This window comes from Arthrobacter humicola (assembly GCF_022803015.1).
GTDB classification, from domain to species: Bacteria; Actinomycetota; Actinomycetes; order Actinomycetales; family Micrococcaceae; genus Arthrobacter; species Arthrobacter humicola_A.
Map to the genome: position 1 here is coordinate 112,557 of NZ_JAFKON010000004.1, position 57,671 is coordinate 170,227.

At 68.3% G+C, this 57,671-nt stretch carries 48 protein-coding genes and 1 pseudogene; 30 read left to right on the forward strand and 19 right to left on the reverse strand.

The window, feature by feature from the left end:
- Positions 1-80: 80 nt before the first annotated feature.
- From ARTB_RS10270 to ARTB_RS10285, 4 genes are all read right to left on the reverse strand, one after another.
- Complete coding sequence (locus tag ARTB_RS10270) at positions 81-1,361, reverse strand: adenylate/guanylate cyclase domain-containing protein (RefSeq protein ID WP_243179662.1); 1,281 nt, start codon at positions 1,359-1,361, stop codon at positions 81-83.
- Positions 1,351-1,971 carry a PH domain-containing protein gene (locus ARTB_RS10275; RefSeq protein ID WP_243179663.1) on the reverse strand — a complete coding sequence of 207 codons (621 nt, stop codon included), beginning with the start codon at positions 1,969-1,971 and terminating at the stop codon, positions 1,351-1,353. Before ARTB_RS10275 ends, ARTB_RS10270 begins: the two co-directional genes overlap by 11 nt.
- Positions 1,964-2,902, reverse strand: coding sequence for a biotin--[acetyl-CoA-carboxylase] ligase (locus tag ARTB_RS10280; protein ID WP_243179664.1), 939 nt, complete (start codon positions 2,900-2,902; stop codon positions 1,964-1,966). The genes ARTB_RS10275 and ARTB_RS10280 overlap by 8 nt, the downstream gene beginning before the upstream one ends.
- A gap of 185 nt (positions 2,903-3,087) precedes the next feature.
- Positions 3,088-3,978, reverse strand: a complete 891-nt coding sequence (locus tag ARTB_RS10285) for an SDR family oxidoreductase (RefSeq protein ID WP_243179665.1) — start codon at positions 3,976-3,978, stop codon at positions 3,088-3,090.
- A gap of 204 nt (positions 3,979-4,182) precedes the next feature.
- Between ARTB_RS10285 and ARTB_RS10290 the strand changes: the two genes are divergently transcribed.
- From ARTB_RS10290 to ARTB_RS10305, 4 genes are all read left to right on the forward strand, one after another.
- Entirely contained in the window at positions 4,183-5,766 is a 1,584-nt protein-coding gene (locus ARTB_RS10290; protein ID WP_079551557.1) for an acyl-CoA carboxylase subunit beta, read from the forward strand.
- Between the two features lie 5 nt (positions 5,767-5,771).
- The gene (locus ARTB_RS10295) at positions 5,772-6,017 is read left to right on the forward strand and encodes an acyl-CoA carboxylase subunit epsilon (RefSeq protein ID WP_243180368.1); all 246 of its coding nucleotides are present in this window, start codon (positions 5,772-5,774) and stop codon (positions 6,015-6,017) included.
- Positions 6,018-6,137: 120 nt separating this feature from the next.
- Complete coding sequence (locus ARTB_RS10300) at positions 6,138-7,838, forward strand: DUF885 domain-containing protein (RefSeq protein ID WP_439954112.1); 1,701 nt, start codon at positions 6,138-6,140, stop codon at positions 7,836-7,838.
- A gap of 260 nt (positions 7,839-8,098) precedes the next feature.
- The gene (locus tag ARTB_RS10305; RefSeq protein ID WP_243179666.1) at positions 8,099-9,544 is read left to right on the forward strand and encodes a dicarboxylate/amino acid:cation symporter; all 1,446 of its coding nucleotides are present in this window, start codon (positions 8,099-8,101) and stop codon (positions 9,542-9,544) included.
- Between the two features lie 103 nt (positions 9,545-9,647).
- On the opposite strand, the gene ARTB_RS10310 is transcribed toward ARTB_RS10305, so the two are convergent.
- A complete protein-coding gene (locus tag ARTB_RS10310) occupies positions 9,648-10,202 on the reverse strand; it encodes a hypothetical protein (RefSeq protein ID WP_243179667.1) in 555 nt (184 codons plus the stop codon).
- A 205-nt stretch (positions 10,203-10,407) separates the two neighbouring features.
- On the opposite strand from ARTB_RS10310, the gene ARTB_RS10315 reads away from it, so the two are divergent.
- The 3 genes from ARTB_RS10315 (at position 10,408) to ARTB_RS10325 (ending at position 13,841) form a co-directional block, all read left to right on the forward strand.
- The gene (locus ARTB_RS10315; protein ID WP_243179668.1) at positions 10,408-10,533 is read left to right on the forward strand and encodes a heavy metal-binding domain-containing protein; all 126 of its coding nucleotides are present in this window, start codon (positions 10,408-10,410) and stop codon (positions 10,531-10,533) included.
- Positions 10,534-10,603: 70 nt separating this feature from the next.
- Positions 10,604-11,293 (forward strand): TetR/AcrR family transcriptional regulator, encoded by a 690-nt coding sequence (locus ARTB_RS10320; protein WP_243179669.1) that lies wholly within the window; start codon positions 10,604-10,606, stop codon positions 11,291-11,293.
- Position 11,294: 1 nt separating this feature from the next.
- On the forward strand, positions 11,295-13,841 hold the full coding sequence (locus tag ARTB_RS10325; RefSeq protein ID WP_243179670.1) for an MMPL family transporter: 2,547 nt from the start codon (positions 11,295-11,297) through the stop codon (positions 13,839-13,841).
- 209 nt (positions 13,842-14,050) lie between these two features.
- On the opposite strand, the pseudogene ARTB_RS10330 reads toward ARTB_RS10325, so the two are convergent.
- The 4 genes and pseudogenes from ARTB_RS10330 to ARTB_RS10345 form a co-directional block, all read right to left on the reverse strand.
- Positions 14,051-15,285, reverse strand: a pseudogene (locus tag ARTB_RS10330) (DUF222 domain-containing protein); the annotation flags it as partial.
- A 217-nt stretch (positions 15,286-15,502) separates the two neighbouring features.
- Positions 15,503-16,456 carry a hypothetical protein gene (locus tag ARTB_RS10335; protein ID WP_243179671.1) on the reverse strand — a complete coding sequence of 318 codons (954 nt, stop codon included), beginning with the start codon at positions 16,454-16,456 and terminating at the stop codon, positions 15,503-15,505.
- The gene (locus ARTB_RS10340) at positions 16,453-17,208 is read right to left on the reverse strand and encodes a cytochrome b N-terminal domain-containing protein (protein ID WP_243179672.1); all 756 of its coding nucleotides are present in this window, start codon (positions 17,206-17,208) and stop codon (positions 16,453-16,455) included. The genes ARTB_RS10335 and ARTB_RS10340 overlap by 4 nt, the downstream gene beginning before the upstream one ends.
- Positions 17,205-17,372, reverse strand: a complete 168-nt coding sequence (locus tag ARTB_RS10345) for a hypothetical protein (protein ID WP_243179673.1) — start codon at positions 17,370-17,372, stop codon at positions 17,205-17,207. Before ARTB_RS10345 ends, ARTB_RS10340 begins: the two co-directional genes overlap by 4 nt.
- Positions 17,373-17,506: 134 nt before the next feature.
- Between ARTB_RS10345 and ARTB_RS10350 the strand changes: the two genes are divergently transcribed.
- From ARTB_RS10350 to ARTB_RS10360, 3 genes are all read left to right on the forward strand, one after another.
- Positions 17,507-18,199 (forward strand): Maf family protein, encoded by a 693-nt coding sequence (locus ARTB_RS10350; protein WP_243179679.1) that lies wholly within the window; start codon positions 17,507-17,509, stop codon positions 18,197-18,199.
- Positions 18,200-18,346: 147 nt separating this feature from the next.
- Positions 18,347-20,200 (forward strand): acetyl/propionyl/methylcrotonyl-CoA carboxylase subunit alpha, encoded by a 1,854-nt coding sequence (locus ARTB_RS10355; RefSeq protein WP_439954113.1) that lies wholly within the window; start codon positions 18,347-18,349, stop codon positions 20,198-20,200.
- 96 nt (positions 20,201-20,296) lie between these two features.
- On the forward strand, positions 20,297-21,028 hold the full coding sequence (locus tag ARTB_RS10360; protein ID WP_243179681.1) for a glutamine amidotransferase: 732 nt from the start codon (positions 20,297-20,299) through the stop codon (positions 21,026-21,028).
- Between the two features lie 73 nt (positions 21,029-21,101).
- On the opposite strand, the gene ARTB_RS10365 is transcribed toward ARTB_RS10360, so the two are convergent.
- Positions 21,102-22,514 (reverse strand): MFS transporter, encoded by a 1,413-nt coding sequence (locus tag ARTB_RS10365; protein WP_028278342.1) that lies wholly within the window; start codon positions 22,512-22,514, stop codon positions 21,102-21,104.
- A 319-nt stretch (positions 22,515-22,833) separates the two neighbouring features.
- On the opposite strand from ARTB_RS10365, the gene ARTB_RS10370 reads away from it, so the two are divergent.
- The 6 genes from ARTB_RS10370 to ARTB_RS10395 all read left to right on the forward strand — a co-directional run bounded on the left by ARTB_RS10370 (position 22,834) and on the right by ARTB_RS10395 (position 31,038).
- Positions 22,834-24,225 (forward strand): MFS transporter, encoded by a 1,392-nt coding sequence (locus ARTB_RS10370; protein WP_439954118.1) that lies wholly within the window; start codon positions 22,834-22,836, stop codon positions 24,223-24,225.
- A gap of 1 nt (position 24,226) precedes the next feature.
- Positions 24,227-26,518, forward strand: a complete 2,292-nt coding sequence (locus ARTB_RS10375) for a molybdopterin oxidoreductase family protein (RefSeq protein ID WP_243179684.1) — start codon at positions 24,227-24,229, stop codon at positions 26,516-26,518.
- Positions 26,515-28,074, forward strand: a complete 1,560-nt coding sequence (locus ARTB_RS10380) for an FAD-dependent oxidoreductase (protein WP_243179685.1) — start codon at positions 26,515-26,517, stop codon at positions 28,072-28,074. Before ARTB_RS10375 ends, ARTB_RS10380 begins: the two co-directional genes overlap by 4 nt.
- A gap of 887 nt (positions 28,075-28,961) precedes the next feature.
- Entirely contained in the window at positions 28,962-29,447 is a 486-nt protein-coding gene (locus tag ARTB_RS10385; RefSeq protein ID WP_243179694.1) for a hypothetical protein, read from the forward strand.
- Positions 29,448-29,630: 183 nt separating this feature from the next.
- Positions 29,631-30,269, forward strand: coding sequence for a hypothetical protein (locus tag ARTB_RS10390; protein WP_243179697.1), 639 nt, complete (start codon positions 29,631-29,633; stop codon positions 30,267-30,269).
- A gap of 76 nt (positions 30,270-30,345) precedes the next feature.
- Entirely contained in the window at positions 30,346-31,038 is a 693-nt protein-coding gene (locus ARTB_RS10395) for a hypothetical protein (protein WP_243179699.1), read from the forward strand.
- 16 nt (positions 31,039-31,054) lie between these two features.
- Here ARTB_RS10395 and ARTB_RS10400 read toward each other — a convergent pair whose 3' ends face one another.
- The gene (locus tag ARTB_RS10400; RefSeq protein ID WP_243179708.1) at positions 31,055-31,600 is read right to left on the reverse strand and encodes a flavodoxin domain-containing protein; all 546 of its coding nucleotides are present in this window, start codon (positions 31,598-31,600) and stop codon (positions 31,055-31,057) included.
- 188 nt (positions 31,601-31,788) lie between these two features.
- On the opposite strand from ARTB_RS10400, the gene ARTB_RS10405 reads away from it, so the two are divergent.
- Complete coding sequence (locus ARTB_RS10405; protein WP_243179709.1) at positions 31,789-33,246, forward strand: benzaldehyde dehydrogenase; 1,458 nt, start codon at positions 31,789-31,791, stop codon at positions 33,244-33,246.
- 28 nt (positions 33,247-33,274) lie between these two features.
- On the opposite strand, the gene ARTB_RS10410 is transcribed toward ARTB_RS10405, so the two are convergent.
- Together ARTB_RS10410 and ARTB_RS10415 are read right to left on the reverse strand one after the other, a co-directional pair.
- Positions 33,275-33,967 (reverse strand): hypothetical protein, encoded by a 693-nt coding sequence (locus ARTB_RS10410; RefSeq protein WP_243179712.1) that lies wholly within the window; start codon positions 33,965-33,967, stop codon positions 33,275-33,277.
- 34 nt (positions 33,968-34,001) lie between these two features.
- Positions 34,002-35,417 carry an NAD(P)H-quinone dehydrogenase gene (locus ARTB_RS10415; RefSeq protein WP_243179722.1) on the reverse strand — a complete coding sequence of 472 codons (1,416 nt, stop codon included), beginning with the start codon at positions 35,415-35,417 and terminating at the stop codon, positions 34,002-34,004.
- A gap of 108 nt (positions 35,418-35,525) precedes the next feature.
- Here ARTB_RS10415 and ARTB_RS10420 point away from each other — a divergent pair, with 108 nt between their 5' ends.
- Complete coding sequence (locus tag ARTB_RS10420) at positions 35,526-36,344, forward strand: purine-nucleoside phosphorylase (RefSeq protein ID WP_028278355.1); 819 nt, start codon at positions 35,526-35,528, stop codon at positions 36,342-36,344.
- 51 nt (positions 36,345-36,395) lie between these two features.
- Here ARTB_RS10420 and ARTB_RS10425 read toward each other — a convergent pair whose 3' ends face one another.
- Positions 36,396-36,875 carry an RrF2 family transcriptional regulator gene (locus ARTB_RS10425; RefSeq protein ID WP_028278356.1) on the reverse strand — a complete coding sequence of 160 codons (480 nt, stop codon included), beginning with the start codon at positions 36,873-36,875 and terminating at the stop codon, positions 36,396-36,398.
- 127 nt (positions 36,876-37,002) lie between these two features.
- On the opposite strand from ARTB_RS10425, the gene ARTB_RS10430 reads away from it, so the two are divergent.
- Positions 37,003-38,742 (forward strand): phospho-sugar mutase, encoded by a 1,740-nt coding sequence (locus ARTB_RS10430; protein WP_243179723.1) that lies wholly within the window; start codon positions 37,003-37,005, stop codon positions 38,740-38,742.
- Here the strand turns inward: ARTB_RS10430 and nirD are convergent.
- On the reverse strand, positions 38,739-39,119 hold the full coding sequence (gene nirD, locus ARTB_RS10435; RefSeq protein WP_243179725.1) for a nitrite reductase small subunit NirD: 381 nt from the start codon (positions 39,117-39,119) through the stop codon (positions 38,739-38,741). The two genes, ARTB_RS10430 and nirD, sit on opposite strands and share 4 nt — an antisense overlap.
- A 256-nt stretch (positions 39,120-39,375) precedes the next feature.
- Between nirD and nirB the strand changes: the two genes are divergently transcribed.
- The 6 genes from nirB to ARTB_RS10465 all read left to right on the forward strand — a co-directional run bounded on the left by nirB (position 39,376) and on the right by ARTB_RS10465 (position 46,564).
- Positions 39,376-42,069: a nitrite reductase large subunit NirB gene (gene nirB, locus ARTB_RS10440; protein ID WP_308197237.1), complete on the forward strand. Its 2,694-nt coding sequence runs from the start codon at positions 39,376-39,378 to the stop codon at positions 42,067-42,069.
- A gap of 2 nt (positions 42,070-42,071) precedes the next feature.
- Complete coding sequence (gene cobA / locus ARTB_RS10445) at positions 42,072-43,106, forward strand: uroporphyrinogen-III C-methyltransferase (protein WP_243179733.1); 1,035 nt, start codon at positions 42,072-42,074, stop codon at positions 43,104-43,106.
- A 92-nt stretch (positions 43,107-43,198) separates the two neighbouring features.
- A complete protein-coding gene (locus ARTB_RS10450) occupies positions 43,199-44,353 on the forward strand; it encodes a uroporphyrinogen-III synthase (protein WP_439954119.1) in 1,155 nt (384 codons plus the stop codon).
- A 184-nt stretch (positions 44,354-44,537) separates the two neighbouring features.
- Positions 44,538-45,434, forward strand: a complete 897-nt coding sequence (locus ARTB_RS10455; RefSeq protein WP_243179736.1) for an FAD-dependent oxidoreductase — start codon at positions 44,538-44,540, stop codon at positions 45,432-45,434.
- 160 nt (positions 45,435-45,594) lie between these two features.
- Positions 45,595-46,293 carry a deoxyribose-phosphate aldolase gene (gene deoC / locus ARTB_RS10460; protein ID WP_243179738.1) on the forward strand — a complete coding sequence of 233 codons (699 nt, stop codon included), beginning with the start codon at positions 45,595-45,597 and terminating at the stop codon, positions 46,291-46,293.
- A gap of 52 nt (positions 46,294-46,345) precedes the next feature.
- Positions 46,346-46,564: a hypothetical protein gene (locus ARTB_RS10465; protein ID WP_028278362.1), complete on the forward strand. Its 219-nt coding sequence runs from the start codon at positions 46,346-46,348 to the stop codon at positions 46,562-46,564.
- Positions 46,565-46,635: 71 nt separating this feature from the next.
- Here ARTB_RS10465 and ARTB_RS10470 read toward each other — a convergent pair whose 3' ends face one another.
- A complete protein-coding gene (locus ARTB_RS10470; protein WP_018774647.1) occupies positions 46,636-47,466 on the reverse strand; it encodes a metal-dependent hydrolase in 831 nt (276 codons plus the stop codon).
- Positions 47,467-47,470: 4 nt separating this feature from the next.
- The gene (mfd, locus tag ARTB_RS10475; protein ID WP_243179750.1) at positions 47,471-51,142 is read right to left on the reverse strand and encodes a transcription-repair coupling factor; all 3,672 of its coding nucleotides are present in this window, start codon (positions 51,140-51,142) and stop codon (positions 47,471-47,473) included.
- A 247-nt stretch (positions 51,143-51,389) separates the two neighbouring features.
- Here mfd and ARTB_RS10480 point away from each other — a divergent pair, with 247 nt between their 5' ends.
- The 5 genes from ARTB_RS10480 (at position 51,390) to ARTB_RS10500 (ending at position 55,623) form a co-directional block, all read left to right on the forward strand.
- A complete protein-coding gene (locus ARTB_RS10480) occupies positions 51,390-52,955 on the forward strand; it encodes an SDR family oxidoreductase (protein WP_243179752.1) in 1,566 nt (521 codons plus the stop codon).
- Between the two features lie 47 nt (positions 52,956-53,002).
- Positions 53,003-53,500: a DUF2505 domain-containing protein gene (locus ARTB_RS10485; RefSeq protein WP_243179753.1), complete on the forward strand. Its 498-nt coding sequence runs from the start codon at positions 53,003-53,005 to the stop codon at positions 53,498-53,500.
- Positions 53,501-53,504: 4 nt separating this feature from the next.
- Entirely contained in the window at positions 53,505-53,726 is a 222-nt protein-coding gene (locus ARTB_RS10490; RefSeq protein ID WP_018774651.1) for an SCO4848 family membrane protein, read from the forward strand.
- A 153-nt stretch (positions 53,727-53,879) separates the two neighbouring features.
- Positions 53,880-54,281, forward strand: a complete 402-nt coding sequence (locus tag ARTB_RS10495) for a VanZ family protein (protein WP_243179754.1) — start codon at positions 53,880-53,882, stop codon at positions 54,279-54,281.
- A 28-nt stretch (positions 54,282-54,309) separates the two neighbouring features.
- Positions 54,310-55,623 (forward strand): UDP-glucose dehydrogenase family protein, encoded by a 1,314-nt coding sequence (locus tag ARTB_RS10500; protein WP_243179757.1) that lies wholly within the window; start codon positions 54,310-54,312, stop codon positions 55,621-55,623.
- Here the strand turns inward: ARTB_RS10500 and sufU are convergent.
- Both sufU and ARTB_RS10510 read right to left on the reverse strand, forming a co-directional pair.
- Entirely contained in the window at positions 55,620-56,090 is a 471-nt protein-coding gene (sufU, locus tag ARTB_RS10505) for a Fe-S cluster assembly sulfur transfer protein SufU (protein WP_079551640.1), read from the reverse strand. The genes ARTB_RS10500 and sufU overlap by 4 nt on opposite strands.
- An 11-nt stretch (positions 56,091-56,101) precedes the next feature.
- Positions 56,102-57,409, reverse strand: a complete 1,308-nt coding sequence (locus tag ARTB_RS10510) for a SufS family cysteine desulfurase (RefSeq protein WP_243179769.1) — start codon at positions 57,407-57,409, stop codon at positions 56,102-56,104.
- Positions 57,410-57,671 lie beyond the last annotated feature (262 nt).

Consider the following 57,671-nt stretch of genomic DNA (forward strand, 5'->3'; position numbering starts at 1 on the left):
GCAACTGCCGGTCCGACTATCGCATATGCGCCGCTCAGCTGAGAAGCCCGCCACGGCCTACCGCCGGGCTGATCCGGCGTTCAGTCCAGGATCAGGCCCCGGCCGCTGCCGGGCTGCAGCTGCACCGGGTGGATTTCACCGAACCCTCGGACGTCCTCGGCCGGCCGGGGCACCAGGACGAAGCGTTCGTCCTGCTCCAGCGCGGCCGCGGTCATCGAATCCACCAGCACTGTTCCAGGGTCCGCGAGAGCCGTCAGTCGGGCGGCGAGGTTGACGGTGGGTCCGTAGATGTCGCCGAGGCGGGAGAGGATGCGGCCCCACACCATGGCCACGCGGGCCTGGGGCAGGATCTCGTCGTCGGTGAAGGCGCGGGACAGGGCCAGGGAAATCTCGGCGCCGGCCGCCGGAGTCTCGGCAATGTACAGGACTTCGTCGCCGACGGTCTTGACCAGCCGGCCGCCGCCGACCGAGATGATTTCGGCGCACTTGTTCTCGAAGCGCTGCACCAGCTGGGCCAGTGTCTTCTCGTTCATCCGGCGGGACAGGCTGGTGTAGGAGACAAGGTCAGCGAAGCCAACCGCCCGGGCCAACGGCAGGGGCGCATCGTCCTCGTCGCCTTCGCGGCCCTCTTCGCTGGACTGCAGCCCGGCTTCGGCCCGGACGGCCAGGCGCTGCACACCGGCGTTGAGCTGGCGGCGCCAGGAGTAGGCGAGCATCTCCTCGAGGGGGTCGATCAGGTTCGGCAACTCGCTGACGAGCCGCTTGCGGGCGACGGCGTCGGTCACGCCATGTTCCTGGACCATGTCCTCCACGAGGGCCTCGATCTGCCACACCACCATCCGGTCGGTCATCTGGCCGATGGCCCGGGTGATGGAGATTGCGGCTTCCTCGGTGAGCTTGCCGTCGCGCACCAGGTCCACGATGGTGGACAGGGCGGCCTGGTCACGCTCGGTGAAGGCGACATCTTCATCCCCGAGGTTGGGAAAACCCAGGGCGCGCCAAAGTTTCCGGGCAGAGAGCAGCGAGAGCCCTGCACCGGCAGCTACTTCACGACGCCGAAGCTTGCGTTCTCCGCCCAGCAGCCGCGCTTCCAGGGCCTTGGCGGCGAGCCGTTCAGCGGACATCGTGCCGGTGGGCGGGGCCACGGGTTCAGCTTCGGCGGGTCCGGCGGCTTCGTTGGGTTCGGGTTCGTCTGGCTCGACTTCGGGTTCGGCGGCGGGTTCGATGAGCGCGCCGGCTTCGCTGCCGAAGGCGGTCCCGGCGTCGCTGTCGGCGGCAGCCGAACCGGCGGCGTCCTCGGGCTCCCGGGGCAAATCCGGGGCAGCGAGATCGATGTCCTGGTGGACGTTCTCAGCGTTCATCTCTTCCACCTTCTCTCGTCTCCCACGGCCAGGCCTCGCCCGGGTTGTAGGTCATGCCATCGGCGTTGTCGGTCATGCCATCGGCGCCGGACGCCTCGCCCTGCGGGAGGTCGTCGATGGCGTCCAGCAGGAAATTACGGAATGTCGCGACCTCCGGGACATCGGGGACCACCGTTCCAAGGGGGTACCCGGTTTCCAAGGATATATTCCCGGAGTGCAATAGGCGCTGCAACAAGGATTGCTCAATGGCCACATGGCGGACGGCGGCGAGGGGGACCTGTTCATCGCGCCGCCGTAACATGCCGTATCGGGCAACTATGCGCTGACTGGTGAGGATGTAACGGGTGGCGTGCCACGCAATGACCCGCGGGAGGCAATAGCCCAGCAGCACCCACGCCGCCAACGCCAGGCACACGGCGAGGAGCCAGGGGGTCCACTCTTTCGGGACGAGGGGGACGAGCCGCGCCGGGCCGCCCTTGACAACCCAGGCGCAGGCGTAGGCGGCCAAGGCCGGAACAACAATGAACATCAGCGCCGGGACAATGAGCATCCTGGGCTGGGGCCGGGTCACCACAATCACTTGCTCTCCCGGCAGGAGCACTCTACGCATAGCCGCTTTCTGCTCCGCCGCTGCCGGCGCCCTGGCCGCCGGTCCCGGCCGGGTTCCACGGCCTCAGGTGCACGACGTCGCCGGCGGTCACCACATGTTCATGGCCCGCGGCATCGACCACCAGCAGGGAGCCGTATTCGTCCAGGCGCGTGGCGTGGCCAATGATCTCGTGGTCGCCCGGGAGTTGGGCCCGGACCTGTTTGCCGAGGGTTGAGAGGAGGTGCTCCACGCGTTTGTGCAGCGACGGGCCACCGGCCATGCCGGCGGTGGGGTCGCCGTCGGCGTTGCAGAAACTCCGGTACAGGGTGGCGAAGCGGGACAGGTAGCTCTTCAGGAGCTCCGTCCGGTCCACTGTGTCCGGATTCTCCAGCAGCACGGAGGTGGCGGTGGGAACCGGGAGTTCGGGCTCCGTCAGCGTGACGTTCAGGCCGGTGCCGAGGATGACCGGCGGCGCGCCGCCGGCGCCGAGCGGGCCGAGCTGGGCCAGGATGCCGGCGATCTTCCGGCCCCGGACCAGGACGTCGTTGGGCCATTTGAGTTCCGCCGGAAGGCCTGCCGTTTCCGTCAGGGCCTCACGCAGGGCGAGGGCGGCCAGAAGGGAGAGCCAGGAGTACCTGTGGGTCGGCAGCGGCCGGCCGGCCCCGTTGACCGGCAGGAGCACCAGGGAGACAGAGACCGAGCTGCGGGCCGGCGCCTCCCACCGGCGGTCCAGCCGGCCGCGCGCGTCGCTCTGGTACTCGGCGGTCAGCACTGACAGGTCCGGCCACGCGCCGGGATCCTCGGTCACCCCGCGGAGGAGGTCGGCGTTGGTGGAGCCGGTGGACTCGAGCACCGTCAGGCGCGGAATTCCGTTGGCGGACAGGAACGCCTCATCACTGAGGGCACTCAGGTCCAGGGGCGGACGGTCCGGGGTTTCCTGCGCGGCTTCCATCCTTGAATCCTACCGAGGAAAGCGCACCGGGGCCCCGGCCGTCTGCCTCACATGCCTCCGCCGAAACTCCCCACCTTTGGCCGGGATGTCCGGCGTGTCGGCCGAACACACCGCTGATTCCGGCGCCCGGGCGCCAAATGAGGGGAAATTCCGCGGGGCAGACGGCCACAAAAGACCCAGCAAGTTCAGAGGAAGATGTCCGGGACCAGCTGGGCCTCCGGCGCGCCGAGGCTGTACGGGCTGAAGTCCGTCACCCCTGCCGCCGCGAGAACCTGCTCATCGGTATAGAAGTTGCCGCTCCGGCTGCCGTGGGCGGGGACCGCGTTGCCGCCGGTCAGCACGGCGTGGGCGGCGTCGGCCATGATTTCGGGGCTGCGGGCGCCCTTGACGATCGTGTCGCCGCCGGGCATGTTGCGGATGGCCGCGGTGTCGATCAAGGTACACGGCCAGAGTGAGTTCACGGCGACGCCGTCGGCCTTGAGTTCCTCGGCCAGCCCCAGCGTGGTCAGGCTCATGCCGTATTTGGCCATGGTGTAGGCCAGGTGCAGGCCGGCCCACTTCGGATCCAGGTTCAGGGGCGGGGAGAGGGTGAGGATGTGCCCGGCCCCAGAGGCGCGCAGGGCCGGCAGCGCCATCTTCGAGAGCAGGAACGTCCCGCGCACGTTGATGTCCTGCATGAGGTCGTAGCGCTTCATGTCCACGTCGTCGGTGGTGGAGAGGTCAATCGCGGATGCATTGTTGATGACGACGTCGATCCCGCCAAAGTGGTCCACGGCGGCGCCGACTGCACCGGCGACGTCGGCGTCGTTGCGCACGTCGCCGACCAGCGGCAGGGCCTGGCCGCCGGCGGCCTCGATCTGTTCGGCGGCGGTATACACGGTGCCCTCCAGCCTGGCGTGGGGCTGACCGGTCTTGGCCATCAGGACAATGTTGGCGCCGTCCCGGGCCGCGCGGAGCGCGATGGCCAGGCCGATGCCACGGCTGCCCCCGGAGATGAGGACAGTGCGGCCCTGGAGGGAACCGGCGGCCTGGTACGGCCCTGCGGCGGTGCCCGAAGCATCGTTGCTTGAAGTCATTCCCACACTCTAGCCGACCAATGTTACTGGCGGGTAACAAAGCGGTGAGGGAGCTTCGCGGCGGGAAAATTGTAGGTTCCCTACAGCGGCACCGGCCAATACCGTCACTAGACTTGCCAGCAGAGCCCTGCTTTTGTGGATTCCAGCCAAAGGACCCCACGCGACGGGCGCCGTACAACCTTGCGACAGAGCCGGAGAAACTTGATGAGCCACGATCTGACCACGACTGCGGGAAAGATTGCGGATTTCCGCGACCGCCAGGCCCGTGCCGAACAGCCCTCCGGCCCGGAAGCGATCGCCAAGCAGCACGCGCGCGGCAAGAACACCGCCCGCGAGCGCATCGACCTGTTGCTGGACGCCGGCTCCTTCGTCGAATTCGATGCGCTGGCCGTGCACCGCTCCACCGCGTTCGGCATGGAGAAGAAGAAGCCCCTCGGCGACGGCCTCGTCTCCGGCTACGGCACGGTGGACGGCCGCCCGGTCGCGGTCTACAGCCAGGATTTCTCCGTCTACGGCGGCTCGCTGAGCCAGGTCAACGGCGAAAAGATCGTCAAGGTCCAGGAGTTCGCGCTGCGCAACGGCTGCCCCGTGGTCGGCATCCTCGACGGCGGCGGTGCCCGCATCCAGGAGGGTGTCGCCTCCCTGGCGATGTTCGCGGACATCTTCCGCAACAACGTCCACGCCTCCGGCGTCGTCCCGCAGATCTCCCTCATCATGGGCCCGTCCGCCGGCGGCGCAGCCTACTCCCCCGCCCTGACCGACTATGTGGTCATGGTGGACAAGACCTCGCACATGTTCATCACCGGCCCGGACGTCATCAAGACGGTCACCGGCGAAGACGTGGACATGGAAACCCTCGGCGGCGCCCGGCAGCACAACGCCAACACCGGCACCTCGACTTACCTGGCCTCCGACGAGGCCGACGCCGTCGAGTTCGTCCGCGAACTGCTCGACTTCCTGCCCTCGAACAACCTCGCCGAGGCCCCGGTGCTGGAGCACCAGCAGGAACTGGAGGTCGACGACGACGATCTCGCCCTGGACGCGCTGATCCCGGACTCGGCCAACCAGCCGTACGACATGCGCAAGGTCATCGAGCAAATTGTCGACGACGCCCACTTCCTCGAGATGCAGTCCCTCTATGCCCCGAACGTGATCATCGGCTACGGCCGGGTCGAGGGCCACACGGTGGGCATCGTGGCCAACCAGCCCATGCAGTTCGCCGGCACCCTGGACATTGCGGCCTCGGAAAAGGCCGCACGCTTCGTCCGGCACTGCGATGCCTTCAACATCCCCATCATCACGCTCGTGGACGTGCCGGGCTTCCTGCCAGGCAAGGACCAGGAGTTCCAGGGCATCATCCGCCGCGGCGCCAAGCTGCTATACGCGTACGCCGAGGCCACCGTGCCCAAGCTGACCGTAATCACCCGCAAGGCCTACGGCGGGGCCTACATCGTGATGGGCTCCAAGAAGCTCGGCGCGGACCTCAACCTCGCCTGGCCCACCGCCCAGATCGGCGTCATGGGCGCCCAGGGTGCCGTGAACATCCTGTACCGCCGCGAACTCGCCGCGGTGGCGGAGGACGGCGGCGACGTCGAGGCCAAGCGCGCCGAGGTGATCCGCCAGTACGAGGAAGAGCTGCTCAACCCGTACCAGGCCGCCCAGCTCGGCTATGTGGACGCGGTTATCGCACCGTCCGAGACCCGGCTGCAGATTATCAAGGGCCTGCGCGCCCTCCGGGACAAGCGGGCCGCCCTGCCCGCCAAGAAGCACGGGAACATCCCGCTGTGAGCCCCATGGCCGAACCCGACGAACCTGCCGACGCGGTAAGCAGCGACGCCGCGCCCGGGATCCTGTTCTCTGTCGCCAAGGGTCAGCCGACGCCGGAAGAGCTGGCGGCGCTGACCGCCGTCGTGCTGTCCCTGGGGCAGACCCAGCAGGCAGTACCGGAAAGCCCCGGCGTCCGGCACTGGGTCCGCCGGCAGCAGCTTCGGCTGGCGCCGAGGCCCGGTCCGCAGGCCTGGCGCCGCAGCCTGGGCTGAGCCGACCCGGTTCAGCGTCCTGGCAGGGCCGGCCCGCAGCCGAAATCTGCACGGGAAAGTTGCACGCGAAAAAGTTCAGTGACTCTTTCATAACCACGGCGGCCGGGCTAGTCTCGTCGGGTGACTACCGAAATCATCGCCTCAGACAACACTGCCCCCGCGCGCCAGCAGACAGCCATTGACGCCGTCGCCGACGCCTACACGGACACCCTGATCCGGCTTAACCCGAGCTTCGCCACCGAACTTGGCCTGCCCGGGCACGAGACGGAGTACCAGGACTTCTCCCCCGCCGGCCACGAGGAATTCGCGGCCGCCGCCCGCGAGGCACTTGCGGCGCTGGACGGGCTGGAGCCGGCTGACGACGTCGACGCCGTCACCCTCGACGCCATGCGCGAGCGGCTGGGCCTGCAGCTGGAAATCCACGAATCGGGCTGGGCCACGGCCGATCTGAACAACATCGCCTCCCCGTCCCAGGACATCCGCGCGATCTTTGACCTCATGCCGACGGATACCGCCGGGCAGTGGGAGCACATCGCAGGCCGGGCCCACAATGTCACCGCCGCAATCGACGGCTACATCGAGTCGCTGCGTTCGGCGATGCAGGACGGCAAAGTCGCCGCGGCCCGCCAGGTTTCGATCGTGATCGAGCAGGCCACCAAGCACGCCGCGGACGACGGCTTCTTCGCCAAGCTCGCCGCCGGCGCCAAGACCGCGGACGGCCCGCTCCCGGCGGAACTGCAGTCCCGGCTCGACACCGGCGCGGCAGCTGCCCGGGTGGCGTACTCCCGGCTCGCAGGTTTCCTCGAGTCCGAGCTCCTGCCCGTCGCCCCGGCCAAGGACGCTGTGGGCCGCGCCCGCTACGCCCTGGCTTCCCGGGACTTCCTCGGCGCCACCGTGGACCTGGAGGAAACCTACGCATGGGGTGTCCAGGAACTCGACCGCCTCATTGCCGAACAGGAACGGGTGGCAGGCGAAATCCGGCCCGGCGCCACGGTGGAGGAAGCCAAAGAGATCCTCAACAACGATCCCGCCCGCCAGCTCAAGGGCACCGACGCCCTCCAGGCCTGGATGCAGGAACTGTCCGACAAAGCCGTCGCGGAGCTCGCCGGCGTCCACTTCGAGATCCCGGACGTCATGAAGACGCTGGAGTGCCGGATCGCGCCCACCGATGAAGGCGGCATCTACTACACGGGTCCCTCGGAGGACTTCAGCCGCCCGGGCCGCATGTGGTGGTCCGTGCCGGCCGGTGAAGACACCTTCACCACGTGGGCCGAAACCACCACCGTGTACCACGAGGGCGTGCCCGGCCACCACCTCCAGGTCGCCACCGCCACCTACCGCCGTGAGCTGCTGAACAAGTGGCGCCGCAGTGTGTGCTGGACCTCGGGCCATGGCGAAGGCTGGGCACTCTACGCGGAGAAGCTCATGCAGGAGCTCGGCTACCTCAATGATCCGGGCGACCACATGGGCATGCTGGACATGCAGCGCATGCGTGCGGCCCGCGTGGTGTTCGACATCGGCGTGCACCTGGAACTCGAAGTCCCCGAGCGCTGGGGCAGCGGCATCTGGACCTCGGAGAAGGGCTTTGACTTCCTCCGCGCCAATCTGCCGATCAGCGAGGGGCAGCTGAAGTTCGAGTTCACCCGCTACCTGGGCTGGCCGGGACAGGCCCCGTCCTACAAGGTGGGCCAGCGGCTCTGGGAGCAGATCCGGGAAGAGCTGGAATCCCGCCCCGGCTTCGATCTCAAGGCGTTCCACACGAAGGCCCTGAACATCGGCTCGGTGGGCCTGGACACCCTCAAGCGCGCGCTCCTGGGGTAAACCCCCCAAGGCCGTTGAGATGGCAGTTCGCGGCAGTGTTTCTCCAGAGCATTGCCGCGAATTGTCATCTCGCGCCTCACAGGGCGGTACGGGCCGTCCGGCGACGAGACAATCGCCACACCGCTTGCCGGAATAACTTCACAAAAGGCCCTGCCGGCGCGGCAATCCCGGGCATTCCGCGGCGCGGGGCCACCGGTGGTGCCGTAACATTTCTCAACATCCGTTCGTCGTGCTATCGGCAACGGTCCTAGCGTGTTCCGGTGACCACTCAGACAAGCACCCCCGCACCCGCTGGAGAGACCGGGTTCCAGCTGCCCAAATGGGCCGGCTCGTTCGGCTTCCAGATCATTGCCGCCCTGATCGTCGGCCTGGGCCTTGGCCTGCTGGCCAAGTACACCGGCAGCACCAAGGCCAACCCCAACGCCCTAGGCACCACGCTGCAGACCATCGGCTCGAGCTACGTCTCGCTGCTGCAGACCGCCGTGGTCCCCCTGATCTTCACCGCCGTCGTCAGCTCAATCTCCAACCTGCGCGCCGTTTCCAACGCCGCCCGGCTGGCCTGGAACACGTTGCTCTGGTTCGCGATCACCTCGCTGATCGCCGTGCTGATCGGCATCGGCCTGGGCGTGCTGCTGCAGCCCGGCGCCGGAACCGGCATCAGCCAGGAAGCGAAGTACGCCGGCAAGTCCGGTGACTGGTGGGCCTTCCTGACCGGGCTGTTCCCGAAGAACTTCCTGGGCCTCAGCGCGACCACCACCGTCACTGACGGCGTCGCCACCACCGCCGTGAGCTTCAACGTCCTCCAGATCCTGGTGATCGCGATCGCCGTCGGCATCGCCGCGCTGAAAGTGGGCAAGGCGGCCGAACCGTTCCTGGCCCTGAACTCCTCCGCCCTCGCCGTCATCCAGAAGGTCCTCTGGTGGATCATCCGTATCGCGCCGCTGGGCACGATCGGCCTGATCGGCAACGCCGTGGCCGTCTACGGCTGGGACACCATCGGCTCGCTCGGCAAGTTCACCGTGGCGATCTACATCGGCCTGGCGCTCGTGCTGTTCGTGGTCTACCCCGTGCTGATCCGCAGCCACGGACTGTCCATCAAGCAGTACTACTCCGGCGTGTGGCCGGCCGTGCAGCTGGCCTTCGTCTCCCGCTCCTCGATCGGCACCCTGCCGCTGACCCAGCGCGTGACCGAACGAAGCCTGGGTGTCCCCCGCGCCTACGCCTCCTTCGCCGTGCCGCTCGGCGCGACCACCAAGATGGACGGCTGCGCGGCGATCTACCCGGCCGTGGCGGCGATTTTCGTGGCCCAGTTCTTCGGCATCCAGCTCGACTTCACCCAGTACCTGCTGATCGCGCTGGTGTCGGTCCTCGGCTCGGCCGCGACCGCCGGCACCACGGGCGCCGTCGTGATGCTGACGCTGACGCTCTCCACGCTGGGACTGCCGCTGGCCGGCGTCGGCCTGCTGCTGGCCATCGACCCGATCCTGGACATGGGACGCACCGCCGTCAACGTGGCCGGGCAGGCACTGATCCCGGCGATTGTGGCCAAGCGCCAGGGCATCCTGGACGAAAGGCTGTACAACGCGCCGCGGAACGGCGATCCGTTTAGCGACGACGTCGATGGCACCGCCGCCGTCGACCCCTCCGCCGCCGCCACTCCCGCGGCAGGACGGGACGAGCGGGAACTGGCTGACGCCAGGGCGTAACAACAGAACGAGTGTTCACCAGAGAAGTCCCCGGGAATCCCCGGGGACTTCTCTGGTTTTCCGGCTTCGGCTTTAACCGGCCTCGGCCCGGGTCCGCACGGGCCTAGTGTCCGCCGATCACACCCTTTTCGGCGGCCTTGGTAACTGCGTCCGCTTCTGCCTGGGTCAGGGTGCCGTCCTTGACGGCCTGGTCCAGCCGGGGCTTCAGTGCCGCGGCGTGATTGGCCTGTTCCGCGGTACGCAATTCCTCCAGGGCAGCGGTGACCTTGGCTTCATCGAGGCCGAGCGACTTCGCCAGGGAAGCGGCCAGGGCCTTCTCCATTGCGGCGCGGTCCGGCTTCTGCCCCGGGGCCGGCGGGGTGGCCGGCCTGTTGGCTTCGCGGAAAGTCTTCAGGGCGTCGGTGACCTTCGCCTCGTCGACGCCGAGCTTGGCGGCGAGTTCTTTGGCGCGGGCGCCGAACTCCGCACCGCCGTGGCCGCGGTGTCCGCCGCGCATGCCGTAGCCGTCGGCGAAGTTGTTCCCGGTAGCACTCGAGCTGGGTGTCGGGGTGGGCGTCGGCGTCGTGGTGGCGGAGGCCATCCCGGCGACCCCGAGCCCTGCACCCAGTGCAACGGCCGCCGCCCCGAGGCCGAGTGCGATTTTCGTCGTGCGTGACATCTGCTGTCTCCTGGATCTGCCGCGCGGTGACGGCGCTTGAAGCTGATGGTTCGTCCGGGGAAGGCTGCTCCACGAGCATCTCCAGTCTGCACCTGCCCCAGCAGAGATAGCTGTTTCCCAGCTTTCACTTTCCTGTGAATCCGGCAGAGACGCCCAGAGGGCAAAAAGTGGGCAAAATGGCGGCAGAGGTGGATAGGCTCTGGGCATGCTGATCGTCACTTCGAATGACATCCCGGGCCACCGGATCGACGCCGTCCTCGGCGAAGTCATGGGCCTGACCGTCCGCCCCCTGACCAATTCCGGCAACGCGGCAGCCCAGCTCAAGCCTTGAGCGCAAACCCTGCCAGCCCCACTCTGGAAAATACTTGCCCGGAGTGCAAACATGCACGTAGTGTAAGCGCGTGTCCCCATCGCCCTTCCCCTCCGCCGCATCCGGCGACCCCGGTGTCCCCTCGCGCCGCGAACTGAACAAGGCCGCTACCCGGCAGGCCATCACGGACGCCGCCATGGACCTGCTCCGCACGCGGGGACCCGGAAACTTCACGGTGGAGGACATCGCCGACGCCGCCGGGATCTCCCGCCGCACGTTCTTCAACTACTTCGGCAGCACCGAGGCGGCGCTCGCCTCGGTGACGTTCGGCTTCCTGGACACGGCACTTCAGCAGTTCCGGCTCCGCCCGGCCGGCGAGCCAATCCTGGAATCGGCCCGCGCAGCCCTCGTTGAACTGGCCGATCCCATGACCGTCGCACCGGTGGCCGAGCTCTACAGCCTGGGCCAGACCAACCCCCAGCTCAGCCGCTCCGAGCTGGAAGCCTGGGACCACTGCACCGAACAGATCATCGACGCCGCCCGCGAACGCTTTGCGTTGACGGCGGCCGGCGACGTCGACGAGCTCTACCTCCGCGCCCTCGCCGGCTCCGTCATCTCGTGCGGAAAAGCTGCCATGGATGTCTGGTTCGCCCGCTGCGGCGGCGACCTGGCTCCCGAGTCCCTGTCCGTCCTGCGCCAGCTCCTGATCGATTCGATGGGCCTCCTCGGCTCCGGATTCGCGTCCCACTCCCCCGCCACCCCTTCCCCAGATCGGCACTGACATGGCCCTGTTGCTCTACCGTCTCGGCAAGTTCTCCTACCGCCACCGCTGGCTCGTCATCTCCCTCTGGCTCGCCGTCCTGGTGGCCGTCGGCGGCGCGGCTGCGGCCTTCCACGGCACCATGTCCAACAACTTCCAGATCCCCGGCACTGAAACCCAGCAGATGGCGGACAAGTTGAAGCAGGAGCTGCCCAAGTCATCCGGCGGCTCGGCCGGCATCGTGTTCGAGTCGCAGAACGGCCAGTTCACGCAGGCCGGCAAGGACGCGGTCTCGGCTGCGCTGACCAAGCTGAAAGCCCTCCCCGATGTTCAGGGCACCGTGGACCCGTTCGCCACGCAGGCCCAGCTGGACAAGGCCGTCACGGACCTTGCCGCCGGCGAGCAGCAGGCATCCGCAGGACAGGCGCAGCTGGATGCGTCGGCCGCCCGGCTGGCCGCCGGCAAGGCCCAGCTGTCCGCCGCCGAGCAGCAGATGACCGCGGCCGGCATGTCCGCCGAGGCCATCGACGCCCAGCTTGGCCAGCAGAAAGCTGCCCTCGCCGCGGGCCAGGAGAAGCTCGACGCCGGGACCAAGGAACTCCAGGCCGGCGCGGCCAAGCTCGCCCTGGCCAAACGCCAGCTCGAGGCCTCGCAGGGCATGCGGTTCGTGTCCGAGGACGGCACCGCGGCAATCGCCCAGGTCCAGTTCAAGACCTCGATCAACGGGCTGGCCCCCGCCGTGCGCCAGCAGGTCCAGGACATCGCCCACGAAGTCTCCTCTGCCGGCGTGACCGCCCTGGCCAGCAAGGAAATCACGGAGGACGTCTCCGAGCTGTTCGGCATCTCGGAGATCCTCGGCATCGCCATCGCGGCGCTGGTGCTCATCGTCATGCTGGGAACCCTGATCGCCGCCGGACTCCCCCTGCTGATGGCCCTGGTCGGTGTGGCAGTGGGCGTCGGCGGCACCTTCGCCCTCAGCGGCGCCGTCGACATGAGTTCCATCTCCCCGATGCTGGCGCTCATGCTGGGCCTCGCCGTCGGCATCGATTACTCGCTGTTTATCGTCAACCGGCACCGCGGCCAGCTCCTGGCCGGCATGGACGGCGAGGAATCCGTCGCCCTCGCCACCGGCACCTCCGGCAACGCGGTGCTGTTCGCGGGCCTGACCGTCATCATCGCCCTCGCGGCGCTCGTGATTCCGGGCCTGCCCTTCCTGGCCGTGATGGGCCTGTCCGCCGCCGCAACGGTGGCCGTCGCCGTCGTCGTCGCCCTGACCCTCACCCCTGCCATGCTGTCCCTGATCGGGCCCCGACTCATTTCCCGCCGCGTCTGGGCCAAGGCGGAGAAGCACAATGCCGCCCCCGGCCACGAGAGCGCAGACCGTGCCCGCGACGAACGCCGCAGCAAACAGGGCTGGGGCGGACTCGTCACCCGGCACCCGGTTCTGGCACTGCTGGCCGGTGTCCTGCTGCTGGGCATCGTGGCGCTGCCGGCCAGCCAGTTGCGGCTCGCGCTGCCCGACGGCGGGTCCGAGCCCGTGGAGTCGCAGGCGTTCAAGGCCTATGACGTCACCGGCCGCAGCTTCGGCGAAGGCATGACAGGCCCGATCGTGGTGGTGGGCGACTTCCCGGCCGGCCTGAGCGCGGAGGAAGCCACAGCCAAGCAGCTCGACGTCGCCGACATCCTCCGCGGTACTGGCAACGTCACCGCCGCCATTCCGGTGGCGCTGAGCGAGGACCGCCGCACCGCGGTGTTCCAGGTCATCCCCCGGGAGGGCCCGGCCAGCGCGAGCACTGTCCAGGTGGTCTCCGAGCTGCGCGCCGAAAAGGACCGCATCAAGGATTCCACCGGGGTCAGCATCGGCCTCACGGGGCAGACTGCCGGCAACGTCGACGTCTCCGCCAAACTCGGCGATGCCCTGCCCCCGTACCTGGCCATCGTCGTCGGGCTGTCCCTGATCCTGCTGTTGCTCGTGTTCCGCTCGATCGTGGTGCCGCTGCTGGCCACAGGCGGTTTCCTGCTCTCGCTCGCGGCCGCCTTCGGAGCCGTCGTCGCGGTCTACCAGTGGGGCTGGCTGGGAACGGTGTTCGGCGTCGAAAACCCGGGCGCCGTGCTGAGCTTCCTGCCAATCATCCTGATCGGCGTCCTGTTCGGGCTGGCCATGGACTACCAGGTGTTCATCACCTCGGGCATGCGTGAGTCCTTCATGCATGGCGAATCGGCCCGGCATGCGGTCCGCACCGGCTTCAGCCATGCCGCGTCCGTGGTCACCGCCGCGGCCATCATCATGGTCAGCGTGTTCGCCGGCTTCATCTTCTCGCACCTGAATATGGTCCGGCCGCTGGGCTTCGCGATGGCCTTCGGTGTCCTGGTGGACGCGTTTGTAGTCCGCATGACGATCGTTCCGGCCGTGATGTACCTGCTCGGCGACAAGGCGTGGTGGCTGCCCCGCTGGCTGGACCGGATCCTGCCGGACGTCGACGTCGAGGGCGCCAAGCTCCGGCCCGCGGCTTCGGCCTCAGCTTCGGCCGACAGCGAGCCCGAGCCGGAGGAGATCGGCGCGCGCTAAAGGCCGCCGACGAGTTGCCCTAAAGCCGCCCGCTGATCGTTTCGATCGGCGGGCGGCTTTTTCGTGCATGCAGCTCGGGAAGGCTTGTGGCCCGTTCGCCGCTCAGGCCGCCAGTCAGCCTGAGGGCCGCATACCCTTGAGCGTCTTCGCGCGGTGGCGCTCATCACGGCCCGGCGGCGGGAATCCACGCTCGCTTCGCCGGCAGGCGATCCGGGCAGGGGCGGCGCGGTGGAACGGTACGTGTGGCCGGTGGGGGTGGTGAGTTCGATGGTGTGCCGAGCGCCAATGCTCGAGGCGGATCCGGGTGCGGCTCCGGGGCTGGGGCGTGCTTTCCAGCCGGGGGTTTCTTTGGTGTGGTTGCAGGCTTCGCAGAGTCCGGCGGCGTTGTCCGTGGTGGTCGGGCCGCCGGTGTGCCAGGGAATGATGTGGTCCAGGTGGCGGATGGGCGCGTCGCAGTAGGGAGTTCGGCAGGTGTCGTCTCTGGCCTGGATGAAGCGGCGGTGCCCGGGCGGGAAGAGCCGGGCGCGGGAGTCCATCCCCACAAGCTCGCCGGTGCCGGGGTGGGTGTAGAGCCGCCGGAGCCAGGTCTTGAAGTCCCGGTCCTTGGCGTCCGTCCCGGCGCCGGCGCGTTCCCGGGCCCAGCCGGCGGGGACGGTGCCGTAGCCGGGGAGCCGGGCCGGTTCGGCGCCGGCCTGGAAGAGGGCGCGGTCGGTCATGATGACCTGGATCTCGACGCCTCTGATCCCGCCCGGGGTTCCGGTGGTGCGTTCGACCAGGGCATCGGCCATGAGCTGCCCGCGGCCCCTCGGGTCCCCGGCGGCGCGGAGGGTGTCGGCGTGCCCGTTCAGCGCCTTGTAGACGGCGACGCCGGCGGTCACGGGCAGCAGGGCGGTGAGGTGGCACATGGTGTCGGGGGCGGGGTGGAGGCTGACGTGCCGCTCGGTGGCGGCGTGCGCGGCGCGTTCGGTCACCGAGCGGGGGTCACGCCGGTACGCGGCGGCCCGGGCCGCGGCGACCAGGGACCGGTCACCCGCCCCGGCGAACGTCCCGGTGTCGGGTGCGAGTTCGGCGTCGACGGCGGCCCGGTCCGCGGCGCTCAGGCACGCGGTTTCGCGCACGAGCAGGGTGGGCGCCATTCATTGAGTTCCCCGGTTCCGAGCGCGGCGAGCGTGTGCGGCATCTCGGTGATCAGGGCCTTGGCCAGGCCGAGGAGCCGGCCGCCCCTGGCGGGTGATTCGCGCCGGGCCAGGGCGATCTGCGCGCCGATCCCGGCGCCGAGCTTCTCGGCCGGGACTCCGGCGGCGGCTTGTTCGCGGCGTTGGAGCAGGTCGAAGGCCACGGCGAGCCGGGCCTGTTCCGCGGACGCGGCGGACTTCCAGTCCTCCAGTTCCCGGATCCGGTCAATGATCCCGGCACTGTCCGTGGGCGGACAGTCTAAGTCCATTGGTCCGGCGGCCAGCCGGCCCGCCAAGGCCGCCTCTGCGGTGCCCGGAATGGCGGCGGCATCGCCCGCGGCATGGCCGAAGCCGGCGTCGCCGTGTCCCGCCGGAGCCACTTCGGGCCCGTGATTGCCGTCCATGAACCCAGTGTCTCAGGGGCCTCTGACATTAACGCGCCTGTACTCCTCAGCCGAAGCTAGGCGTCACGGATTGCCGGCGGACTCAGCGGTTGCGGTAGTAGTCCTTCCAGATCAGGCGATGGAGGGGGATCACCCGCGGCAGCGACCGTAGTCCGGGGATGAACGGCAGCAGGGCCAGCAACGCCGTCAGCACGAACATCGTGACGACGACGAGGGCATCGGCATTAGGCGCGGACTTGAACGGTTCCACTTGGTAAAGGAGCGAGAAGAGCCACAACCAGGACTGCCCAGGCGTATCGCCGGTTTCGTTCATGACGCCCCACTGATCCCCGGAGAGGTGTTGGCTGGCCGCAAGATCCGGGAAGTAGCCGCCGTCGCCCAAAAAGAGGAGGCCGCGCGTGTAGTCCATGTTGTAGAAGTTTCCACCGTTCTGCAGCACGCCGTCCAAACTGCCTTGGCGCGCCATCTCCAGCAACGCTCCGGTCAGTGCAGGGACCGGGCCATAGTCGCCGTCGCCCACCTGGGCCGGGTCGTTATCCGGCGCAGCGGCAAGGGCGTCCGAATAGGCAGCTGCCCAGGCTGAGCGCTGCTGATCCGTGGCGGCCGTCCAGCTCGCCAGTTCTGCCGGCGGCGACGGCAGCGTCGCCAGCGGGGCGATCACGAAGTCATTGGCGGTATCAACCGGAAGGCGGACGCCGGAGAGGCTTTGAAAGTCCACGGGGCCGATGTTCTGCGTCGCGTCCGGGGTCGAGTTGTAGGGCGGCCCGTATCCGGCAGTATCGCTGGTGCCGGCAAGCTCTTTCGCGGCGGTGCCAACGAAATCCGCGGGGGCGGCCGTGGCCCACGTCTTGAGGCTGACGCTGGGCTCATCAGGGGACCCGAAGATGGCGGACACACCGAACACGAGCACGCCGACCACCACAACGCCGATGATCAGTTCTTTGATGAGGTCATATTCGCGGACGCTGCCCGTCCAGGGCCGGCCGGCAACGTCGTCCGCCTTCCGCCAGGAGGTACTGCTGCCCTTCCTCGTCACTGCACTGCACCCCCGAATTCAGCGCCCCCGGATTCTGTGCCCCCGGGTTCGGTGGCCTCAGGAGGTTCGGTGGCCACCGGACGGTTGTGAAGCAGCTGGGCGTCGGACTCCGCGGCATCCAGTGGAGGTGCAACGCCATGGACCCGGACCAGCAGGACGTGCAGGACCACCACAGCGCCCACGGCCAAGGGCAGCAGCGTGACGTGCCAGGTGAAGAGCTGACCGACGTTGGCCACATTGAACCAAGCGCCTACGCCGACCGCGTTCAGCGCATCCTTCGCTTCAAAGGCAATCCACTGCGAGTCGAAGTTCGTCTGGAGCAGATACCCGGTGAAGGCCGCCACGATGGAAACGACGAAGGAGATCACGCCGGTGATCCAGGTCAGGACCCGGCCCCCGCGCCAGGCCGCCATCCAGAATTTCAGCCACAGGTGCACCACCATAAAGATGAAGAAGAACTCCACGCTCCACAAATGCGTGCTGTTGACGAAACTCCCCAGCGAGGACACGTGATACCACTGGGGTCCGTTCAGTCCCAGCACAATCCCGGAAACGATGATCCACAGCAGGGACGCGATGGCCCCCATGCCGAATACGTATGCCCAGGATGCCACGAAGCTTGGCTGGTCCTCGGGCAAAAGTTTGTCCGGCGGAAGCTTCCTCAGGAGCCACCGGCGGGCCCTGCCGGTCAAGGTACGGGCGTCTGTTTCATCGACCTGCGCGCCGCGTCCCGGTGTTGCAGGGGCAGTCATTTCCGCCGCTTCCCTCCGGGAAAAGGCAGGACCAGGGCCAGGATGAACAAGATGATCATCACGACGATCACGATCAGATTTCCGGATTGGATGATGAAACCGTCCCAGCCAAAATATGTTCCATCACCAACCATGCCAACGCTTGCCACGAGCCATCCAGACATGAGCTGCTCGATTCTTTTTAGGATGCCGGTTCAACTCCACCACTGTCAGGTATCCGCAAACAGGGTCTTCTGCCCCGTCCAGGCGCCCTTCCGGGACCCGGTGTTGCTGTGCTGCGGTGGATTAGGCTGGATCAGTGACCCGCCTCATTCTTGCCTCCCAGTCCCCCGCCCGCACCAAGCTGCTCAGCCACGCCGGCATCGCCCACGAGGTCCTCGTCTCGGACGTCGACGAGGACGCCGTGCAGGCCCGCTACGGCGTGACGGATCCGCATGACACGGCTCTGTTGCTTGCCCGGGCCAAGGCAGAGGCCGTCGCCTCGCTGCCCGAGGCGGACGGCGCAATCGTGATCGGCTGCGACTCGGTCTTCGAGTTCGACGGCGAGGCCCACGGAAAGCCCTACACGGCCGACGTCGCCCGGGAGCGTATGCTCCGCATGAGCGGCAGCATGGGCGTCCTGCACACCGGCCACTGGCTCGTGGACTGCCGCGACACAGACACAGACTCAGAAGACGACGACGGCGACGTCACCGCGCGCGGCACCGGCGCCACCCTGGGCTCGGTGTCCTCGGCCGAGGTCCACTTCATGGAGATGAGCGCCGAGGAAATCGAAACCTACATCGCCACCGGCGAGCCGCTCCAGTGCGCCGGCTCCTTCACGATCGACGGCTACGGCGGGGCGTTCATCCGCAAGGTCGACGGCGATCCCCACACCGTCGTCGGGCTCTCCATCTCCACCCTGCGCGCCCTGCTCGGCCAGGCAAATGTGGGCATCACCGAGCTCTGGACCGGCGGGGCTGCGGACCCGGCGGACATCCGCGCCGAGTAACGACGGAATGCGTGGCGGAGTGAGCCAATTCGCCGCCCTTTGTGGCAAACCTACAAAGGAAGGGCCGTATACGCGCGGAATCCGCAAGTAATATCGGCGGAACCCTCAAAACCGCGCTAGGCTCCCTGAAGGAAAGAAGGAGACGCCTTGTCAGCAAATTCGGAGCAGTCCGCACCCACCGTGCCGGGATCAACGCAGTCATCTACAGCCGCGGGCATCCGCCGGCTGACCAAGGTGCTGATCGCCAACCGCGGAGAAATTGCGGTGCGCATCATCCGCGCCGCCCGCGATGAAGGCATCGCGTCGGTGGCTGTCTACGCGGACCCCGATCGCGACGCGCTGCACGCCCGGCTCGCTGACGAGGCCTACGCGCTCGGTGGCAACACCGCCGCGGAGTCCTACTTGGTGATGGACAAGATCATCGACGTCGCCCGCCAGTCCGGCGCGGACGCCATCCACCCCGGGTACGGGTTCCTGGCCGAGAACGCCGAGTTCGCCGCCAAGGTGATCGATGCCGGCATTACGTGGATCGGCCCCTCCCCCGAGGCGATCTCTGCCCTGGGCGACAAGGTCCAGGCCCGCCACATTGCCGAGAAGGTCGGCGCCCCGCAGGTCCCCGGCACCGCCGACCCGGTCGAATCCGCCGAGGAACTCCTCGACTTCGTGGACAAGTTCGGCCTGCCTGTCGCCATCAAGGCGGCCTTCGGCGGCGGCGGACGCGGCATCAAGGTGGCCCGCACCCGCGAAGAAATCCCCGAACTCTTCGAATCCGCCGTGCGCGAGGCCACCGCCGCCTTCGGCCGCGGCGAGTGCTTCATTGAGCGCTTCCTGGACGCCCCGCGCCACGTCGAGACCCAGTGCCTGGCCGACGCCCACGGCAACGTCGTGGTGGTCTCCACCCGCGACTGCTCGCTCCAGCGCAGGAACCAGAAACTCGTCGAGGAAGCCCCGGCCCCGTTCCTCACCGAGGAACAGAACCGCCGGCTCTACGAATCCTCCAAGGCCATCCTCAAGGAGGCGGGCTACCTCGGCGCAGGCACCTGCGAATTCCTCGTCGGCCAGGACGGCACCATCTCCTTCCTCGAGGTCAACACCCGCCTTCAGGTGGAGCACTGCGTCTCCGAGGAAGTCACCGGGATCGACCTCGTCCGCGAACAGTTCCGGCTGGCCCGCGGCGAGGAGCTCGGCTACGGCGACCCGGAAGTCCGCGGCCACTCGATCGAATTCCGCATCACCGGCGAGGACCCGGGCCGGAACTTCATGCCCGCACCCGGCACCATCACGGTACTGAAAAACCCCACCGGTCCCGGTATCCGCGTAGATTCCGGCGTGGAGCAGGGCGATGTCATCAGCGGCAACTTCGACTCCATGCTCTCCAAGCTGATCGTCACCGGCGCCACCCGCACCCAGGCCCTGCAGCGCTCCCGGCGGGCACTGGAGGAAATGGTGGTGGAGGGCATTCCCACCGTCATCCCGTTCGACCTCGCGGTGGTTTCCAATCCCGATTTCGCACCGGCCGAAGGCCCCTTCAAGGTCCACACCCGCTGGATCGAGACGGCCTTCGTCAATGACATTCCGGCCTGGACCCCGACCGGCACCGAGGCTGAAGCGGCCGACGCCGGCGACCGCCAGCGCGTCGTCGTCGAGGTCGGCGGCAAGCGCCTGGAAGTCGTGCTGCCGGCGTCGCTGGGCTCCGTCAGCAACGCCGCAGGCGCCAAGCCGGCCAAGGCCAAGAAGCGCTCCCGCGGTGGCGGCGCACCCGCGGCCGCGAGCGGCAACGCCCTGACCTCCCCCATGCAGGGGACCATCGTGAAGGTGGCCGTCGCCGAGGGTGACACGGTCGCCGAGGGCGATCTCGTCGTCGTGCTCGAGGCGATGAAGATGGAACAGCCGCTCACCGCCCACCGCGCCGGGATCGTCATCGGCCTCGCCGCAGCGGCCGGCGAGACCGTGTCCGCCGGCGCCATCATCGCCATGATCGAGGACGGCGCCGCAGAGTAAGCGGCACACGGTACGGCGACGGCGGACGGCCGGCGCCGCTGCCGGCCGCGGGCGCGCCTCTGGCGCGTCCGCGACCGGCCAGTAGAGACTTAGAGTGTGAAGCCATTCCTGCTCCTCGCCTCGCGCGCGGAAGACACCGCCGCCGAGGACGAATACCGCGCCTACCTTCGCTACTGCGGACTCCAGCCCGAGCAGCTCCACCGCATCCGGATGGAAGCCGCCCCGCTGCCCGCGCTTGAGTTGTCCGACTATTCGGGCGTCATTGTGGGCGGCAGTCCCTTTACTTCCAGCGATCCGGCCGAGCACAAGAGCGCCACCCAGCACCGGGTGGAGCGCGAACTCGCCGGGCTGCTGGACAGGATCGTGGCCGAGGACTTCCCGTTCCTCGGCGCCTGCTACGGCGTCGGCACCCTCGGACTGCACCAGGGCGCCGTGATCGACCGGACGTACGGTGAAGGGCTCGGCGGCGTCACCATCAAATTGACGGCGGAGGGTCTTCAGGATCCCCTCCTGCGCGGGCTGCCGGAGAGCTTTACGGCGTTCACCGGCCATAAGGAAGCCTGCACCGTCCTGCCCTCCCATGCGGTGCTGCTGGCCAGCTCGGCCGCCTGCCCGGTGCACATGTTCCGGATCAAGTCCAACCTATACGCCACGCAGTTCCACCCCGAGCTTGATGCTGAAGGGCTCGTCACCAGGATCGATATCTACCGCCATGCCGGCTACTTCCCGCCTGAATCGGCCGAAATGCTCATGGACGACGCCCGGCAGTTCACTGCGACAGAACCGATGAAGATCCTGCGGAACTTTGTGGAGCGCTACGCGAGCTGAGCCCCTCCAACGCAGAAGCCCGGCGTGTTCAATGAACACGCCGGGCTTCTTCTGTCAGGAAAGAGGGCCGACGTCAGGCTACGTTGTTGGTGTAGTCGAGGTCCCGGGTTTCCTTGCTCACGAACAGGGCGATCAGCGTCAGCACCGCCATGGCGGCGAGGTAGACACCCACCAGCACGGTGCTGCCCCCGGCCAGTTCCCAGAGCCAGACGGCGATGAACGGAGCCACGGCAGCGCCCAGGATGCTGGAGACGTTGTAGCTGATGGCGGAGCCGGTGTAGCGGACATTGCCCGGGAACAACTCCGGCAGGAGCGCACCCATGGGACCGAACGTCAGGCCCATGAGCGAGAAGCCGATGATCAGCAGCGCCATGGCACCGGCGAATCCGGCGCTGAACAGCGGAACGAACAGCAGGCCGAAGGCGAGGATGCCGAAGGTGACAACGATCAGCATCTTGCGGCGGCCGAACTTCTCGGCCAGCGGGCCGGAGACCAGCGTGAAGATACCGAAGAATACGACACCGGCGATCAGCATCCAGAGGAAATCGTTCCGGCTGTAGCCCAGGCCCGGGACGAACGCAGCGGCGGCGGCCTCGGTCATCGGCTTGCCGGCCTTTTCGGCGGCGGCCTTCGCCGTGTCCAGACTGGACGCCCGGGTGCCGTAGGTCAGCGTGAACGTGGTCATCAGGTAGAAGAGCACGTAGGTGGCGAGCATGATGAACGTGCCCAGGATCAGCGGGCGCCAGCTGGTCTTGAAGACCCGTGCCAGCGGCAGCTTGGCAACCTCGTTGGATTCGAGGACCTTGGTGAAGGCCGGGGTTTCGATCAGCTTGAGGCGCACGTAGAGACCGATGATGACCATGACGGCACTGAGCAGGAACGGGACCCGCCAGCCCCATTCCATGAAGGCTTCCGGTGTCAAGGTGTAGCTGAAGACCAGGAAGATCACGTTGGCGATGATGAAGCCGATCGGGGCTCCCAGCTGCGGGAACGTGCCGTAGATGGCGCGCTTGTTCGACGGGGCGTTTTCGGTGGCCAGCAGCGCCGCGCCACTCCATTCGCCGCCGAGGGCCAGGCCCTGGCAGAAGCGCAGGACCACGAGGAGCGCCGGGGCCAGGAAGGTCCAGCCCGGGACGCTCGCCGTCGGCAGGCATCCGATCAGGAAGGTGGCAATACCCATAGTCAGCAGGGAGGCCACCAGCGTGCCCTTGCGGCCGAACTTGTCACCGAAGTGGCCGAAGATGACCGAGCCGAGCGGGCGGGCGATGAACGCGACGCCGAACACAGCGAAGGATGCCAGCAGCTGGGTGGTCTCGTTCTGCCCGGGGAAGAAGAGCTTCGGGAAAACGAGCACGGCCGCGGTGGCGTAAACGTAGAAGTCATAGAACTCGACGGTGGTACCGATCAGGCTGGCGACAATCACGCGGCCGCGCGAATTCACCTGCTTGGTGGACCCATGCTCCGCGGAGGTGGCAGTGGATGACATGTAGTAACGCTTTCATGAAGACCGGTCGGATATTTCCCCAAGAGCCCGATGCCCGGGGCCGCCGGCTAGGGATTCGTATACGTCTGATAATAGTTCCCACCGTCCAGTCAATGGACAAATAGTCCGCTATTTGGACTCCGTGTCGTTGTCTCACGTGGTGGTCGTCACACCTATTCTCACACCGTCATAAAAGCCCCGATAGGCAAAAGTCACAGCGCGTTAATAAACCGCGTCCGTCCCGGAAACGCGGCGTCCCTACCTTTGAAGGACATCACCCCCCAAGGAGGTCTCCCAAGTGACTGCTGAACGCACCGCCGAAATCGGCACCGCAGAGGTCGGCGCCGCCAGTACCGGCGGCACCCTTACCCTCGACCACCGGCCCGGCCGCTGGATCGCCAACTGGGATGCGGAAAACAAGGAGCAGTGGGAGTCGGCCGGCCGCTCGATCGCCCGGCGCAACCTGAACTGGTCCATCTTCGCCGAGTTCCTGGGCTTCGTGGTCTGGCAGCTGTGGTCGATCGTGGTGGTCCAGCTTCCCTCCGCCGGCTTCAAGTTCTCCACCAACGAGATCTTCTGGCTGATCTCCATGCCAAGCCTCGTCGGCGCCACGCTCCGGATCCCCTACACGTTCATGGTTCCCCGCTTCGGCGGCCGCAACTGGACCATCGTCTCCGCCCTGTTGCTGCTGATCCCCACGATCGGCCTGGGCCTGTGCGTCGCCAACCCGGCCACCCCGTTCGGCGTCATGCTGTTCGTGGCTGCGCTGGCCGGCTTCGGCGGCGGCAACTTCGCCAGCTCGATGGCGAACATCACTTTCTTCTACCCCGCACGGGAAAAGGGCTGGGCCCTGGGCCTGAATGCCGCCGGCGGAAACCTCGGTGCCGCCGTCGCACAGCTGGCCGTGCCGATCGCCATCACCCTGCTGGCAGCCGGCACCGTGAACCTGCCCGTCGCAGGGTTCATGTGGGTTCCGCTGATCCTGCTGGCGGCTTTCGGTGCCTGGAAGTACATGAACAATCTCACCAGCGCCAAGGGCGACGTGGCAGGTTCGCTGGCCGCGATCAAAGAGCCGCACCTGTGGATCATGGCGCTGCTGTACATCGGCACCTTCGGTTCCTTCATCGGCTTCGCCGGCGTCTTCCCCAAGCTCATTAAGGACTACTTCCCGGCATTTTCCTCGATCTCCGTCGGCACCGTGGCCCTGTCCCTGGCCTTCCTCGGCCCGCTGGTCGGGTCCCTGGCCCGCCCGTACGGCGGACGCATGGCGGACCGGATGGGCGGGGCCCGCATGACCGTCGCAGCCTTCGCCGCCATGGCCGTCATGACCCTCACCATGCTCTGGACCCTGCCGCTGAAGAACTTCTGGCTCTTCCTCTTCCTGTTCCTGCTCCTGTTCACCGCCAGCGGCTTCGGAAACGGCGCCACCTACCGCATGATCCCGATCATCTTCGCCACCTCCAGCCGGGCCGCCCGCTCCGGGGCCAGCACGCACACCACCCAGCGGCTCGCGTCCTCAGCCCTCGGCCTGATCTCGGCCATCGGCGCCTACGGCGGATTTATCATCCCCCAGGTCCTCAACGCCTCCAACACCGCCAGCGGTTCCTACACCTCGGCGTTCTACGGATTCGTGGGGGCCTACGTCCTGATGCTGGTGGTCTGCTGGTTCTGCTACATCCGCAACGCCAACCGAAATGCGATGGGACACGTCTAACATGACCAAAAGCGCCGACACGCACTGCCCTTACTGCGCTCTGCAGTGCGCCATGACGCTCACATCTCCAGCGGCTCTGACCCCGGCTGCCCGGCCGGGGTCAGAGCCCGTAGACGCTGCACCGGGCCCCGCCACTACCCCAACGTCCGCGCCGCTCCTGACAGTCGCCGGACGGGACTTCCCCACCAACCGCGGCGGCCTGTGCCGCAAGGGCTGGACCTCCGCCTCGTTACTGGACCACCCGGGCCGCGTCACGGAGCCCCTGCTGAAGGGCGCCGACGGCGTCCACCACCCGGTCAGCTGGGATGAGGCCCTCATGCGGATCGTCTCCGCCGTAAAACAGGCCCGCCTCGAGCACGGGGCTGACGCCGTCGGCGTGTTTGGCGGCGGCGGCCTCACCAATGAGAAGGCCTACCAGCTGGGCAAGTTCGCCAGGCTGGCTTTGGGCACCTCACGGATCGACTACAACGGGCGGTTCTGCATGTCCTCGGCAGCCGCGGCAGGCATGCGCGCCTTCGGCCTGGACCGCGGGCTCCCGTTCCCGCTCGCGGACCTCGACACCGCCAGCACCATCCTGATGCTCGGCTCCAACGTTGCCGAGACCATGCCGCCCTTCGTCCAGCACCTCCAGGGGGCCCGCGACGCCGGCGGCCTGATCGTCGTCGACCCGCGGCGCTCCGCCACCGCCGCCTTCACCTCCGACGGCGGCGGGCTGCACCTGCAGCCGCTGCCCGGCACCGACCTCGCCCTGCTCCTGGGTATCTCCCACGCGGTGATCCACGAGGGCCTCGCGGACGCGGGATACATCGCGGACCGGACCACGGGTTATGACGCCGCGGTCCGCAGCGTCGCCAGCTTCTGGCCCGAACGGGTCCAGTCGATCACCGGCGTCCCCGCCGGGCTGATCCGTGAAACCGCCCGGCGGCTGGCCGACGGCGCCGGCAAGGGCGGCAGCTACATCCTCACCGGCCGCGGCGTCGAACAGCACGTGGACGGCACTGACACCGCCACGGCCGCCATTAACCTCTCCCTCCTGCTGGGCCTGCCGGGCTCCGCGCGCAGCGGCTACGGCACGCTCACCGGCCAGGGCAACGGCCAGGGCGGCCGCGAACACGGCCAGAAGGCGGACCAGCTCCCCGGCTACCGGAAGATCACCGATCCCGCCGCCCGCGCCCACATGGCCAGGGTCTGGGGCGTGCCCGAACCCCTGATTCCCGGCCCCGGCCTTCCCGCCGTCGAACTCCTCAAGTCGCTGGGACAGCCCGACGGCGTCCGGTGCCTCTTCGTGCACGGCGCCAACGTGGCGGTGTCCGCCCCGGACGCGAATGCCGTGATCGCGGGCCTGCGCAGCCTGGAATTCCTGGTGGTGTGCGACTTCTTCCTCTCCGAGACCGCCGCCGAGGCGGACCTGGTCCTGCCGGTGACCCAGTGGGCCGAGGAGGAAGGAACCCTCACCAACCTCGAGGGCCGCGTGCTCCGCCGCCGCCGGGCCCTCACTCCCCCGCCCGGTGTCCGCAGCGAGCTGTGGATCATGACCCGGCTGGCCGAAATGCTGCACGCGCCCTCCACCTTCAGCGAGGATCCGGAAACGGTGTTCGAGGAGCTCCGGCTCGCGTCCTCCGGCGGCCTGGCCGACTACTCCGGGATCGACTACGCCATGCTGGACCGTGGCGAGGCCGCCTACTGGCCCTACCCCGCCGGGAGCGCGGGCACGCCGCGGCTCTTCCTGGACGCCTTTGCCCATGCGGGCGGCCGGGCCGTGTTCACGCCGGTGACGCCCCGACGTCGTTCTTCTTCTGCGGGCTTCGCGTCCGCGGCGGACCGCCGGGTGGACCAGCGGGCCGACCGAGCCGGCGACGATCGTCCCGGCACGCCGATGACCCTCATTACCGGCCGCCTGATGGAGCACTACCAGTCCGGCGCGCAGACCCGCCGGGTGGCCGCCCTGGCCGAAGCCCAACCGGAGGCGCGGCTCCAGCTCCACCCCGCCGCGGCTGCCGCCCAGGGCATCGCCGACGGCGACTACGTCTCGATTTCCAACGAACGCGGCGTGGTCAGCTGCCGTGCCGAGCTGAGCACGGATATCCGCCCGGAGACGGTGTTCCTGCCGTTCCACTTCCCGGAGCTCGAGAGCGCCAACCGGCTCACGGAGGCGGCCACGGACCCCATTTCCGGGATGCCCGAGTTCAAGACCAGCAAGGTGTGGATCAGCCCGGCAGCTTCCCCGGATGCCCTGGCCGGCAAGCACAGCGGCGTTTCGGCCCGCGTTCTTCAAGCAGAGGAGACCTCATGACTGAGCGGATTGTGGTGGTGGGCTTCGGGCCCGTCGCCGCGAGGCTGATCGACGAGCTGCTGCCGGCCGTGCGCAGCGGCATCGCACACCTGACCGTCGTCGGCGAAGAGTCGGAGGCGGCGTACAACCGCGTGCTGGTGGCGGATCTTGGCGTCGGCCGGACGACGCCGGCTGCTCTGGCCCTCGCGGACGCGGCGGCACTGGTGGCCGACGGCGTCGATGTCCGGCTGGGCGTCCGCGTCCGCCGCGTGGACCGCGCCCGGCAGCGGGTCTTGTTGAGCGACGGCACCTCCCCCGGTTACGAGCGGCTCGTCTTCGCCACCGGTTCACGGCCGGTCATCCCGAACCTGACCGGGCTCAACCCGGACCCGGCCGCGCCGGTGCTGCCGCCGGGCGTGACCGCCCTGCGCGATCTTCGCGACGCGTCCGTGCTGCATTCTGCCGTGGCGGGCGGAAAGCGCGTCGTGGTCCTGGGCGGCGGTGTGCTGGGCCTGGAGACGGCCCTCGCCGCGGCCGAGGAAGGCGCCACGGTGACCGTGGTGCACAATGGCCCGCATCCTTTGGGCCGGAACATCGACCGCGGCGGCGGCGCCGTGCTCGCGGCGTCCCTGCGGAACTGCGGCGTGCGGGTGGCCGGCAACGCCCGCTCGGTCGGCGTCGAACACAACGCGCCCGACGGCGGCTTCTCCGCCTTGTTGCTGGATGACGGCTCCGCGATCGACGGCGACCTCCTGGTCCTCTCCTGTGGTGTCCGGCCGCGGACCGAACTTGCGGAGGGCTGCGGGCTCTCCACCGGTGCCGGGATCCTGGTGGACCACAAGCTCCGCGCCCACCACGAGCCCCACATCTTCGCGATCGGCGACTGCGCCGAGGTCCGCTGCCCGGACCCCGAGTGCGTTCAGTGCCGGACTGCGAGGGGTCCCTCCGGGCTGGTCGGCCCGGGCTGGCGGCAGGCCGAATGGCTCGCCGACTATCTGACCCTCCTGGCGTCCGGGGCTCCTGCCGAGGCGGAAGCCTTGCCGGCACTTCCGGCGGAACTCCCGGGCGTGATCGTGCTCAAGGCCCGCGGCATGAACCTGGCCGTCGCCGGGGATGTGTCCGCGGACCCGTGGGACGAGGACGCCTTGAGCGCCGGGGCCGTGAACGGCCGGGCCCGGCTGCAGATCGCCCAGTGGGCCGATCCCGAGCACGGCCGCTACGTCAAGATGACCACCCGCGCCGGCGTGCTGGAAGGCCTCGTGGCCGTGGGCATGCCGCGCACCTCGGCCGAGCTGGTGCAGCTCTTCGAACGCGGCGCGGAACTGCCGGCCGACCGGTCGCTGCTGCTGCGCCTGGACGGGCCGGACCAGGTCGCTTCCCCAGGTGCCGCCGACCCCGCCCGGACGGTCTGCCGGTGCGCCGGTGTCAGCGGCACGGCCATTGCCACTGCCGTGTCCGAGGGCTGCGGAACGGTGCCCGAGGTATCGGCGTCCACCCGCGCCGGCACGGGCTGCGGCGGCTGCCACGAGGACATCAAGGGCATCATCGAGGCCCACTTTCAGGGGGCGGCTGCCTGAGTACTAACCCGCTGGGTTATCGAAGTTCCTCTGCCACTGGGCATGCTCGAGGCCCGCTTCCAACCGGCGGTCCGCAGTCCACCTAGGCAGATATTCGAGCGCTGGTATCTCGCGGGCAGGCTTGGAGCTGTGCGTGGGCTCAGGCCGGGTCTGCACAGGCTTGGGTCTGGGGCGGGTCTGGACCTGCTTGGCCACAGGCCGGGTCTGGACGGGCTTCCGGGGGTAGCTCGACCGTGTGTCGGCTGTGTGGTGCCTCTTCCAGGCCACAAGCGCCCAGATGAAGAGTCCTGTCAGGGTGAGTTGCCAATAAGTGACCAGTATCCCGATGACGACCAAGATTAGAAATAGGGCGGGGATCCACATGGCGACATTATGCCTTTGCTTGACGCCAGGAGGTAGAGGCCTTACTCCCGTGGTTTAAGCACGGCGGCGCGCAAGGAAGACCCGCGCACCCGAAGAGAACTCCAAGCTGGACCGGCCATCATCCAAAAGAGCCCCGACCAACCGTGAGGGCTCTGGCCAACTCCGCTCCGCTAAGGCTAAGCGGCCTTTCCAAACCACACAGGAATGAACACATACCGGGAAGCCCCGACATCCTTCGGACGCAGCTCACTGCGTGACCCAGACGCGCCACGGGTTCGGCCTTGCCGCTGGTTCTTCTAAGGCCAGTTCGCTTGATGCAGTTCGTTCTCGCCCGATCCTGCGGGAGCCCTGGTGCTGCCAGCCGGGCTGGCCTATCTCCGCAGATAAGTAGCGGACACCTCATAGGCGCGTAGTCGATACCTGCGTTGGAGCCGGAGGGCTGCGGTAGCATGCAAGGGCTTTGCAGTCAGGGACTCGTCCCGTATGTCTGGGGGGACTTTTGCAAGCTACAAAGGAGGACCTTAATGAAACGCTGGCTCGCACCCATCACCATCGCAGTCGCCGCCGCACTCTCCGCAAGTGCCGGCCCGGCTGTTGCCGCCGCCACTCCCGTTCCGGTGGACCAAACACCTTTCACGATCGCCTGTCCGACGTTCGATCTCCAGGCTCAGCTCTCGGGCAAGGCAGGGACTGTCGTCCTGCCGGGAGACCGGGTCGCCTTAACCGGCCCCAATTTGAGGATTACCCTCACGGGGCCCGCTCCTGCTCTGAAAACGGTGACCTACGTCATTACCGGGGTGACCCACGTTACGACCCTGCAGGACGGCAGCTTTGACGTCACCGCCACAGGGAGGAACACCATTATCGTTCCAGACGCGAACGGGCACCCCGCGGGGCTGTTCCTCACTACGGGCACCATGCACTGGACGCTCAATCCTGACTTCAGCGAAAGGACGTTGTTCTCCGGAAAGGGCACCGTAACCGACGTCTGCAGCTTGCTGGCGCCGTAACCCCCGACAACACAGGGCGCCCCCGGCAGTTGCCGGGGGCGCTTTTGCCTTCAAATCGGCCAGTCCGGAGTTCAGGGCACTTAGCAACTCCAACCGCCCCGAAGCGGGCCTTTCTCCCCTTGGCACGTCCGAGGGGTGGGGATGCAATGAACGTAGGTTCCGTTCATCCGCAGGAGGCATCCCATGAACGTCCCGGTCATTTTGGCGCTCGGCGCGATCATTGTGTTCGCGGTCGTGATGGGTGTTGTCATGTCCCGTGAAAAGGATCCGCAACGGCGGGCCGCCGCGCTGACGCGCACCGGCGCGGCCGTCATGGCGGCGTTCACCGTCATCGGGGGAATCTTCATCGGCGGCTTCGCGATGCAGGACCCGGGCGGAACAACCGGAACGCTGATCACGCTCGCCTGGGTGGTGCCGATGCTCATCCTCGCGGTCTCGGCCTGGTTCTGGCCGGCGGCAACCGCTCCCCTGCTGCTCGCGCTCGCCTCGGCCTTCATTGCTGCGTGCGTGTGGCTCGCCTTCGACCCCGCCGCCCTGAGCGCCTTCCTCAACGACAACGGCCCCCTCATCGCCGTCAGCGTTCTCGCGCTGGCGTTCCCGGCCGCAATCCTTGGCCTGAAAGTTACCGCACTGGCCGGCTGGCTGTTGGTGGGCTTGGGGGTGTTGCCGCTGTTGATCACGATCATCGGAAGGTCGGGTGCGGTCGGATCGCTGATCGCCGCCAGCTTGGTTCCCCTGGCCTGCGGGATCGCCTATCTGCTGTCCGTCCGAATGGCGAGGGCGGGTTCGACGTCGGGAACCATCCACCCGGCGGCTGCCTAAGGCTGCCGCACCGCCGCCAAACCCGGCCGCGTAACGCAAATCGGGCCGCGGGCAAACGGCGGGTAGCATCGGGGCCATGAGCGCCGACGACGACGACATCACCGAAGAACTGCTGGCCGACGCCGGGAAGCTGACAGGGTTGAGCCTGGAACTGCTTGGGCTCGACCCCCACCCGGACGACATGACGGCCGAGCAACGGCTCCAGTTTGATCCCGAAGACCTGGCCGAGATGGCCGACGTTTCTCCGGTTGACCGTCACAAAGCCGTGGGCCAGACCCGCCTGCTGGCCGGACTCCTGTGGAACTCGTCCAGCATTCTGATCGACCAGTTGTTCCGCGATCTCGGAACGCTCAGCACGCTGGATGTTCTCACGCCGGCCGACATTGCCGGGACCTCGGTCCTGTCCTCGCTGCCGCCACAGTTCGCCGCCAGCTACGACGCGAAGTTCACCCAGAAGTTCATCGTGGTCGCGGCCGACGTCACCGCGTCGCTGGTCCGGGGCTGGACCGCCCCCGGCTGCCTTGCAGCGGAACTAGCCGTCCGCTGCCTGCTCGATCAGGCGGAAATCACCGAGGACATCTACGAACTGGACCTTCCGGAGGACTGGCGGGCCGACGTCGAGGAAGTCCTGTTGGAGGATGCCGACAGTGACGCGCTGTACTCCGACAACCTTGACGTCCTCGAGGACGACGCCGCAAGTCTGGATTTCGAGCAGTGGTTCAAACCCTTCACCCCTGGCGACACGGTTCCGCCGTACGCCTACTCCTGAGCTCTACGACTGAGCCCTACGGCTGGGCCGGCGGCTCGGCGAACCGGGCCAGGAAGTCCTCCGTGAAGCGCCGGACTCCGTCCCACTCGGTGTACACGTAGTCACGGGATGTGTCCGTGTCGAGGGATCCTTTGTCCTTGGCGATCTTCTTCATGACGTGCTTCTTGATGAACCCGTAGTGGGTATAGAGCAGGGCGCCGGCGAACAGTCCGACGTGCGCGGGCCGCCACCCCGTGTCCTGCTCGAACTTCTCCACGTAGCCCTCCGCAGTCTGCTCGTCCCCCTGCGCGGCCATGCTCACTGAGACGAGGGCGGAAGGCAAACGCTCGAGCTCACCGCGGTTCTTCTTCACGAAGTCCGTGACGTACCCCTCGTGCTTTCCCACGTGCACCGAGGCCGCCACGATCACGCCGTCGTAGCCGCCCGGAAGGGTATCTCCGGAAAGTTTGAGGTCCGCCGTCTCTGCTTCGTGCCCGAGCGCCCGGATCACGTCGCCGATGTAATCCGCGATTTTTGCTGTTTGTCCTTCAACGGTTCCGTAGGGGACATAGATTTTGGCCATGTGCCAAGTTGACCTCGCCCGGCTGTGACGCACTACGGCCGAAGGTCCCGCGGGCGGCAACGCACGGCCCTCTTGACGCCCGCACTCTTGACGGCGGCGGCCTACCGACATGAGATGGACGAAGGCCCGGTCCGGTTCTGATTCGACCGGCCGGTACACAAGTAGAACCCTCGATGAAAGGACGCAACATGTCCCTGCTCGACTCCGCCCTCTGGGACGGCAGGATCTACCTCAGCGGCTGGCGGCCCGGGCGCGGCGGGACCGGTGACGCCGTCGAACCGGCCACTGGAGAAACGCTGGGCCGCTATGGCGTGGCCTCCGTGGAGGATGTCCGCGAAGCCGCCGCGGTGGCCGCGAAAGCGCAGAAGGACTGGGCCGCCCGCAACCCGGAAGACCGCGCCGCCGTGCTCCGCCGCGCGGGACAACTCTGGGAGGAACACTCGGCGGAAATCCAGGCCTGGATCGTCCGCGAATCCGGCGGCATCCCGCCCAAAGCGGGGCTGGAAACCCACATCGCGGCCAACGAATGCCACGACGCCTCCGCCCTGCCCTCACTCCCGGCTGGCGACGTGCTGACCTCAAACGAGAGCCGCTGGTCCTTCGCCCGGCGCCGGCCCGTCGGCGTCGTTTCGGTGATTGCACCCTTCAACTTCCCGCTGATCCTCTCCATCCGCGCAGTCGCCCCGGCGCTGGCCCTTGGCAACGCCGTCCTGCTCAAACCGGACCCGCGCACTGCGGTCTGTGGTGGCGTCACCTTGGTCCGGGTGTTCGAGGAGGCGGGTCTTCCGCCCGGCCTGCTCTCCCTGCTGCCCGGCGGCGCCGAGATCGGCTCGGCCGTCGTAGAGGCACCGGAGGTCAGCGTCATCGCCTTCACGGGGTCGACGGCGGCAGGGCGCAAAGTGGGCGAGGCGGCCGGCCGGCTGCTCAAGCGTGCCCACCTGGAACTCGGTGGGAACAACGCATTGATCGTGCTGCCCGGCGTCGACCTCCCCAAAGCTGTCTCCGCCGCCGCGTTTGGCTCCTTCATGCACCAGGGTCAGATCTGCATGGCGTCCGGCCGGCATATCGTGCACGAGGACATCTACGAGGACTACGTCAGCTCCCTGGCGGAAAAGGCCCGCCATCTACCGGTAGGCGACCCGAAGAGCGGAACAGTGGCGCTGGGCCCGGTGATCGACGAGAAGCAGCTCCACCGGGTGGACACGATCGTTCAGGACGCGGTGCAGGGCGGCGCGCGCCTGGCCGCCGGCGGCAGCCATGACGGCCGGTTCTACCAGCCCACCGTGCTCGCCGACCTCGACCTCGCCAGCCCGGCGTGGAAGGACGAGATCTTCGGCCCCGTCGCCCCGGTGATGAAGTTCTCCACCGTGGACGAGGCCGTTGCCCTGGCCAACGACAATGAATACGGGCTTTCGATAGGAATCCTCGGCGACGTCGGGATGGCCATGACGATCGCCGACCGGCTCGACTCCGGAAAGATCCATATCAACGAACAGACGGTGTCCGACGAGGCCAACTCGCCCTTTGGCGGGGTCAAGAACTCGGGCAACGGCTCGCGGATCGGCGGCCATCACGCCAACATCGAATCCTTCACGGAAATCCAGTGGCTGACCGTGCGGCCGGACATCGCGCCGTACCCGTTTTAGGCCGGGTAAATGCGGGAGTTCCCCGTACTTAGGGCTCGAACAAGACCGAACCGGTCATGAAGATGCCGCGCTGCGGGACCCAGAATTCCCCGAGCCGGTCCTGGACCGGCAATGCCGACGTCTGTCCCAGGCTGTGCCCCTGCAGCTGCGCTTTGCTTTCGCGGACAAACCACATCTGACGCGGACGCGCCAAGAACGTTTGGCCGTTGGGCGCCGCGCCCGTCAGCCCGAGGTGCCCCGCCCCCAGCACCGGGCCGGCAACGGCCCCCATGGCGCGCAGGAACGTCCGGCTGCGCCACAGCCGCTCCGGAACGGCGCCGGACACCGCGGACATAAGCCGGGTCACCGGCGTCGCCGCCAGCGTCAAATCCCAGCTCAGGTCCACGCCGGCTCCGACTTCCACGCTAAAGGAATAGCCGTCACGCCACCGGATGGAAACCCGGCTAGTGGACGCCGAGCCGATGGCGCTGCCGAAGTAGCGGGGGCAGGAGGTCCCGGGGTCGGTGGTGCTGTGAATCGCCCAGACGCCGGCAGGGTCGCGGATCCAGACCGAAATGTAGCCCGGGCCGACGGACGATGCCGGAAAATGCCGAAAGGCCAGGACGTAGCCGGAGCTGAACGGAACGCCCATGACGGCGTAGCCGGCAAAGCGTTCCTCTGGACCGGGAGGCAGCGCGCAGTTCTGTTCCATCGGCTCAACAAGCGAGCGGGGACTCTGCATGGCTCCGGCCTCCGGTTTTGCTACATGTGAACTGTTACATGTGGACGTGGAGCCGCCGGGCCGCTTCCGAGATGGAGCCGCTCAGGGACGGGTAAACGGTGAAGGTGCTGGCGACGTCGTCGACGTGCAGCTTCTGCGTCACGGCGATCGAGATCGCGAAGATGAGCTCGGAGGCGTTCGGGCCCACCACCACCCCGCCAATCACGGTGCCGGAGCCCTTGCGGGCGAAGATCTTGATGAAACCGTCGCGGTGGTTGCGCATTTTGGCGCGCGCGTTGCTGCGCAGGGACAGTTTGATGACGTCGGCCTGGTACTTGCCCGAATCAATCTCGGCCTCGGAGACGCCCACGTTCGCAATCTCGGGCGAGGTGAAGATGTTGGACGCCACCTGGTGCAGCTTAAGGGGCATGACACTGTCGCCCAGGAAGTGCGCGATCGCGATCCGGCCCTGCATCGCGGCGACGGAGGCGAGCGCCAGCACGCCGGTGCAGTCGCCCGCGGCGTAGATGTTCGGCGCAGTGGTGCGCGAGACGCCGTCGACCTTGATGTGGCCGCTCTCGGTCAGCGCGACGCCGGCTTCCTCCAGGCCGATGCCGGCCGTGTTGGGGATGGAGCCGACGCAGACCAGGCAGTGGCTGCCGGTCACCTTCGAACCGTCGCCGAGGGTGACCACGACGCCGTCGTCCGTGCGCTCGACCGTCTCGGCGCGGGCGCGGGAGAGGACCTTGAGCCCGCGGCGTTCGAAGACGCCCTCGAGGACCTCGGCGGCGTCGGTGTCCGAGCCCGGCAGCACGCGGTCGCGGCTGGAAATCAGGGTGACCTTGGAACCCAGGCCGTTGTAGGCCGAGGCGAACTCTGCGCCCGTGACGCCGGAACCCACCACGATCAGCTCTTCGGGGAGCACGTCCATGTTGTAGATCTGGGCCCAGTTGAGGATGCGCTCACCGTCCGGGCGGGCCGTGGGCAGCTCGCGCGGGTGGGCGCCGACCGCCAGCAGGATGGTGTCTGCCTCCACCGTCTCGGTGCCGTTGGCGGTGAGGACCTCGATGGTGTGGTTGTCCAGCAGCCTGCCGGAGCCGATCAGGATGCGGACGTTCTGGTGTTCCAGCCCGACTTGGATGTCCTCCGACTGCTTCCGCGCCAGCCGCAGCAGGCGGTCGTTGATGTGCTTGAGGTCCGCGCGCATCGTAGGGGTGCAGTCGCCGCCGTCGAGGTCGAATTTAACCCCGAGCTCGCCGGCCTCGCCGACGCGGGTCATCAGATCTGCCGTCGCGATCAGGGTTTTGGACGGTACGACGTCGGTCAGCACCGCCGAGCCGCCGAGGCCCGCACGCTCGATAATGGTGACCTGCGCCCCCAGCGAGGCGGCGACCATGGCGGCCTCGTAGCCGCCAGGCCCTCCGCCGAGAATTGCGATGCGGGGTGAGCTGAAGTCAGGATGCGTAGTCACAATCAACCATTGTCCACCATCTGAACCGGAGCCACCAAGAATCCGGGCCGCGCGCGGGTCCGGCCGTGCATGCTGGGCAGCGGGCCCCGGCCGCGATAACTTGTACCGGTGAGTACAACAGAATTCCTGAACACGGACCCTTTCGACGCCGCCCGCGCCGCCGCCGACTACATCGCCGCAGAGACGGGCGTCGACTCCCATGACGTCGCGCTGGTCCTCGGTTCGGGCTGGGGCGACGCCGCCGAGCTCATCGGCGAGACCACCGCCACCTTGTCCGCCGCCGAAATCCCCGGCTTCTCCGCACCGTCCGTGGTGGGGCACGTGGGGACCATCCGCTCGGTCCTGACCAAAGAGGGCAAGCGGGCCCTGGTCCTGGGCGCACGCACGCACTACTACGAGGGCAAGGGCGTCCGCGCCGTGGTGCACGGCGTGCGCACCGCCGCCGCGGCCGGCTGTAAGACCCTCGTGCTGACCAACGGCTGCGGCGGGCTCAACGAGAACTGGACGCCCGGCACGCCGGTGCTCATCAGCGACCACATCAACCTCACCGCCACTTCTCCGCTGGAAGGGGCAACGTTCGTGGACCTGACGGACCTGTACTCCTCCCGGATCCGCGGGCTGGCCCGCGAGGTGGACCCGTCGCTGGACGAGGGCGTCTACGCCCAGTTCACCGGCCCGCACTATGAGACGCCCGCCGAGGTGCAGTACGCCAAGCGGATCGGCGCCGACCTGGTGGGCATGTCCACGGCGCTTGAGGCGATCGCCGGCCGTCACGCCGGCATGGAGGTCTTCGGCATCTCGCTGGTGACCAACCTCGCCGCCGGGATCAGCCCCGTGCCGCTCAGCCACGGGGAAGTCCTTGAGGCCGGCGAGGCCGCCGGCCCGCGGATTTCCAAGCTGCTGGCAGACATCATCGCCAAGCTCTGATCCTGGTTCTGGGCTAGGCCCCGCAACAGGTCCTGGGCCACCCGGCTGCGGTTATTCCGCAGCCAGGTAGTCCAGGACCTTTGCCTTGTCCGCCGGGAACCGCCGCTCCATCGAGTCCGCGATCCCGGCGATGCTCTGGCGCGCCAGGGCCTGCCGCCAGGCGAGTTCGGCCTGGCGCATGGTCTGGGAAATCAGGCACGTCCGCGCGAAGTTCTCCTGCCGGTCCGGTTCCGGAACATTTCCGAGGATCGCCTCGCATCGGAACGCCGGGTCCTGGCCCTCGAGCGCCAGCACGATGTCCAGCACGGTGATGTTCTCGGGCCGGCGCGCCAAGAGAAAGCCGCCGCGGGGACCCGACACCGAGTCCAGGACGCCGGCCCGGACCAGCGACTGAAACTGCTTGTTGAGATAGGCCGCCGGGAGTTTGTAGAACTCCGCCAGCCGGGCGCTGTTCACCGGCTCACCGGGCGGTGTCCATGCCATGTTGACGCAACTGTGCACGGCCCACTCGACACCACGGCCCATCTTCATATTCCAGACGTTACGTGTCCGGAAATTTGGGTGTCAAGGTCCCGCGAAAAGCCTCGAGATGGAACTGAAACCCGAACTCTCGATTGTCTGGCCAGGAATCGCCCACGATTGGCGATAGTTTGGTTCCATGACGTCTTCTGATGCCGAACTCGCCCGCCTCCTGAGCGATGCCCGCGATTGGGCAAGCCAGGACCCGGACCCCGCCACCGCCGCCGCCCTCTCCGAACTGGTCCGCCTCACCGACGGGGGCGTCGCCGCGGCCCGCCAGGAACTGGCCGACAGCTTCAGCGGCACCCTGCAGTTCGGCACCGCTGGACTGCGGGCAGCCCTCGGCCCGGGTCCGAACCGGATGAACCGCGTGGTGGTCCGCCGCGCCGCCGCCGGCTTCACCGCCTTCCTCACCAACGCGGTCGGGCAAGCCTCCCCCGGCACCCGGCCGCGCGCCGTCGTCGGTTATGACGCCCGTTACAACTCCGACATTTTCGCCGAGGAAACCGCGGCGATCCTCACCGCGGCGGGGGTTGACACCTTCCTGATGCCGTCCGCGCTGCCCACCCCGCTGCTCGCCTACGCGGTGCGGGCGCTGGACTGCGACGGCGGCGTCATGGTTACCGCCAGCCACAACCCGCCGCAGGACAACGGCTACAAGGTGTACCTCGGCCGTCACGCGGTGGAGGAAAGCGGCCGCGGCGCCCAGATCGTGGCACCCTACGACGCCCTGATAGCGGCGAAGATCGACGCCGTCGGCGCCCTGGACTCCATCGTCCTGGCCGCGGACGGGTGGACCGTGCTGGAGCCCTCGATCGCCGCCGACTACCAGCGCGCCGTCGCGGCCCTGGCAGTCCCTGAACACTTCCCGGCCCGCGGGCTCAAGATCGTCCTGACCCCCATGCACGGGGTGGGCGGGGAAACGGCCGTGGCGGTGCTGAACGCCGCCGGATTCGACGACGTCACGCTCGTCACCGAACAGGCGCAGCCGGATCCGGACTTCCCCACGGTGAACTTCCCGAACCCGGAGGAGCCCGGGGCGCTGGATCTTGCCCTCGAGGCGGCGACGCGCGAGGACGCCGACATAGTGATCGCCAACGATCCCGACGCCGACCGGGCAGCGGTGGCGGCGAAGGATCCTGATACCGGCGCGTGGCGCATGCTGCGCGGCGACGAGGTAGGCGCATTGCTCGGTGCCCACGTCGTGGCGCGGCAGGCCGCCAGTGGCGAAGCACCGGCCGGCGTGTTCGCCAACTCGATCGTGTCCTCCCGGCTGCTGGCGCGGATCGCGGCCGCGGCAGGTTACGCGCACGAGGAAACCCTGACCGGTTTCAAGTGGATTGCCCGGGTGCCGGGGCTGGTCTACGGCTACGAGGAGGCGCTGGGCTACTGTGTTGCTCCGTCGCTGGTGCGCGACAAGGACGGCATTTCGGCCGCGGTCCTCATTGCCGAACTCGCGGCGGCCGCAAAGGCCGAGGGCAAGACGATCTTTGACACCCTGGACGAGCTGTACCTGGTGCACGGGCTGCACGCGAGCGACCAGCTCAGCATCCGGGTGGCGGACCTCGGCCTGCTGGACGCGATGATGAACCGGCTGCGCGTGAACCCGCCGGAATCGTTCGGCGGCTCCGGCGTCGAGGCCGTCAAGGACCTTGCCGAGGGCAGCGAACTCCTCCCGCCCACCGAGGGCCTGCTGTACCTGACCCGGGACCTCAGCCGTGTGATCATCCGTCCCAGCGGCACGGAACCGAAGCTCAAGTGCTACCTGGAAGTCATCCGCAGTGTCGGCTCGGCCGCCGAGCTTCCGGCAGCCCGGGACGAGGCCCGCACGGCCCTGGACGGCGTCCTTGCGGACGTCCGCGAGGCACTGGGCCTCTAGAGCTGCACCTCAATGTACCCGCCCACAATCCGGGTACCGAAGGTGGCGAGGCGGAGTTCCGGGCTGCCGAGGCATTCTCCGGTGCCGAGGTCGTAGACCTCCTTGTGCAACGGCGATGCCACCGTGGGCCGGTCCCCGCGGGATCCGGTGATGCCGCGTGCCATGACGTTCGCCCCGGTGGCCGGGTCCTCCTGCGCGACGGCGAAAACCTCACCGGACAGGGTGCGGAACACGGCCACCTGGCGGCCCGCAATCAGTGCCGCCTCGCCCCAGGCGGGTTCCAGGTCCGCCACGGCGCACACCCGGTGCCAGCCGGCTGCGGCTCCAGTAATTTGGTCCTCAACGTCGTGTACGGCGTTTTCAAGTACGGCGGTCATCCCGGCCCCTCTCTGATACATCCCTTACGGGCTCAACCGCTGCTGCGGCCACATCTTCAAGCTAGGCGCGCGGTGTTTCATCCGGACGCTCCGGATGTGTCCGGCGCGTAAAAGAGAGCTCACACGGCGGGAAATGCATTCGTGATGCAGAAGTTAAGATCACGAAACATAAGGGAAACTGAAGCGAAATTCCGGTTGCCTAGTCTGGGACGACAAGCTGCAGAGCACCGTCTGCGGCCCATGCGAAAGGCCCACCGTGACCGGACACCCCTCAAGCCACCCGAACCAGGGCGCAACCAGCGCCGCCCCGCGCCGTATTGTGGTGGCTGGCGGCGGCCCCGCAGCGCACCGTTTCGCCGATGCCATGCACGCCCGCGGACTCGATGGCTGGCACGTTACCGTCCTCACCGAGGAAGCCCACCTCCCCTATGACCGCGTCGCGCTGAGCAAGGCACTCACCGACAGCGACGTCGACCTCACCCTGGGCAGCGCTTCCATGTGGGACCACACGGCCCTGAGCCTCAAGACCGGCGAGCGCGTCACCAGCATCGACGCGGCCGGCAAGACCGTCCAGACCGCGGCGGGAACCGTCTATCCGTATGACGAGCTGGTGGTCGCGACGGGCTCGGACGCTGCCCGCCTGCCCATCCCGGGCGCCGAACTCACCCATGTGTACCGCACCCTTGAGGACGTCTGGTCCATCAACAGGGCCATCGCGGACCTCACCGCGAAGCTGGGCCGGAAGGTCAACGCGGTCACCATCGGCGGCGGTCTGCTGGGCCTGGAATCAGCCGCCGGCACCGAACAGCTCGGCGCCACCCCGATCGTCATCAACGGCTCGCCGTGGCTCATGAACACCCAGCTGGACGAGGGTGCCGGGCAGGCCCTCGGCCGGCTGATCGAGGCCAAGGGCTTCACTGTCCACGGCGGGGTGTTCCCCTCCGAGGTCCTCTCCGACGACGACGGCCAGGTCACCGGCGTCCTCATGGCCGACGGCCGGATCATCGACGCCGACATCGTGATCGTCGCGATCGGCGTGCGGCCCCGCGACGAGCTGTTCCGGGCCGCAGAGGGCGCACCGCAGCAGTTCCAGCTCGGCCAGCGCGGCGGCGTCGTCATCTCCGACGACTGCTCCACGGAGGTTCCCGGCATCTGGGCGATCGGCGAGGTCGCCAACTTCGGCGGCATGTGCCTGGGCCTCGTGGCCCCGGCCAACACGATGGCCGAAATCGTCGCGGACCGGCTGCACGGCGGCGACGCGACCTTCCCCGGCTTCGACACCGCCACCAAGCTCAAGCTCTCCGGCGTCGACGTCGCCAGCTTCGGTGACGCCTTCGCCCGCACCGAACACGCGCTCGAGATCGTCTACGCCGACCCCGCCCGCGGCGTCTACCAGAAGATCGTCACCACCGACGATGCCAAGACCCTGCTCGGCGGCATCTTCGTCGGCGACGCCTCGCCCTACACCTCTCTGCGCCCCATGCTGGGCCGCGAACTGGCCGCCGAACCCGGCGCCTACCTCACCGCGGCCGGCGGCGGCGACGCGGGGGACGAAGTCTTGGAGATCCAACTGCCGGATGACGCCATCCTGTGTTCCTGCAACAACGTCTCGGCCGGAACCATCCGTGACACCGTCAACGGCTGCGGGGCCTGCGACGGCAACGCGCCGGTCCGGGAACTCGGCGAGCTCAAGGGCTGCACCCGCGCCGGCACCAGCTGCGGTTCCTGCGTGCCGATGCTCAAGAAGCTGCTCGAAACCGAACTGACCAAGTCCGGCGTCGAGGTCTCCAAGGCCCTGTGCGAACACATCGAGCTCTCCCGCCAGGAACTCTTCGACGCCATCCGGGTCCTGGAGCTGACCTCCTTCGAGGAGATCATGGCCAAATACGGCACCGGCGCCGGCTGCGACATCTGCAAGCCGACCATCGCCAACATCCTCGCCAGCCAGAACAGCGCCTACGTCCTGGACGCCGGCCGCGGCACCCTGCAGGACACCAACGACCGTGCCCTGGCCAACATGCAGAAGGACGGCACCTACTCGGTGGTCCCGCGGATCGCCGGCGGCGAGATCACCCCGAAGAAACTCGGTGTGATCGCCGCTGTCGCCGAGCAGTACGGCCTCTACACCAAGATCACCGGCGGGCAGCGGATCGACATGTTCGGCGCCCGGCTGGAGCAGCTGCCCGAAATCTGGAAGGTCCTGGTCGATGCCGGCTTCGAATCCGGCCAGGCCTACGGCAAGAGCCTGCGCACGGTGAAGTCCTGCGTCGGCTCCACCTGGTGCCGCTTCGGGGTCCAGGATTCGGTGGCCATGGCCATCGCGCTCGAGTTGCGCTACCGCGGCCTCCGCAGCCCGCACAAGCTGAAGATGGGCGTCTCCGGCTGCGCCCGCGAATGTGCGGAGGCCCGGGGCAAGGACGTCGGCGTGATCGCCACCGCCGACGGCTGGAACCTGTACGTCGGCGGCAACGGCGGCGCCACCCCGGCGCACGCCCAGCTGCTGGCCAAGGACCTCGACGACGAAACCCTGATCAGGTACATCGACCGCTACTTCATGTACTACATCCGCACGGCCGACCGGCTGCAGCGCACCGCGCGCTGGCAGGAAGAGCTCGACGGCGGCATCAAGCACGTCGAGGACGTGGTGGTGCACGACACCCTGGGCATTGCCGCGGACCTCGAAGCCGCCATGGCCAAGCACGTTGACACCTACGTCGACGAATGGGCCGACACCCTGAAGGATCCCGAGCGCCTCCGCCGCTTCCGCTCCTTCGTCAACGCCCCGGACCAGAAAGACGATTCGATCACCTTCGTCTCCGACGAGCGCGGCCAGATGCGCCCCGCGACAGCGGAGGAGAAGGCGCGGGCCGGGCAGCAGCCGGTCCTGATCGGGGCTTCCATTCCGGTCCGATCCACCACCCCGGGACTGCCTGACGAGAACGAGGTATAGCCATGCAGCTCACCATTGACCTCACTGGACGCGAAGTCCTGGTCACGGGCGCGGACCACGCCGCCCGTCAGGCCGTACGGCGCTATGAGGCGGCCGGCGCCGTCGTGTTCCGCCTCAGCACCCCGCAGGGCGCCGGCATTGACGGCCCGCTGCCCGAGCGCCCGTTCCTGGTGGCGGCGGTCGACGACGGCCAGCCGGGCTGGGAGGCCCTCCTGGGCCGGTGCCGCGCCACTGGCATCCCGGTCGCGGCCGAGCCCCCGGCCGGCCCGGCGGGCCACGTCACGTTAGTCGGCGGCGGACCCGGGACCACCGAGCTGCTCACGGTCGCCGCCGTCGCCGCGCTGCGCGATGCCGACGTCGTCTTCTACGACCGGCTCGCCCCGTACCAGGACCTGCCGTCCCTGACCTCGGCAGAGCTCGTGGATGTGGGCAAGAAGCCCGGCCACCACAAGGTCAGCCAGGCCGACATCGAAAAGCTCATGGTGGAAAGCGCGCTGGCCGGCAACAACGTGGTCCGCCTCAAGGGCGGGGACCCCTATGTGTTTGGCCGCGGCGGCGAGGAAGTCGCGTCCTGCGTCGCGGCCGGGGTTCCGGTCCGCGTCATCTCCGGCGTCACCAGCGCCATCTCGGTTCCGGCCGCCGCCGGCATCCCGGTCACGCACCGCGACGTCAGCCACATGTTCACCGTGGTCTCCGGCCATGCCCCGCTGACCGAGAACGAACTGACGCACCTCGCCGGGCTCGGTGGAACCATTGTGGTCCTGATGGGCATCGGCACCCTGCACCACCTCGCGGCCGGACTCCGCCGGGCCGGAATGCGGGCCGACATGCCGATGGCGGTCGTCGAACGCGGCTACCGCCCCGGCCAGCGCACCACGATCGCCGAGCTGGGCACCATCACCTCCGCAGCCGCGGGCTGCAGCAACCCCGCCGTCCTGGTGATCGGGGACGTTGTCCGGGTGGCCGAAGCCAACCGGGGCTGTGCCGGTGCCACGGCAGAGCTCGACCGTCTTGCTGCATCACTGATGGAGGCGTAAGGATTCCCATGAGCGCATTGAACGCCGTCGCCGCAGCCCTCCCGGAGCCCGGCGCACCACTGTCCCCCTTGAACCCCGCCCTAGCCTCCGCACTGACCGCCGGCGGCCCCGCCGGCTCATCCGCGCCGGAACCCGCCGAGGACGCGACCGACCGGGACCTTCCCCTGGACGGCTTCCGGATCGGCGTCACCTCGCACCGCCGTTCGCAGGACCTTATTGAGGCCCTGGAACGCCGCGGTGCCGAGGTGCTTCACGCCCCGGCACTGAAAATCGCCCCGGTCCGGGAGGACCAGAGCCTGATCGATGACACCCGGGCGATCATCGCCGCCCGGCCCGATCTTTGCATCGCGACCACCGCCTACGGCATGCGCCGCTGGTGCGAGGCCGCGGACACGTTTGGCATTGGCGACCAGTTGCTGGAGACCCTCTCCGCGACCCGGATGTTCGTCCGCGGGCCCAAAGCCCGCGGCGCCGTGCGCGCCGCCGGGCTCGCCGACGTCGGAATCAGCAGCGACGAAACCACGTCCACGCTCGTGGACATGCTCCTGGCCGAGGGTGTGCGCGGCAAGACAGTCGCGGTGCAGCTGCACGGCTACACCGATGTCCGCCAGCTCGAGCGCCTGCGCATGTCCGGGGCCGCCGTCCTGACGGTCACCCCGTACCGCTGGGTCAAGCCCGACGGCGCCGACCGGCTGCCCAAGCTGATCGAAGCCGCGTGCAGCGGCAACCTCGATGTCCTGACGTTCACCAGCGCGCCCGCCGTGGACGCCATGTGGAGCACGGCGCACGAGATGGGCGTCTACAAACAGCTCGTGGAGAGCCTGAAGACCACTGTGGCGACCGCCGTCGTCGGGCCCATCACCGCGCAGCCGCTGCTCGATGCCGGGCTGCACCCGCTGATCCCGGAACGGTTCCGGATGGGCGCCCTGATCCGGCTGGTCTGCGAGCACCTGGCACTCAACCACGTCCGCCGGCTCGACACCGTTTCCGGCAGGGTGGAGTTGCGCGGCCGCTCGCTGCGCATCAACGGCGAGCCGGTCGAGATGGCGCCCGCACCGCTGTTGCTGCTGCGCGCGCTCATCGGCGCCGGCGGGGCTGTGCTCTCCCGCGAGGCGCTCTCGGACCTGCTGGAGCTGCGCGGTTCCGTGCATGCCCTGGACATGACAGTCAGCCGGCTGCGGTCCGCGCTGCCGGACACCCGGCTGGTGGAAACCGTGGTGAAACGCGGCTACCGGATCAGGGTCTAACCCAACGCGGGGTGCCGGCCTTCGAGACGGTGTGACCCACGGCATTACCGGCCCGTAAATACTGGCGAACGGGCAGGGCAGAAGCGGCAACACCCGGGAAACACCCCGGAAAAATCGGACGCCTACGCTGGGGGTCATCAAGCACACCGGCCACACGATGGCCACCCAGCGAAAGGGCCAGCACATGTCCGCTCCGGCAATGTCTCCCATCTCCACTTCCTCCCTGACAGGCGCTTCGGCTGCCGCCACCACGGCCGCCCGGCCCAGGATCGTCATCGCCGGCGCCGGCCGGGCCGCCCAGGCGCTCGTCCGGCAGCTCACCCGGACCCCGTTCGCCGGCGCCATCACCGTCCTCAGCAACCGGGACGACGCCCCCGAGGAATTGCTGGAGCTCGCCGTCCTGCCCCAGGTATCCGTCCGCTTCGGCCAGCCGGCCAGCTATATCGACGCGGAAAACCGCCGCGTGACCACCGCCGACGGCATGGAGTTCGACTACGACGAGCTCGTCATCGCCACCGGTTCCGCCCCCGCCGAGGCACCGGTGGAAGGTGCCGCCCGCTGCCTGAGCTATTCCACGATCGACGACGCCGCCGGGCTGGGCGAGGCCGTCAAGGACGTCACCCGGGTCCTGGGCCGCCGCCCCCTCGGCATCCTGGTCGGCACGGGTTCGGCCGCCGGCCAGGCCGAGGCCGTGCTCCGGTCCCGCGGCGTCCGCCCGGTCCGCACGACCGTGCGTCCCGCCGCCGTCGTTCCCACCGCCGCCGGGTCCGCCCTGCCGGCGTCGGGCATCGTCTTCGAGGACGGCTCCAGCATGAACGGTGACCTCGTGATCCTCGCCGAGGAGCGCATCGCCCGCGACGAGCTGGCCGCCACGGCCGGGCTCGCCACCGCTGCCGGCGGCGGGATCGTCATCGGCCAGGACTTCCGCACCTCCGTGCCGGGCATCTGGGCGATCGGTGACGCGGCAGCCTACGACGGCGTCCGGCTGGGGCTGCTCGTGGCCTCCGGTTCCGCGGCGTCGGTGTGCGCTTCCCAGTTGCTTCAGGCCACCATGGGCCGGCCCCTGGCGGCCGCCGCCTGAGGTGCCGGGGAGGCCCGGCCGGGGGCATCCGCCGGGCACATTCCTATGGCAAGATGGTTCCCTGATAAGCCGCGCACCACGCGGCGCCGCCAGGGCCCGCAGGCCCACAAGGCCAGGGAAGGGACCGCCGCGTCCCAGGCCCGCCACGAAAGGGACCACCATGAGCCAAGAAGCCGCCACCGGGGGAACGCCCAACATCGCCTCCTACATCGACCACACCCTGCTCAAGCCGGAGGCCAGCGAGGCGGAGATCCTCAAGGTCTGCGCCGAGGCGGCGGAGTACCACTTCAAGTCGGTGTGCGTGAACCCGGTCTGGGTCAAGACCGTCAAGAAAGCGCTCAAGGCATCCGGCGTCCTGACGTGCTCCGTGGTGGGATTCCCCCTGGGCGCCACGCCGAGCGACGTCAAGGCCTTCGAGGCCCGCGGCGCGGTCCTGGACGGTGCCGAAGAAGTGGACATGGTCATCAACATCGCCGCGGCCCGTGCCAATGACAAGGGCGCGCTGGTGGATGACATCGCCGCCGTCGCGGCCGCCGTGCACGAGGGCGGAGCCATCCTGAAGGTCATCATCGAAACGGCGCTGCTGGGCGATGACCAGAAGGTGCTCGCCTGCGAGGCCGCCGTGGAAGCCGGGGCGGACTTCGTGAAGACCTCCACGGGCTTCAACGGCGGCGGGGCCACCGCCGAGGACGTCGCGCTCATGCGCCGCACCGTCGGCCCGGACCTGGGTGTCAAGGCCTCCGGCGGCGTGCGTTCCCTGGCCGATGCTCAGGCTATGATTGCTGCAGGTGCAACACGTATTGGCGCCAGCTCCGGTATCGCGATCGTCAAGGGTGAACAGGGTTCGTCCGCGTACTGACCGTGCCGGCACCGCCCACAGTTTTGAGCCCCCCGGGGCCGAGGAGGAACGAATGTCCAGCAACACCACCCCGCAGACCGAGAACAGCCTCGGCTCGACCATCGTCATCTTTGCCGCGATGATGGTCCTGTTCCTCGGTGCGATCTACTCGCTGTCCTTCCTGACGCTGGAAAACACCTGGCCGATGGCCGTCTGCCTGATTCTCTTCGCCGCCGCGTTCTGGATCCCGCAGACCCTGCTGGGCCGCTCGGATTCGGCCGGCGAAAACTAGGCCACTCCTGACCCTTAAAAGACTGAAGCTCCGGTTCATCCGGAGCTTCAGTCATTTAACCGGTGGCAGTCCTAGCCGGGCACCAGCGCGAACAGGCCCTTGACCAGCCCCGTGCCGAGCGCCAGGGCCGCGGGGAAGTGCGCCTTGGCCACCGCCAGCCCGGCGCCAAACATCCCCACCATGGCGTAGCCGCTCACCGGGATCAGGACGAACCATTCCCGCCGCGAACCCGCCCGGCCCAGCAGCGGGATGGAGAACGCCCCGTTGGCCCTCCAAATGTTCTTCAGCAGCGGCAGTTTCCGCAGGACCTTGGGCGGCTTGATCACCAGTGGCCAGAGCAGCGGCACTCCCCCGGTGGTAATCATGTCCCCCACAATGTGCACCAGCACCCCGGTAAGCATCGAAACCGGCAGCCAGGTCCACTGGTGCGGCGCGAACCACGTCACGAGTCCGGCCATGAGCAGCCCGACGATCCAGTTGCTGATCCAGCCGAATTTCGGGAAGAGCTTCAGTGCCTTCGCGGCGATGTTGATCATGAACATGCACAGCAGGCCGGCCCCGACGGACAGCAGCCCCCACTGGGTCTGCACCTGCCACTGCCCGGCGATCGTGGCCAGCAGCACGAAGAACGCCGCGCCCAGCACCGAATGAGTGCCCTGCCGGTGGCCCCCGCTGGCGTTCTCAATGCCGCGCGCCACCAGGTTGGACAGCGGCGGCAGCGCATGCGCCACCGTGCTGGCGCGATGGTCCCAGTCGCAGACCAGCGCGGTCCCCGCCGTCGCCATCGCGCCGATCACGATTCCGGTGGGATCCAGGGGGTACCAGCCGAGCGCATACGGGCCGGTCGAGGCAATGGCTACCCACGCCGCGGCTCCCGACGCGGCGTGATGTCCTCCCATCATTCTTTTATTTCACCGCCGGTGTGGCAGAGACAGGGGCGTCGGAGAAGATGTTGCGGATCACGCCGTTGGCCCACTCCAGGATCTCGGCGTCCTGCAGGTCCCGGCCGCCGATCCTGGCGGTCTTGGGCTTCGGAACGAGCACGGCGTCCAGGGCCGGCTTCGCCTGCGCGCCCGGGTACATCCGGGTCAGGCGCATGAGCTTGGACTCGGGCAGCTGCGCCGGGGAGAACTTGATGAAGTTGCCCTGCAGCGCGACGTCGGACAATCCGGCCTCGCGGGCGCCCACCCGGAACCGGGCGACGTCGATCAGGTTGGTGGCCGGCAGCGGCAGTTCGCCGTAACGGTCCACGAGCTCCGCGAGGACCTCCTCGATCGCCTCGTAGGTGATGGCGCTGGCGAGTTTGCGGTAAGCCTCCAGGCGCAGCCGTTCGCCCGGCACGTAGTCGTGCGGCAGGTGCGCGTTGACCGGCAGTTCGATCTTCATTTCGGCGGCCTTCTCCTCCGCCTCGCCCCGGTATTCGGCCACGGCCTCGCCGACCAGCCGGATGTAGAGGTCGAAGCCGACACCCTGGATGTGGCCGGACTGCTCGCCGCCGAGCAGGTTGCCGGCGCCGCGGATCTCCAGGTCCTTCATGGCCAGCTGCATGCCGGCGCCGAGCTCGTTGTGCGTCGCGACGGCCTTGAGCCGTTCCAGGGCCACCTCGCCCAGCGGTTTTTCCGAGGGGTAGAGGAAGTAGGCGTAGGCGCGTTCCCGGCCGCGGCCCACACGTCCGCGCAGCTGGTGCAGCTGGGAGAGGCCGTACTTGTCCGCGCCGTCCACGATCAGGGTGTTGGCGTTGGAGATGTCCAGGCCGGTCTCGATGATGGTGGTGCAGACCAGGACGTCGAAGCGCTTTTCCCAGAAGTCCACGATGATCTGTTCCAGCCGGCTCTCGGACATCTGCCCGTGCGCCACCTCCACCCGGGCCTCCGGGACCAGTTCGCGGATCTTCGCCGCGGTGCGGTCGATCGTGGACACCCGGTTGTGGACGAAGAACACCTGGCCTTCGCGCATCAGCTCACGGCGGATCGCGGCGGAAGTCTGCTTGTCCGTGTACGGGCCCACGTACGTCAGCACGGGGTGCCGTTCCTCCGGCGGGGTGGCCAGGGTGGAGGTTTCGCGGATGCCGGTCAGGGACATTTCCAGTGTGCGCGGAATCGGGGTGGCGCTCATGGCCAGGACGTCGACGTTGGTGCGCATCTTCTTCAGCGCTTCCTTGTGTTCGACGCCGAAGCGCTGCTCCTCGTCCACGATCACCAGACCGAGGTCCTTGAAGCCGAAGTCCTTGGACAGCAGCCGGTGCGTGCCGATCACGACGTCCACGGAACCGGCCTTGACGCCGTCGGCGGTTTCCTTGGCCTCCTTGCCGGTCTGGAAGCGGGACAGCGGCTTGACGACCAGGGGGAAGCCGGAAAACCGCTCGGTGAACGTCTCGTAGTGCTGCTGGGCGAGCAGCGTGGTGGGCACCAGCACGGCGACCTGTTTGCCGTCCTGGACCGCCTTGAATGCGGCCCGGACAGCGATCTCTGTCTTGCCGTAGCCGACGTCGCCCGAGATCAGCCGGTCCATCGGGATCTCCCGCTCCATGTCGGCCTTGACCTCGTTGATGGTGGTCAGCTGGTCCGGGGTCTCCACGTACGGGAAGGCCTCCTCCAGTTCCCGCTGCCACGGGGTGTCCGGGCCGAACGCGTAGCCGCGGGAGGCCATCCGGGCCGAGTACAGCCGGATCAGCTCGCCGGCGATCTCCTTGACCGCCTTGCGGGCCTTGGACTTGGTGCTCGCCCAGTCCGCGCCGCCCATCTTGCTCAGCGCCGGGGTGTCGCCGCCCACGTACCGGGTGACCTGGTCCAGCTGATCGGTGGGCACGAAGAGCCGGTCGCCCGGGGCTCCGCGCTTGGACGGGGCGTACTCCAGGACCAGGTATTCACGCATGCCCTCGCCGCCACCGGCAACCTTGCGCTGGATCAGTTCCACGAACCGGCCGATGCCGTGCTGTTCGTGCACCACGGAGTCCCCGGCCACGAGCTGCAGCGGATCCACGGCGTTCCGCCGCTTGGACGGCATCCGGCGCATGTCCTTCGTGGAACCGGCAGAGGTCCGGCCCAGCAGGTCAGCCTCGGTCAGCAGCGCCAGTTTGAGCGGATCCAGGACAAAACCGCGGCCGACGGCGGCGGTGGTCACCTCGATCAGCCCGGCCTGCGGATCGGCCTCGAGCGTGTCCACCCGCGCGCACGGGATGTCGTTGTCGTGGAAGAGTTCGGCGAGGCGCTGCGCCGGGCCCGGGCCCTCGGTGACCACGACGATCCGCCACTGGTCCCGGACGCGGGAGCCGATGAAGTCCATCATTTCCGCCACGTCGCCCTGGTAGCCGCGGGGTTCCCGGGCGTGCAGGTTCAGCACGTCGACGTCGGGCAGCAGCTCCTCGTCGCTGGCCAGCGAGGTGATGGACCACCACGAGACGCCGTGCTCGAGGGCCGCGGTGCGGGTCTCGGTCAGCGAACGGAAGCTGGCCGAGTGCAGGGCAACGGATGCCGCGGAAGTTAAATCGAGCGGTGCGGTGCCGCCGTCGGACGCCGTCGACCAGGCGGCCTCGAGGAATTCCTCGTTCGTGGCGGCGAGGTCGTGCGCCCGGGTGCGGACCTTCTCCGGCTCGATCACCACCGCGATGGAACCCGCCGGGAGCTGGTCCAGGAACGGGACCATGGCGTCCACCAGTACGGGGGCCAGCGATTCCATGCCCTCGACGGCGATGCCGCCGGCGATTTTCTCCAGCATGTCCGCGGCGGCCGGGAGCTGGGACTTCAGGGTGGCGGCGCGGGACATGACGGAGGGTGTGATCAGGATTTCACGGCACGGCGGGGCATGGAGTTCGGTGGGATGGTGCAGGCCGGGCGCGGTCAGCGAGCGCTGGTCGGCGACGGCGAACCAGCGCATCTGGTCCACCTCGTCACCAAAGAACTCGACCCGGATGGGGTGGTCCTCGGTGGGCGGGAAGACGTCCAGCATGCCGCCGCGGACGGCGAATTCGCCGCGGCGGGTCACCATGTCCACCCGGGCGTAGGCGGCGTCGGCCAGGCTCTTGACGACACCGCTGAAGGGGGCCTCCTGGCCGACCTTCAAGGTCACCGGCACCAGTTCGCCGAGGCCGGCGACGATCGGCTGCACGACGGCGCGGACGGGGGCCACCACCACGCGCAGCGCACCGGCGGTGGACGATTCGGGGTGCGCGAGCCGCCGCAGCACCGACAGCCGCCGGCCCACGGTGTCCGAGCGCGGGGAGAGCCGCTCATGCGGCAGCGTCTCCCAGCTGGGGAACTCCGCGATCGTCTCGGCCGGCAGGAAGGCGCGCAGGGCCTCGGTCAGGTCCTCGGCCTCGCGGCCGGTCGCGGTGACGGCCAGGACCACGGGCACTCCCCGGCCAGCCCCTGCAGAGCCGGTTTCGTTTCCCGCCAGGGTCGCGAGTCCGTCCGCCATTTCCGCGAGCAGCGTGGACCGCATTCCGGCCGGGGCGCTGATCTGGTAATCCTCGCTGCGGGCGGCGAACCCGCGGGCGGCCTCGGCCTGGATCCGGGCGTAGTTCCGGTCTTCGGCGAGGACACGGCGCAAACCGGTGAGAGAGGGGCCGTTGAGGCTCATAGCTGTTGCTCCTGATGGGATCACGGGGTGCAGGCAACACGAATAGCCGAAATTCGCGAGAATCCCGGGCCCTCCAAGCCTACCGCGGAGCCTCGGGGCACGCCGACGGGCCCGGCAGGCGGGACCTGCCCGGGGCACCGCCGACGGGGCTAGGCTGGCTTCAGGAGCGGGCGGCCCATCCAACGCGGGCCGCGCACCGAATGGCTTGGTAGGCCACCCGCCAACTGCTGGCTGACAAGGAGTCACCATGAACGGCACAACCGCAACCCCCGAACCCGCTGGAACTCCTGCTCCAGCCCCGCAGGGAGCCACCGCGAAGGCCGCATCCCCTAAGACCGTGCTCGTCACCGGGGCCACCGGTTACATCGGCGGCCGGCTCGTCCCCCGGCTCCTGGAAGCCGGACACAGGGTCAAAGTCGTGGTCCGCACCCCGGCCAAGATCGCCGGCGTGCCCTGGCTGGACGACGTCGAGGTGATCCACAGCAGCCTCGACGACGGGGACGCCCTGCAGGCGGCGCTCGACGGCGTCGACGTCCTGTACTACCTGGTCCATTCCATGGCGGCCGGGGCCGGCTTCGAGGCCAAGGAAAAGACGATGGCCGGGACGGCAGCCCGGGCCGCGGCCGCCGCCGGAGTGGACAGGATCGTCTACCTCGGCGGCCTGCACCCGGCCGGAGCCGAACTGTCCACCCACATGCGCTCCCGCGAAGCGGTGGGGAAGGTGTTCCTGGAAAGCCCGGTGGACGCAGTGGTCTTCCAGGCCGGCGTCGTGATCGGCTCGGGCTCGGCGTCGTTCGAAATGATCCGGCATTTGTCCGAGACGCTGCCGCTGATGCCCGCCCCGAGCTGGGTGCGCAACAAGATCGAGGCGATAGCGGTCCGTGATGTCCTGTACTACCTCGTGGCGGCGGCGTCGCTGGAAGGACCCATCAACCGGACCTTCGACATCGGCTGCCGCCAGGTGCTCAGTTACGCCGGAATGATGCAGGAATACGCCGCCGAGGCCGGCCTGCCGCACCGTGTGGTGCTGGCGCTGCCGGTGCCGGCCCCCAAACTGGCCGGTCTGTGGGTGGCACTGACCACCCCGATCCCGCTCTCCATGTCCCTGCCGCTGGTCGAATCGCTCCAGCACGACGCCGTCGCCGCCGAGCACGACATCGACGCGCACATCCCTGTGCCGGAGGGCGGCCTGACCCCCTACCGGCGGGCCGTGGCCCTCGCCCTGGGCAAGGAACGCGACGGCCAGGTGGAGACCACGTGGGCCAGCGCCGGCGTCGACGCCGATCCCCTGCCGAGCGACCCGGATTGGTCCGGCCACGCCGTGTACGTGGATGAGCGCAGCTTCCAAAGCGACGTGGACCCCAAATATGTGTGGACCGTCATCGAAGGAATCGGCGGCCGGAACGGCTGGTACTCCCTGCCGCTGGCCTGGCAGGTGCGCGGCTGGCTGGACAAGCTCACCGGCGGGGCGGGGCTGCTGCGCGGCCGCCGGCACCCGCACCTGCTGGCCGAGGGCGAGGTGGTGGACTGGTGGCGGGTCGAGCGGATCGACCGTGGCCGGCTGCTGCGACTGCGGGCCGAAATGCGGGCCCCGGGCCGGGCCTGGCTCGAACTTTCCGTGGAGCCGGAGGGGACGGGCAGCCGCTACCGCCAGCGCGCCATTTTCTTCCCCAAGGGCCTCAGCGGCCGCCTCTACTGGCTCGCAGTGCTGCCGTTCCACAGCGTCATTTTTCCCGCCATGTCGCGGAATATCACCGCCGCCGCCCGGGATCTGGAAAACCTCGAATCGGAGCCAGCCCGGCACACCACGTAGGATGTTGGAGCCCGAAACGTCCACTTCCACATCATGGAGGACCCCCTATGGCCCTGAGTGCATCCACTACCGTTCCGCACAGCGTCGACCGCGTTACCGCGGTTTTCGTCAATGAAGACTTCCTGCGCCACACGAGCGAACTCGTCGGCGGCACCCTGGAATCCTTCGCCGTCGACGGTGACACCGCCGGCGCTTTCAACACCACCACCGTGCGGACCATCCCCACCACCCGGATGCCGGACATTGCCCGGAAATTTGTTGGCGAAAGCCTGAAGGTGACGCAGCTGGAGGCCTGGGAGGCCCCCGCCGCCGACGGCTCCCGGCAGAGCAAGATCTCGCTGAAGGTCTCCGGCGCCCCGCTGGACGTGAATGCTGTCCAGCGTCTCGTGTCCGACGGCGGCAGCACCCGGATCGAGCTCGAGGGCGACGTGACCTCCTCGGTGCCGTTCCTTGGCGGCAAGATCGCCGACGCCGCAGAACCGATGGTCGGCAAGGCCCTGAACCTGCAGTCCCAGCAGGCCCAGGCCTGGCTCGAAAGCCACTGAGCCCGTGGAACTGCCCGCGGTCCTCGCCGTCGTCCTGATCGTCGCCGGCGTCTGGTCCCTGGTTGTCTGGCCGCAGTTCCTGCGCCGGGTCATGAAGGATCCGCGTGCCCGCGACGCCAACGGCAAGGCCACGCGCTTCCTGACCGTCCATGTGGTCCTGGTCAGCATCTCCATGCTGCTGGGGGCCGCGACGGCGGCGATTGGCGTGGCCGGGCTGCTCAGCTAGCATCCGGCACACCGGCCGTCATATGCCCGCCGGTGTGCCGGATTTCCTGCGCTCGTGGCCTGCCGGCGGATAGAATCGGCAAAAAAGTGGACAGCTGAAAGGGGACGCCAATTGCTACCCCGTCGTGCGGCCATGTGGGGGCTGGGGGCTTATGTGCTCATTCTTGGCCTCATTGCGCTCTGGCCCGTTCCCGTGGACCAGGGCGCCTCCGATCTGCTGTTGCGGTCGCTGCGGAAGCTGCACCGCTGGGGTGTCCCCGAATGGTTCGACTATCGGGTGCTCGAACTGGCCGCCAACATGGTCCTGTTCATTCCGTTGGGTGCCTTCGTGGCCCGGATCCTGGGTGCCCGGCTGTGGTGGGGCGGGGCCGCCGTCGGCTTCTTGGTCTCGGTCCTGATTGAGCTCGCCCAGCTTTTCTTCCTCCCGGCGCGCTTTCCCTCCGTCTCCGATGTCGCCGCGAACACTTTCGGCGCCATGATCGGCGCCCTTGCGGCCCTGGTGCTCATGACACTCTCCGCTGCTGTGCGATTCCGCGGTCCACCGCGTACTCTGTGAACAGGCCCGACGGGAGGACAACGAAAGTATGCGGATTTCGGTTATCGGTTGCGGTTATTTGGGCGCTGTTCATGCTGCTTGCATGGCCAAGCTGGGCCACGACGTTGTAGGCATCGACGTCGACGAACACAAGGTGGCGCAACTGTCAGCAGGCCACGCCCCGTTCTATGAACCTGTTTTGGACGATCTGCTGTCCGAGCTGGAAGAATCCGGGCTTCTGCGATTCACCACCGACATGGCCGCCGCCCGCGGCTCCGAGGTCCACTTCATCTGTGTCGGAACCCCTCAAAAACGCGGCGAAAACGGCGCCGATCTGCGCTACGTTGACGCCGCGGTCACGGCTCTGGCCGCCCATCTCTCCCCCGGCGACGTCGTGGCCGGGAAATCCACCGTGCCTGTAGGTACGGCCGCGCGGCTGGCCGAGGTGCTGGCCGAAACCGAGCCCGGCGCGATGCTGGTCTGGAACCCGGAGTTCCTGCGCGAAGGCCACGCCGTAACGGACACCCTGAACCCGGACCGGTTTGTCTACGGGACACCGGACGGAAGCGAAGACCACCCAGCGGTGGCTGTCCTGGACCAGGTCTACGAGACCCCGCTCTCGCGCGGGACACCCCGGCTGGTGACGGACTACGCTACGGCCGAACTCGTCAAGACTGCCGCCAACTCCTTCCTGGCCACCAAGATTTCCTTCATCAACGCCATGGCCGAGGTCTGTGAGGCCACGGGGGCCGATGTCACCCGGCTGGCCGACGCGATCGGGCTGGACGAGCGGATCGGCCGGAAATTCCTGAATGCCGGCATCGGTTTCGGCGGCGGCTGCCTGCCCAAGGACATCCGTGCGTTCATGGCCCGCGCGGGCGAGCTGGGTGCCGACCAGGCGTTGACTTTCCTGCGCGAGGTTGACGCCATCAACATGAGGCGCCGGACCCGGGTCGTGGAACTCACGCGGGAGCTCTGCGGCGGCACCCTGATGGGACAGCGGATCGCCGTCCTGGGCGCGGCCTTCAAGCCCGAAAGCGACGACGTCCGGGACTCCCCCGCGCTGAGCGCTGCCGCGCAGCTGCAGTTGCAGGGCGCTGTGGTGACGGTGACCGACCCCCAGGCCCTGCCCAATGCCGCCAAGCGTTTCCCGGAACTCCAGCTGGAGCCGGACCTTGAGACGACGCTGCAGAAGGCCGATGCCGTGCTGCTGCTGACCGAATGGCAGGCCTACCGGGAACTGGATCCGCACGCGGCCAAGGCGCTCGTGTCCGCGCCGCGCATCCTGGACGGCCGCAATGTCCTGGACCCTGCCAAGTGGCGGGCCGCCGGCTGGACTTACAAGGGCCTGGGCCGTCCCTAGGGCGCGGCCGTCAGCCTGCCAGCGGCCTGGCCGAGGGCGTCCTCCGCGGCCACCCATGAGAGCATGGCGCACTTGACCCGGGCGGCGTAACGGGACACGCCCTCAAACGCGGCGGCGTCGCCCAGCACCTCCGGGTCGGCCGGCACCTTGCCGCGCGAGCGCAGCACCTCGCGGAAGCTGTCTATGACCGTGCGGAGTTCCTCGACGCTCATGCCCTCGGCGAGCTCGGTCAGCACGGATGCCGAGGCCATCGAGATTGAGCAGCCGTCGCCGTCCCAGCGCAGCTCACTGACCTTCCCGCCGGCCACGGACACCCGGACCGTGATTTCGTCGCCGCAGGTCGGATTCAGCTGGTGGGACTGGCCGCTGCTGGCGTCCATGGGTGCGGCCGCGGCGGCCAGGCCGCTGCCGTGCCGGGCCTTGGCGTGTTCCAGGATGATCTGCTGGTAGAGCTGGTCAAGACTCATGGATGTCCGTCCTAGGCTTGGAAGTAGGCACGGACATCGGCGGCCGCGTTCAGGAACGCGTCCACATCGTCCGTGGTGTTGTAAAGATACGTGCTGGCGCGCGTCGTCGCCGCCAGCCCGAGCCTCCGGTGCAGCGGCTGGGCGCAGTGGTGGCCGACCCGCACGGCGATGCCCCGGCTGTCCAGGAACTGGCCGACGTCGTGCGCGTGGACGCCGGCGACGTCGAATGCCGCCAGGCCAATGCGTTCCTGTCCCGCCGCGGGGCCCAGCACTCGGATGCCGGGGATGGATTCCAAGCCGCGCACGAGGCGCTGGCCGAGTTCGGCCTCCCAGGCGTGAATGCGGTCCATCCCGGTTTCGCTGAGGTAGTTCACCGCCGCGGCCAGTGCGACCGCCTGCGAAATGCGCTGGGTGCCGGCCTCGAAGCGTTGCGGGCTCGGCAGGAATCCGGCCCGTTCCATCGTGACGGTGGTGATCATGGACCCTCCCGTCAGGAACGGCGGCATCGCGTTGAGCAGTTCCGAGCGGCCATAGAGGGCGCCGATTCCGGTGGGGCCGAGCATCTTGTGGCCGGAGAACACCGCGAAGTCGACGTCGAGCGCCTTGACGTCCAGAGGCAGGTGCGGCGCGGACTGGCAGGCGTCGAGCACAACGAGGGCCCCCGCGGACCGGGCCAGGGCCACCAGGGCTGCTACCGGGTTGATGGTGCCCAGGACATTGGACGCGTGGGTGAACGCCAGGACGCGGGTGCGCGGGCCGATGATGCCGGCGGCGGCCTCCAGGTCCAGGGCGCCGGCGTCGTTGATCGGGATGAACTTCACGACGGCGCCTGTCCGGGCCGCCAGCTCCTGCCAGGGGATCAGGTTGGCATGGTGTTCCATCTCCGTGACGACGAGTTCGTCGCCCGGGGCCAGGGCGAACCGGGCCGCTTCGGGTCCGGCGCCGGGCAGGGAAGCGTTGAGGAAAGAATAGGTGAGCAGGTTCAGGCCCTCCGTGGCGTTGGAGGTCCAGATCAGCTCATCCCACTCGGCCCCGACAAAGTCGGCGACCGTTTCCCGGGCGTTTTCGAATGCCTCGGTGGCCTCGACGGCGAGGTGGTGCGCCCCGCGGTGGACCGCGGAGTTCCGCTGCTCATAGAATTCCTGCTCGGCCTCGAGCACGCTCAGCGGGTTCTGCGAAGTCGCCCCTGAGTCCAGGTAGACGAGCGGGAAGCCGTTGACGTGCTGTTGCAGGATCGGGAAATCGTTGCGGATCCTCAGGACCTCCTCGTTTCCGAGGGCGGCGGCAGAGCGGCGGAGGTGGGCTGGGGTGGCAACCATGGCGGGGACTCCTGGATCGGCGTTCGCTGCGGCGTGCCCCGTGCCGCCCGGAAAGCAAGCGGCGCGAAATACATCACACAGATTAAACCTAATTATCCCACGTTCCCGCAGCTCTCCTGCGCGGCCACCGCGCGGACCCGCACACCGCGGAACGCGCACACCGCGGAACGCGCTCACCGCGGAACGCGAGAGGAGGTCCGTGCCCCGGTAGCCGGCTCGAGGGGCCATCGGCTCGCGCGGCGGTGCCCTTCGGTGGCCAAGA

Excerpts from the sequence above, each read along its gene's own strand:
- ARTB_RS10280 (WP_243179664.1), bottom strand. The coding sequence starts at position 2,902 with ATGGAAGCCGCGCAGGAAACCCCGGACCGTCCGCCCCTGGACCTGAGT.
- mfd (WP_243179750.1), bottom strand. The coding sequence starts at position 51,142 with ATGAGCCTCAACGGCCCCTCTCTCACCGGTTTGCGCCGTGTCCTCGCC.
- ARTB_RS10325 (WP_243179670.1), top strand. The coding sequence starts at position 11,295 with ATGGCCCTGTTGCTCTACCGTCTCGGCAAGTTCTCCTACCGCCACCGC.
- ARTB_RS10315 (WP_243179668.1), top strand. The coding sequence starts at position 10,408 with ATGCTGATCGTCACTTCGAATGACATCCCGGGCCACCGGATCGACGCC.
- ARTB_RS10465 (WP_028278362.1), top strand. The coding sequence starts at position 46,346 with ATGTCCAGCAACACCACCCCGCAGACCGAGAACAGCCTCGGCTCGACC.
- ARTB_RS10430 (WP_243179723.1), top strand. The coding sequence starts at position 37,003 with ATGACGTCTTCTGATGCCGAACTCGCCCGCCTCCTGAGCGATGCCCGC.
- ARTB_RS10310 (WP_243179667.1), bottom strand. The coding sequence starts at position 10,202 with ATGTCACGCACGACGAAAATCGCACTCGGCCTCGGGGCGGCGGCCGTT.
- ARTB_RS10410 (WP_243179712.1), bottom strand. The coding sequence starts at position 33,967 with ATGCAGAGTCCCCGCTCGCTTGTTGAGCCGATGGAACAGAACTGCGCG.
- ARTB_RS10285 (WP_243179665.1), bottom strand. The coding sequence starts at position 3,978 with ATGACTTCAAGCAACGATGCTTCGGGCACCGCCGCAGGGCCGTACCAG.
- ARTB_RS10385 (WP_243179694.1), top strand. The coding sequence starts at position 28,962 with ATGAAACGCTGGCTCGCACCCATCACCATCGCAGTCGCCGCCGCACTC.
- ARTB_RS10485 (WP_243179753.1), top strand. The coding sequence starts at position 53,003 with ATGGCCCTGAGTGCATCCACTACCGTTCCGCACAGCGTCGACCGCGTT.
- ARTB_RS10510 (WP_243179769.1), bottom strand. The coding sequence starts at position 57,409 with ATGGTTGCCACCCCAGCCCACCTCCGCCGCTCTGCCGCCGCCCTCGGA.
- sufU (WP_079551640.1), bottom strand. The coding sequence starts at position 56,090 with ATGAGTCTTGACCAGCTCTACCAGCAGATCATCCTGGAACACGCCAAG.
- ARTB_RS10470 (WP_018774647.1), bottom strand. The coding sequence starts at position 47,466 with ATGATGGGAGGACATCACGCCGCGTCGGGAGCCGCGGCGTGGGTAGCC.
- ARTB_RS10340 (WP_243179672.1), bottom strand. The coding sequence starts at position 17,208 with ATGACTGCCCCTGCAACACCGGGACGCGGCGCGCAGGTCGATGAAACA.
- ARTB_RS10500 (WP_243179757.1), top strand. The coding sequence starts at position 54,310 with ATGCGGATTTCGGTTATCGGTTGCGGTTATTTGGGCGCTGTTCATGCT.
- ARTB_RS10405 (WP_243179709.1), top strand. The coding sequence starts at position 31,789 with ATGTCCCTGCTCGACTCCGCCCTCTGGGACGGCAGGATCTACCTCAGC.
- ARTB_RS10390 (WP_243179697.1), top strand. The coding sequence starts at position 29,631 with ATGAACGTCCCGGTCATTTTGGCGCTCGGCGCGATCATTGTGTTCGCG.
- ARTB_RS10395 (WP_243179699.1), top strand. The coding sequence starts at position 30,346 with ATGAGCGCCGACGACGACGACATCACCGAAGAACTGCTGGCCGACGCC.
- deoC (WP_243179738.1), top strand. The coding sequence starts at position 45,595 with ATGAGCCAAGAAGCCGCCACCGGGGGAACGCCCAACATCGCCTCCTAC.
- ARTB_RS10365 (WP_028278342.1), bottom strand. The coding sequence starts at position 22,514 with ATGTCATCCACTGCCACCTCCGCGGAGCATGGGTCCACCAAGCAGGTG.
- cobA (WP_243179733.1), top strand. The coding sequence starts at position 42,072 with ATGCAGCTCACCATTGACCTCACTGGACGCGAAGTCCTGGTCACGGGC.
- ARTB_RS10400 (WP_243179708.1), bottom strand. The coding sequence starts at position 31,600 with ATGGCCAAAATCTATGTCCCCTACGGAACCGTTGAAGGACAAACAGCA.
- ARTB_RS10480 (WP_243179752.1), top strand. The coding sequence starts at position 51,390 with ATGAACGGCACAACCGCAACCCCCGAACCCGCTGGAACTCCTGCTCCA.
- ARTB_RS10455 (WP_243179736.1), top strand. The coding sequence starts at position 44,538 with ATGTCCGCTCCGGCAATGTCTCCCATCTCCACTTCCTCCCTGACAGGC.
- ARTB_RS10345 (WP_243179673.1), bottom strand. The coding sequence starts at position 17,372 with ATGTCTGGATGGCTCGTGGCAAGCGTTGGCATGGTTGGTGATGGAACA.
- ARTB_RS10290 (WP_079551557.1), top strand. The coding sequence starts at position 4,183 with ATGAGCCACGATCTGACCACGACTGCGGGAAAGATTGCGGATTTCCGC.
- ARTB_RS10380 (WP_243179685.1), top strand. The coding sequence starts at position 26,515 with ATGACTGAGCGGATTGTGGTGGTGGGCTTCGGGCCCGTCGCCGCGAGG.
- ARTB_RS10425 (WP_028278356.1), bottom strand. The coding sequence starts at position 36,875 with ATGAAGATGGGCCGTGGTGTCGAGTGGGCCGTGCACAGTTGCGTCAAC.
- ARTB_RS10275 (WP_243179663.1), bottom strand. The coding sequence starts at position 1,971 with ATGCGTAGAGTGCTCCTGCCGGGAGAGCAAGTGATTGTGGTGACCCGG.
- nirD (WP_243179725.1), bottom strand. The coding sequence starts at position 39,119 with ATGACCGCCGTACTTGAAAACGCCGTACACGACGTTGAGGACCAAATT.
- ARTB_RS10270 (WP_243179662.1), bottom strand. The coding sequence starts at position 1,361 with ATGAACGCTGAGAACGTCCACCAGGACATCGATCTCGCTGCCCCGGAT.
- ARTB_RS10295 (WP_243180368.1), top strand. The coding sequence starts at position 5,772 with ATGGCCGAACCCGACGAACCTGCCGACGCGGTAAGCAGCGACGCCGCG.
- ARTB_RS10375 (WP_243179684.1), top strand. The coding sequence starts at position 24,227 with ATGACCAAAAGCGCCGACACGCACTGCCCTTACTGCGCTCTGCAGTGC.